The organism is Streptomyces sp. NPDC127108, assembly GCF_042677545.1.
In the GTDB taxonomy this organism is placed as follows: domain Bacteria; phylum Actinomycetota; class Actinomycetes; order Streptomycetales; family Streptomycetaceae; genus Streptomyces.
Map to the genome: position 1 here is coordinate 1 of NZ_JBHXTE010000068.1, position 40809 is coordinate 40809.

Sequence of the window (40809 nt, forward strand, 5' to 3'; positions counted from 1 at the left end):
GTCTCCCAGTCCTCGGTGGTCGCCGGTACGACGGTGGCCTTGGAGCCGGGGCCGTACGTCTGGACGCGCTCGTCGGCGTGCACGGTGACGCCGGCGTCGGCGAGGGCGTCGAGGGCGCGGGGCAGGAAGGCGTCGGCGATGTCGGCGTGGACGAGGAGGGTCTCGGCGGCGTTGCAGACGCTGACGCGCTGGGCCTTGGAGTTGACGAGGATGTCGATGGCCATGTCCAGGTCGGCGTGCGCGTCGACGTAGACGTGGCAGTTGCCGGTGCCGGTCTCGATGACGGGGACCGTGGACTCCTCGACGACGGTCCTGATCAGGGAGGCGCCGCCGCGCGGGATAAGGACGTCGACGAGGCCGCGGGCGCGCATCAGTTCGCGGACGGACTCGCGGCTCTCGCCGGGGACGAGCTGGACGGCGTCGGCGGGAAGACCCGCGCCGTGCACGGCGTCGCGCAGGACGCGCACCAGCGCGGTGTTGGACTCGTACGCGGAGGAGGAGCCGCGGAGCAGCACCGCGTTGCCGGACTTCAGGCAGAGCGCGGCGGCGTCGACGGTGACGTTCGGCCGGGCCTCGTAGATGATGCCGACGACGCCGAGGGGGACGCGGACCTGGCGCAGGTCGATGCCGTTGGGCAGCGTGGAGCCGCGGACGACCTCGCCGACGGGGTCGGGCAGGGCGACGACGTGGCGTACGTCGGCGGCGATGGCGCGGACGCGTTCGGGGGTGAGGGTGAGGCGGTCGACGATCGCCTCACTGGTGCCGGCCTCGCGGGCCTTCGCGATGTCCTTGGCGTTGGCCGCCACGATCTCCGCGGTGCGCACTTCGAGGGCGTCGGCGATGGCGAGCAGCGCGTCGTCCTTCTCGGCGCGCGGCAGCGGCGCGAGGGTGGCCGCGGCGGCGCGGGACCGGTAGGCGGCCTGGGCGACCGGGGACATGTTGTCGTAGGGCGAGAGCGCGGTCATGAGGGCAGCGTAACGGCGTGTCGGGGGGCGTCCAGACGCTGTTCCGCCCAGCGAGACGCCCGGCGGGCCGTGCCGAGGGTCGCACCGGGAGACAGTCGGGCGCCCGCCTACGGGACAGAGCGGCCGCGGCCCGGAGATGGCTGGAATTGACACGCGTTTCCCGGCACCCCGTGTCTTCCCCACACCGCGCTTCCCGGCCCCGTGTCTCCCCCACAACCCGCTTCCCAGCCCCCGTGTCTCCCCCACACGAACAGCAACCATCAATTGAGCAACCACAACGACGATCAACCACGTCCGCGAGAGCGGCGCCGGTTTAGGCGCACAAAGCAGCGCCGGTTTAGGCGCACTAAAAGGGATGGACGCCGACCGGTGTCGCGGGCAGCGGCCCGTACCCCTCCGCGATGCGCTGGTGATACGTGTCGCGATCGATGACTTCGAGGCCGACGATCTCCCACGGCGGCAGCTGCGCGCTCTGCCGGTGCTCGCCCCACAGGCGCAGCGCGACCGCGGCGGCGTCGTGCAGGTCGCGGGCCTCTTCCCAGTAGCGGATCTCCGCGTGGTCCTGGGCGTAGCGACTGGTGAGCAGGAAGGGGTGGTCGTGGGCGAGCTGTTCCAGGCCCCGTCGGACCTCCTGGAGGGGCGCCTTGGCGCCGGAGACACTCAGCGTGACGTGCCAGAGGCGGGGTGCGTCGGCCGGCTCGCCGCCGTCGCCGTCCCGCGCCTGGCGCTCGCGCGCCTCCCGGTCGTGGCCCTCGGCCGCGTCGCCGCCGTACGCCGCCCCCGCGGCGACGCTCGTCAGCGCACGCTCAGCCGACCCGCGGGACGCCGCCCCTGGGCGCACTCGTCTCACGACGGCCTCCTTCAACCAGTGGTGGTGCGGATATGCAACGGTCGTACGGAACTGCCTTGCAACAAAGTTGAGCAGGACAAGCGGTCCCGCGGGGCGGTTTTGCGGAGTTTCACCTCGGGCGAGCCAGCCGTGACACGGCGTTCGCGCCTGTTTTCGGCCTGATTTGAGCTGGTGTCTCCGAGGCGGGCGGGACTAGGGGTGCACCGTCGGACGGGGTGGATGGTGCACTGCCTCGTGGGGTGGTGGTGCACGGCCCGTGGATGGGTCAGGGGTGCAGGACCACCAGGTCGTCGCGGTGCACCACTTCGCGCTCGTAGGCGGGGCCGAGCTCGCGGGCGAGCTCGCGGGTGGAGCGACCGAAGAGGCGCGGTAGTTCCTTGGCGTCGAAGTTCACCAGGCCGCGGGCGACGGCGCGGCCCGCGGTGTCCCGCAGCTCGACCGGGTCGCCCGCGATGAACTCGCCCTCGACCGCGGCGATCCCCGCCGGAAGCAGCGACTTGCGGCCCTCGACGACCGCCCGCACCGCACCGTCGTCGAGGGTGAGGGAGCCGCGCGGCGCGGAGGCGTGCTGGAGCCACAGCAGGCGGTCCGCGGAGCGGCGTCCGGTGGGGTGGAAGTACGTGCCGGTGTCGCGGCCCGCGAGCGCGTCGGCGGCCTGGCTGGCGGAGGTCAGGACGACGGGGATGCCGGCGGCCGCGGCGATCCGGGCGGCCTCGACCTTGGTGACCATGCCGCCGGTGCCGACGCCCGCCCTGCCCGCGCTGCCGATCTTGACGTGGGCGATGTCGGCGGGGCCGCGGACCTCGCCGACGCGCGCCGTGCCCTCGGCCGCGGGGTCGCCGTCGTACAGGCCGTCCACGTCCGACAGGAGCACCAGGAGGTCGGCGCGGACGAGGTGGGCGACGAGGGCGGCGAGGCGGTCGTTGTCGCCGAAGCGGATCTCGTCGGTGGCGACCGTGTCGTTCTCGTTGACGACGGGCAGGGCGCCCATGGCGAGGAGCTTGTCGAGGGTGCGCGAGGCGTTGCGGTGGTGGGCGCGGCGGCTGGTGTCGTCGGTGGTGAGCAGGACCTGGCCGACGCGGACGCCGTAGCGCGCGAAGGACGCGGTGTAGCGGGCGACGAGGAGGCCCTGGCCGACGCTGGCGGCGGCCTGCTGGCGGGCCAGGTCCTTGGGGCGGCGGCGCAGCCCGAGGGGGGCGAGCCCGGCGGCGATGGCGCCGGAGGAGACGAGCACGATCTCGCGCTCCCCGCCGCCCGCCCCCACGATCCTGCTCTTGGCGAGGACGTCCACGAGCGCGTCGACGCGGTCCGCGTCGAGTCCGCCCGACGCGGTGGTCAGGGACGAAGAGCCCACCTTGACGACGACCCGGTGGGCCCCCGCGACGTCCGTCCGTCCCTTTGCCCCTGTCACGGCCCTTGTCACGTACTTCCCCAATGGTCCCCATGTGCTGTGGACCAGCAATGTACGTGAGGACGCGGCGCGGGCGCCCGCGGGTTTCGCGGTTCGGACGGGCGTCCGCGACTACAAGGGTCTCAAGTCGTCAAGAGGCCGAATTCAGGCCTCGAAGTCAGTTCCTTTTGCCCCTTTATGCAGTGATTAGCGTCACGGAAGATTGCTACGAAGGCACCGAGCGTCATACGGTCAGGGGTCTTCCACTAATCCGGATGAGTGTCGTCCACACGTCCGGACACCGCATGACCCGGCTTGCCCGGCATTGCCCCGCAGTGCCCCGCAACGCCCTCCCCCCGTCCGAAACGCCCCCCGCCAGGAGCCCAAGCCCGTGCCCTCCGCCGGACTCGCCCCCCGCCGCCGCGTCGTACAGCTCACCGCCCTGCTGTCGATGGTCGCGCTCTTCACGGCACAGCTCGTTTCCGCGCTCGCCCCGTACGTCCCGGTGTTCGTCGCCGCGGCGGCGGCGAACCTCGCGCTCGACATCTATCTGCAGTACAAGCAGCCGGGTCTGCTCTCCCTCCTGGGCAAGATCCGCTTCGATGTCACCGTCCGGCAGCTCCTGCGCGACATGCTGGTCCTCGTCGGCCTGCTGCGCATCGACGGCATCGAGCCGCTGGCCGAGCAATCGCCGCTGACCGTCGCGCTGCTCGCGCTCTACGCCCTGCACTTCTTCTGCCAGGCCGTCGCCGTCATGGTCCGCCGCGCCCGTACGCTGCCGATCGTCACGCGCAACATCGACACCTCCGCGCTGCACCTGAGCGCCGCGCCGCCGCGCATCCTGGCCCGCCAGCAGGCGCGCCGTCTGCTCACGTTCTCGGTGCCCGCCACGGTCGGCCTGCTGCTCACCGCGGCCACCACCGACGCGTACTGGGGCGGCATCGGGCTCGGTGTCTCCGTCGTCCTGATGGGCGGCGGTGCCGCGTACCTGGCGACCTGGCTGCTGCCGAAGAAGCGGGCCAAGAGCGACCAGGCCGTCATGGAGTGGCTCGACCAGTGGCTGGCGGAGTACCAGCCGACGGTCGCCATGTACTTCTCCGGCGGCACCACGTCCGCGTACCAGGCGAACATGTGGATCTCCACGCTCGCCCAGCTCGACGGCAAGCCGCTGATCGTGCTGCGCGAGCGCTTCATGGTCCAGAAGATCGACTCCGCGGACGTGCCGATCATCTGCTTCCCGAAGGTCGCCACGATGTTCTCGCTGGAGACGTCGACGCTGAAGATGATGCTGCACCCGGCGAACGCCGCGAAGACCTCCCAGGTCCTGCGCATCCCCTCGCTCAAGCACGCCTTCATCAACCACGGCGAGAGCGACAAGCTGTCGTCCTGCAACCCGTACGCGAAGGCGTACGACGAGGTGTGGGTCGCCGGGCCCGCCGCCCGCGACCGCTACCAGCTCGCCGACATCGGCGTCGACGACAAGGACGTGGTCGAGGTCGGCCGCCCCCAGCTCTCGCCGATCCGGCCGTACGCGGGCCCGCCCACCGGCGCGTTCACGAACGTCCTCTACGCCCCGACCTGGGAGGGCTGGGACGGCAACCCCGGCAACACCTCGGTCGTGCTCGCGGGCGAGAACATCGTCCGGCACCTGCTCGCCGACCCGGCCGTGCGCCTCATCTACAAGCCGCACCCGATGACCGGCTCGCAGAACCCGGCCGCCGGCGCCGCCAACGAGCGCATCAAGGCCATGATCCGCGAGGCCGCCGCGAAGCGCTCCGGCGCCCGCCCCGGCCCCGAGGCCGCGACCGAACTCGCCGCCCGCATGGACGCGTTGAGCCTGCTCACCGCCAAGAAGTTCCGCAAGAGCGTGGACGAGCAGGAGCGGATGATGCTCCAGGGCGCGCCCGACGGCGACAGCCGGGCCGCGATCGCCGAGGCGACCGCCGCGTGGGAGTCGGCGTACTGGGCCTCGCTGCCCGAGTGGGAGCACCAGATCGTCACCGAGTCCCGCCCGGCGATCTTCTCCTGCTTCAACCAGGCCGACCTGCTGATCAGCGATGTCTCCTCGGTCGTCTCGGACTGGCTGAGCAGCGAGAAGCCGTACGCCGTGGCCAACACCTCCGGGATGTCCGAGGCGGACTTCCGCTCCGGCTTCCCCACGGTGCGCGCCGCGACGGTCCTCGCGCCCGAGGCGGACGGCGTGCCCGCCCTCCTGGACGCCGTGCGCACCCCGGAGAAGGACGCGTACGCGGAGGCCCGTGCCGAGCTGAAGGAGCACCTCCTCGGCCCGTCCGACCCGCCCTCCATCGTCCGCTTCAACGCGGCGGCGCTGGCCCTCTGCGCCAAGTCCGACGCCCGCCGCGCCCGCGCCGCGGCCCGCCAGGAGGCGGAGATCCCCGGCCAGCGGGACGAGTCCACGGACACGGTGGACGCCGCGGAGGCCGCGATGGACGCGGACCCGGCGGAGGAGCTGGAGTCGGCGTAGCCTGCCGGGCGCGGCAACCGGTAAGCCCCTCCGGGGCTTCTCCCACCCGCCCGCCCGTTACGGCCGAACCCGCCTCACCGTAGAAACGACGAAGGGCCCCGGAGCTAACTGCTCCGGGGCCCTTCGCTGTCAGCCGAGAGCCATGCTTCGACGGCAAGCCGGGTTCGACCGTAACGGGCGGGTGGGTGGGAGAGGTCCCGGCGCGGAGCGACGGGACGACGGATGCCGCCCCGGCGGTGAGCCGGGTTCGACCGCAACGGGTGGGCGGGTGGGAGACCCCGCCGCGGAGCGGCGGGGAGGGCTGCCGCCCCGCCCAGGGCCTACGGCCTAGAAGGGCTCGAAGTCGTCGTAAGCCCGCTCCGCCTCGTCCCGCTCCGCGTCGCGGTCCCTGCGGCGCTGCGCGGCCGGACGCGGCGCCTCGAAGCGGTGGTCCTCGCCACGCCGTCCGAGCATCTCCGCGCCCGCGGACATCGAGGGCTCCCAGTCGAAGACGACCGCGTTGTCCTCGGGGCCGATGGCCACGCCGTCGCCCGCGCGGGCCCCGGCCTTCATCAGCTCGTCCTCGACGCCGAGGCGGTTGAGCCGGTCGGCGAGGTAGCCGACGGCCTCGTCGTTGTTGAAGTCGGTCTGACGCACCCAGCGCTCCGGCTTCTCGCCGCGCACGCGGAACACGGCCTCGCCCTCGTCCTCCTCGCGGGTGACGGTGAAGCCGGCGTCGTCGACGGCCTTGGGCCGGATGACGATGCGCGTGGCCTCTTCCTTGGGCTTCGCGGCCCGCGCCTCGGCGACGAACTCGGCGAGCGCGAAGGACAGCTCCTTGAGGCCCTTGTGGGCGACGGCGGACACCTCGAAGACGCGGTAGCCGCGCTCCTCCAGGTCGGGCCGCACCAGGTCGGCCAGGTCCTGGCCGTCGGGGATGTCGACCTTGTTGAGGACCACCAGACGCGGCCGGTTCTCCAGGCCCGCGCCGTACTCCCGCAGCTCCGCCTCGATCACGTCGAGGTCGGAGACGGGGTCGCGGTCGGACTCCAGGGTGGCGGTGTCAAGGACGTGCACGAGGACGCTGCACCGCTCGACGTGGCGCAGGAACTCCAGGCCCAGGCCGCGGCCCTGGCTGGCGCCGGGGATGAGGCCGGGCACGTCGGCGATGGTGTAGACGGTGGAGCCGGCGGTGACGACGCCGAGGTTGGGCACGAGCGTCGTGAAGGGGTAGTCCGCGATCTTGGGCTTGGCGGCGCTGAGCACCGAGATCAGCGAGGACTTGCCCGCGCTCGGGTAGCCGACGAGCGCGACGTCCGCGACCGTCTTGAGCTCCAGGACGACATCGCCGCCCGTACCGGGCTCGCCGAGCAGCGCGAAGCCGGGCGCCTTGCGGCGGGCGGAGGCGAGCGCCGCGTTGCCGAGGCCGCCGCGGCCGCCCTGTGCGGCCACGTACGTGGTGCCGTGGCCGACGAGGTCCGCGAGGACGTTGCCCTGCTTGTCGAGGACGACGGTGCCGTCCGGCACCGGCAGGACCAGGTCCTGGCCGTCCTTGCCGGAGCGGTTGCCGCCCTCGCCGGGCTTGCCGTTGGTGGCCTTGCGGTGCGGGCTGTGGTGGTAGTCGAGCAGCGTGGTCACGGACTGGTCGACGACCAGGATGACGTCGCCGCCCCGGCCGCCGTTGCCGCCGTCGGGGCCGCCGAGCGGCTTGAACTTCTCACGGTGGACGGAGGCACAGCCGTGGCCTCCGCTACCCGCGGCGACGTGCAGCTCGACGCGGTCCACGAAGGTGGTCATGGTTCAGTGCCTCCTGGGGGTCCCCGGCCGAAGGTCGGGGGAAAACGGGAATGTCTTACGTCTAACACGCAAAGGGCGGACCCGCTTCCCGCACTCCAGGAGCACGAGAAGTCGAGGTCCGCCCTAGCGAAGAACTTGTTCTACGGAACCTGAGTGATCAGGCGACCGGAACGATGTTCACGACCTTGCGGCCACGGTGGGTACCGAACTCCACCGCACCGGCGTCCAGCGCGAACAGGGTGTCGTCCTTGCCGCGGCCGACGCCCGTGCCCGGGTGGAAGTGGGTGCCGCGCTGGCGGACCAGGATCTCACCGGCGTTGACGGTCTGACCGCCGAAGCGCTTCACACCGAGCCGCTGAGCATTGGAATCGCGCCCGTTCCGAGTGGACGATGCGCCCTTCTTGTGTGCCATCTTGTCTCAGTCCCTTACTTCGCAGCCGTGGGGATGCCGGTGATCTTGATCGCCGTGTACTGCTGACGGTGACCCTGACGACGGCGGTAGCCGGTCTTGTTCTTGTACCGAAGGATGTCGATCTTGGCACCCTTGTGGTGGTCCACGACCTCGGCGGTGACCTTGATGCCGGCCAGGACCCACGGGTCGCTGGTCACGGCTTCGCCGTCGACAACGAGCAGGGTCGAGAGCTCGACCGTGTCGCCAACCTTGGCGGTGGAAATCTTGTCAACCTCAACGATGTCGTCGACAGCAACCTTGTGCTGGCGACCACCGCTGCGCACGATGGCGTACACGCGGATCTCTCTCTCGCTCGGAACGGGACCCCCGCAGTCCAGCTGCCCCGCGCCGATGGCACGAGCGGCCTCTCCCCGATGTCACGCGGAATTCCGTGCGATTTCCGGGAGGAATGAGGTTTACAGGGGTTGGGCGTGCATAGGAACACGCCGACGGTCAAGGTTACGGGGCTCGCCCGGACGGGTCAAACCGGGTCCGCGCCGCCCTACCGGGTGGGCTTCTCGCCGTCCGGCGGCAGCGGCTTCACGCCCCGGCACAGATCCGTCTTGTCGTTGGTCCCCGGCCAGGCCACCTTCTTCACCCGGTCGAAGTGCCTGCGGTAGGTGTCGTGCACCGAGTCGTCGTCGACCTTCACGATCACCTCGTCGTTCTCGCGCAGCGCGGGCGCCGTGTAGTTCTGCGAACCGGTGAAGGAGACCTTGTTCCGCTTGCCGTCGTACACGCCGTCGATGAGGACGTACTTGCTGTGGATGATGTACGGCGTGGTCAGCTTCTGGCCGGGCACGAGCGGGTCACGGTCGTCGTTGTAGCAGCGCAGCGAGGGGCCGCCGGGCTTGTGCAGGGCCTCCCAGGTGCCGGGGGTGCCGCCCTGGCTCTTGGCGCTGTCCGTCTCGGCGTACACCAGGTCCACCGCGCAGCCCGCCTTCTTCAGGGAGACCAGCTTCTCGGCGATCTGCTTGCGCGTGATCTTGAAGATGGAGGCGCGGACCTTGGTCTGCCGCTTCACGCCGTTCGCGTCCTTGTAGGTGCACGCGACGTTGTTGAGGACCGAGTACATGGTGTCGGTCTCGTTGACCGTGCCCTCGCGCGGGAAGAAGTAGGCCTTGTAGAGGCCGTTGCTGACCGTGCGGTAGTCCCAGTGCCGCCAGTCCGCGTCGACCATGTCCTCGAAGTAGCCGGCGAACGCGTCGTACATCGTCGGGTTGTCCGGGAGCAGCAGCGCGTCGTTGAAGAACTTGGTGTGCGCCGACGGCGTGGAGTTCGACGTGGTCTGTACGACGACGTCGCGGGCGCCCTTGACCTCGGAGAACAGCCAGAACTTGTTGTGCATGATCGACTTGCCGTGGCGCGGGTCGCCCAGACAGGACTTGTCCGTCGGGCACAGCGAGACGAAGGACTTCTGGGTGCGGTCGGTGCCGAGCGACGACGCGAGCTTGGGGTACGAGGGGTTGTCCGGGCGGTCCGTGCGGCTCGTCGAGTCGAGGAGGATCTGTACGTTGACGCCGCGCTCGCGGGCGTTCAGGAGCGCGTCGACGACCGGGGCCTCCCAGACGTGGTAGACGGCGACCTTGATGGTCGAGCCGGGCACGGCGGCGTCGGTGAGCTGGATCAGGCGGGTGCGGATCGCGTGCTGCGCCTCGTCCGTGCCGAGCGGGTCGTTGAAGACCGGGCCCTCGGTCCAGGTGGGTGTGGTCCCGGTGGGCCCTTCGGCGGGGGCGGCCCCGGCGATGCCCGTCGCCTGCAGGCTCGCCGCCGAGAGCACCGTGGCGAGCGCCGCCGCCTGCCGCCCGCCCTTGACCTGCTTCACGGCGCGGTGGCGGCCCGTGCCTCTGAGGCGCAGCTGCGCCATGGTGCATCCCTCCCCTGACCCCGGCGCGCGGTCTCCCCACGGCACGCCGGTGTCCTGTCCTCACGGTCGACTCTTCGTCAACTCTTCACGACAACAAACCGCATGAGTCTTACAGGCAATGCCTCGACGATCCAAGTGGCGGGCGAAAACGCCGCATTGAGGGCGCCGACCTGGCATCATGCGCGCCGACGCGCCGGTGCCCCCGGCACGGCGAACTCGCCGTGCCGGGGGCACCGTTGCTGCGGTGACGCCCGCGACGTCCAGCCGGTGCGCCCGGCCGGGTCACGGCCGGACGCGGCGGACCGACCTCAGCCCGCGTCGGCCGGGGCCGTGACCGAGGCGCCCGACTGCTCGGCGGCCGCGGCCTTCTTGGTGGTCTTCGCCGCCTTCTTGGCCGTCGTCTTCTTGGCGGCCGTCTTCTTCGCCGCCGTCTTCTTGGCCGCGGTCTTCTTCGTCGCGGCCTTCTTGGCGGTGGCCTTCTTGGCCGTCTTGCGCGCCGCCTTCTTGGCGGCCGGAGCGGCTTCCTCGGCGTCGGCGGCGGGCGCCTCGGGCGCCTGGTCCGCGGCCGCCTCGGACGGCTTGTCCGCCGCGGGGACGACCACGACGGCCGTCTCCTCGGACGCGGTCGGCGCGGTGGCCTTGCGCACGGCACGGCGGCGCGGGCGCGCCGGGGCCTCGGGGGCCGCCTCCGCGACCGGCTCGGCCTGCGCGGCGGGAGCCTCGACGGCCGGGGCCTCGACGACCTCGGCGACCGGCTCCGGCTTGGCCGCCTCCGCGATGATCACCTCACCGCTGTCGGCCGCCGCCTTCGGCGAACCGGCCGGGGCCGACGCCTTGCGGGTCGCCCGGCGCCGCGTACGCCCCTTGGGAGCCGCGTCGTCCTCGGCAGGAGCCTCGACGGCGGCGGCGGGAGCCTCCGCGGTCTCGGCGACCGGAGCGGCCGGGGCCTCCTCGACCGGGGCGACCGCCTCGGCGGCCTCCTCGACCGGCTCGGCCTTGGCCTTGGCCGCACGGGACTTGGCCTTCTTCTCGGCGCGCCCGGCCTTGGCCGCACGCCCGGTCTTCTCGGCCTTCTCGGGCTGCTCCGCACTCTCGGACGGCTCGACCTCAACCGTCTCCGACTTCGGCGCACCCGCGGGAGCGGACGCCCGGCGCGTGGCCCGGCGCCGCGAACGGCCGCGGGAAGCGGCGGCCTCGGCCTCGGCCGGGCTGCTGTACAGCTCCTCGTCGGGGACGAACGCGGGCTCGGGCAGCGCCACCGGCTCGGCGATCTCCGCGGCGACCTCGGCCGCCGTCTCGACGGCCTCGGCACCCGAGTCGACGCCCTCGTGCGCGTGGTCGTGGCCCGCGCCCTGGTCGGCGCCGCCGCGGCCGCGCTTCTTGCGCTTGCCGCCGCCACCGGCGGTCGTCGCCTGGTCCATGTGCACGATGAGGCCGCGGCCGTTGCAGTGCACACAGGTCTCGGAGAAGGACTCCAGGAGACCCTGGCCGACGCGCTTGCGGGTCATCTGGACCAGGCCGAGCGAGGTGACCTCGGCGACCTGGTGCTTGGTCCGGTCCCGGCCCAGGCACTCCAGCATCCGGCGCAGGACCAGGTCCCGGTTGGACTCGAGGACCATGTCGATGAAGTCGATGACGACGATGCCGCCGAGGTCACGCAGGCGCAGCTGGCGCACGATCTCCTCGGCCGCCTCCAGGTTGTTCCTGGTGACGGTCTCTTCGAGGTTGCCGCCCTGACCGGTGAACTTGCCGGTGTTGACGTCGATGACGACCATCGCCTCGGTCTTGTCGATCACGAGGGAGCCACCCGAGGGCAGCCACACCTTGCGGTCGAGGGCCTTGGCGAGCTGCTCGTCGATCCGGTACGTGGCGAAGACGTCCACCTCGGACGTCCACCGCGAGAGGCGGTCGGCGAGGTCGGGCGCGACGTGCGATACGTAGCCGTGGATGGTCTCCCAGGCCTCGTCGCCGCTGATGATGACCTTCGAGAAGTCCTCGTTGAAGATGTCGCGGACCACGCGGACGGTCATGTCCGGCTCGCCGTAGAGCAGGCTCGGCGAGCTGGTGGTGGTCATCTTCGACTTCTTGAGGATGTCCTCCCACTGCGCCTGCAGCCGCTCGACGTCACGGCGCAGCTCGTCCTCGCTGGCGCCCTCGGCGGCGGTGCGCACGATGACGCCCGCGTCCTCGGGGACGATCTTCTTGAGGATGGTCTTCAGACGCGCCCGCTCGGTGTCGGGCAGCTTGCGGCTGATGCCCGTCATGGAGCCCTCGGGCACATAGACCAGGTAGCGGCCGGGCAGCGAGACCTGGCTGGTCAGGCGGGCGCCCTTGTGGCCGATCGGGTCCTTGGTGACCTGCACGAGGACCGACTGGCCCGACTTCAGGGCGGACTCGATGCGGCGCGGCCCGTTGGCCATGCCGAGCGCCTCGAAGTTGACCTCACCGGCGTACAGGACGGCGTTGCGGCCCTTGCCGATGTCGATGAAGGCGGCCTCCATCGACGGGAGCACGTTCTGGACCTTGCCCAGGTAGACGTTGCCGACGTACGAGGTCGACTGCTCCTTGTTGACGTAGTGCTCGACGAGGATGTTGTCCTCGAGGACGCCGATCTGGGTGCGGTCGCCGTTCTGACGGACGATCATCTCCCGGTTGACCGCCTCGCGGCGGGCCAGGAACTCGGCCTCGGTGATGATCGGCACCCGGCGGCGGCCCTGCTCGCGGCCCTCGCGGCGGCGCTGCTTCTTGGCCTCGAGACGGGTCGAGCCCTTGATGGACTGCACCTCGTCCGAGGGCGAGTCGTCGCCCTTCTTGCGCGGCTCGCGGACCTTGACGACCGTGCGCTCCGGGTCGCCGTCGCCCGGCTCGCTCTCGGCGGAGTCACCGGCGCGACGGCGACGGCGACGGCGACGACGGCTGCTGCTGGAGCCGGAGCCACCGGCGGCCTCGGCGTCGTCGGAGTCGTCATCGGACCGCTCGGCCGCGGCCTCGTCGGAGTCGTCGGAGCCGTCGGTGTCACCGGCGGCCTCGTCGGAACGCTCGGCGGCGTCGTCCGACTGCTCGGCGCCGTCGGCGTCGGCGGGCTCGCCACGGCGGCGGCGACGGCCACCGCGGCGGCGGCGACGGCCGTGCCGCTCACCGGCGTCCTCGCCGTCGGCGGCCTCGTCGGCGCCTTCGTTGTCGACGTCGGCCTCCGCCTCGGCGGGCTCGGCCTCGACCGGCGCCCTGGGCTCCTCGGGCTCCGCCACGACGGTCTCGGCGGCGGGCTGCTCGTCCGCGGCACGACGGCGGCGACGGCGGCGCGGGCCCGCCTCCTCCTCGACGGCGGGCGCGGGCGCGGCCTCGACGGGCTGCTCGGCCGCCTCGGCGGCGGCAGCGGCTGCGGCGCGCTCCGGGGTCTGGAACATCGGCTCGGCGAAGACGGGCGCCTGGAACACGGCCACGGCGGGCCGCGCCGGGCGGCGCTCGTTGTCCTCGTCGGAGCGCGTGCCCGCGGCCGCGGGCGCGGTGAAGCCGGCGGCGGCCTTGCGGGTGGCACGGCGACGGGTACGGCCGCGCGGGGCGTCCGCCTCGGCCTGCTCGGCGGCCTCGGCCTCACGGGCGGCACGGCCGCGCGGGGCGGCATCGGCCTGCTCCGCCGCCGGGGTGTCGTTCGCGGCGGCCGGGGCCTCGGTGGGCTGCGCCTCGGCGGCGGGCGCGGCGGCGCGGGTGGCGCGGCGACGGGTACGGCGCGGGGCGGCGTCCTCGGCGGCCGGGGTCTCGGCGGTGGCCGGGGCCTCGTCGGCCTTCGGCGCCGCGGCTTCGGCGACCTCGGCGGTCTCCGCGGCCGGGGCGGCCTGCGCCTCGGCGGCGGGCGCGGAAGCGGTACGGGTGGCGCGGCGACGGGTACGGCGCGGGGCGGCGTCGGCCTCGGGGGTCTCGGCGGCCTCAGCGGTCTCGGTGGACGCGGTGGCCTCCGTGGTCGTGGCGGTCTCCGCGGCCGGGGCGGCCTGCGCCTCGGCAGCGGGCGCGGAAGCGGTGCGCGTGGCACGGCGACGGGTGCGGCGCGGCGCGGCGTCGGCCTCGGTGGTCTCGGCGGCGGGCGCGGCCGGGCTCTCGGCGACAGCGGCCGACGGCTGCTCCGCCTCGGCCGTCTGCGGGGCACCGGCGGGCGCGGAGGCGCGGCGGGTGGCACGGCGGCGCGTGCGAGCGGGGGCGGCCTCTTCCACGGCGGGCTCCTCGGCGGCGGCCACCGGCTCGGCGGCGGGCGCGGCATCGGCGGCGTCGGTCCGGGCGTCGGACGACGCGGCGGACTGCGGGGCACCGGCGGGCGCGGAGGCACGGCGGGTGGCACGGCGACGCGTACGAGCGGGAGCGGCCTCTTCCACGGCGGGCGCGGCAGCGGCGACCTCGGCGGCCTCCGTGTTCTCGGCGTTCCCGGCGTTCCCGGCGTTCCCGGCGTTCTCTGCGCTCTTGGCGTTCTCTGCGCTCTCGACGGCGCCGGCCTCGGCGTTCTCGGCCGCCTCCAGGGCCTCCGCCTCCTCGTCGGCATCGGTCGCGACGGCGGGAGCGGTGTCCACGGCGGTGGCGGGGGTGGCCGGTATGGCCGGCCCGGCGTCCGTGGTGGTGCCCGCGGGCGGTCCCGCGGGACGCGACGCGGCCCGGCGCCGACGGCGCGGGGGCAGGGTGTCGCTGGGTGTGCTGTTGTTGTTCGAACCCTCGTTCGGGTCGTTCGGCTCAAGCATGCGGGCGGTTCTCCCGTCACGCTCCCGGGCGCCGCGCCTGTACCGGACATGTCCGCGGCTCTCGCTTGCTGCGCGGGGCCGCCATCCGGGGGCGTGGGCGCCGCACGGGAGCTCTCTGTGTCTTGTCTCGCCGGTTCCGTACGCCCCTTTGTGCGGACGGCCTGGCGAAAGTCTTCTGGTCAGTGCGCCGCCCGACCCAGGTGGCTCCCGAGTACGAGGGCGGCGCTGCGGTGTTCTCGGCGAACGCCCCTGCGCGGGACCGTCCCTACTCCGGCGCCGTCGCGGCGGCAGGTGCGGCGTCCCCTGAACGATCGGGACGATCGGCCGGGGCGGCCATGACTGCCTCGCGGTCGGGCGCGAGCGGGTCGGTCACCGTGCCGGTCTCTTCATCGAAAAGCCCCTGCGCCAGCCTGGTCACCGCTGCGGGGACCGGCGGCGCCAGGTCGGCCACAGCTCGGAGACCGGACAGGACGTCGTCGGGTCGGACGGCAGGTGTCACGTGCCGTACAACCAGCCGCAGTATCGCACAGGGCTTGTCGGTCGGCCTATCGGCACGGGAGGCGAGCGCCTCCGGGCCGAGACCGTCGAGGCTGACGACGGCGGCGCGGGCGTCGAACGTCCGCATGCCGTTCTTCGTGCGGCGCTGGACCTCGACGGTCTCGGCGGCGCGGAAGGCGGCGGCGGCACGCTCGGCCGCCTCGGGCTCCACGCCGTCCAGACGCAGCTCCCACACGGAGGCGGTGAGCCGGTCGGCGAGGCCCGAGGTGCGGGCCTCGACGGCGTCGGTGATGTCGAGTCCGTCGGGCAGTGACTCGTCGAGCAGCGCCCACAGGGTGCGCGGGTCGCGGTGCTCGGTGAGGGCGATCTCCAGATACTCGGCCTCGCTGCCCGTGCCGGTGGGTGCGGCATTGGCGTACGACACCTTCGGGTGCGGGGTGAAGCCGGCCGAGTACGCCATGGGCACCTCGGCGCGGCGCAGCGCCCGCTCGAAGGCGCGCTGGAAGTCACGGTGGCTGGTGAACCGGAGGCGGCCGCGCTTGGTGTAGCGCAGTCGGATGCGCTGCACCGCGGGTGCGGGCGGCGGGCCTTCGGGCTGTCGCTTGCCCAGTGGAACTTCTCCTCGTGTACGCGGCCCGTGCCGCCGTCCCCGCTTCGGTGGGGAGCGCGGCCGGGCTGGCGCTGCCGTGTGTCGTGGTCCGGATCGTCCCTGCGGCTGCGGGGACGTCTCACGCCGGACCCTTCGCCTCAGAATACGCGCTTCACGGCCGCAGGTTTCCGTCGGCCTCGTGGCCCTGGGTGACGGGCACCTTCTCGCGCGGCGCCCCGAAGAGCAGCCGCCGGACGTCGGCGCGGGCCGCGCGCACGCTGTCGCGAACCGATCCGACGGCCTGCCTGGTGGCGCGTCCCGCGGCCCGTACCGCCCCGGCGGCGGGGCGCCACACCAGATCGCGGACGGCGTGCCCGGCCGGGGTGAGGACGCTCCGGTACACCCAGCGCGCGGGGCTCACGAAGATCCACCGAAGGAGCTGCCCGAAGAACCGCCACACGGCCCGCGACAGATGCCCGGCGACCCGCCACGCGTGCCCGAGCGCGTCCCCGATCTCGCGCGCCACCACGGCGATGCCCCGCCCGATCGGCGCGAGCACCCACCGCCACACCGCCACGGCGGGCACCACGAAGATCCACCGCAGCAGCGTCCACAGGACGAGCCCGATGCCCCGGAGCAGCCACAGGAACCCGGCGGCGACACCGAGCGCCGCCCAGGCGACGGCGTGCCCGATCGGCGTGAGCACACGGGTGTACGTCCACACCGCGGGCACCACGAACAGCATCCGAAGGAGCCACCGCACACCGCGCCCGACCGCCGAGGCCCCGGCGCCGACACCCCGCGCGGCCCAGGCGAGCGCGTGCCCCACCGGCGTCAGGACGTACCGGTACAGCCACACCGCGGGCACGACCAGCAGCACGTGGAGGAGCCAGCCGAGGCCGAGGCCGACCGGCACGACCACGTACCGCCAAAGGCCCACCCAGGGCCAGACGAACAGACACTTGCCGAGGAACAGACCGGCCGCCGCGAGCCCCCGGCCCACCGGAGCGAGGACGTACCTCCACAACGCGCCGAGGGGCCGCAGCACGAGGGTGCGCCCCAGCCAGGCGAACGCGCGGCCGAGCGGCCGCAGCGCGGTGTCGAGCAGGAACCGCCCGGCCACCACGAGCGCGTCCCACACCAGGCGCACCGGCAGCACGACCACCAGCGCCACGATCCGCACCGGGAGCCGGATCGCCACCACCAGACAGCCCTCCGCCTGCGCGGGGGGCTGTCTCGGTGCGGGCTGCGGCGCGGGGGCCGCCGGGTGCTGCGCGGCCTGCTCCACGGGAGGTGTCGCGGGCCGTTTCTCCAGGTCCATGTGGTGCTAGACGCACACGGGGCCGTCCCGGCTCCCGATTTCGGCGACCGCCTCGTACGCGGCCTACTCGACGGCGATGCCGTAGTCCGGCAGGAGCTGCTCCAGGCCGCCGGTGTAGCCCTTGCCGCCGAGCACGAAGTCCCAGTCGCCGCCCGCTCTGCGCCGGAACGAGCCGAGGACCAGGGCGGTCTCCCCCGCGCGGCCCTCGGAGACCTCGAGCGTGCCCAGCTCGGTCAGCGAGGGGTCGAGGAGCCGGATGCGGGCGTCGGTGAAGCCCGACAGGTCCGCGTGCGGGTTGACCTCGGGGTCGACAGCGGCGACGAGCGCGAGCCGGTCGGCGGCCGCGGGCAGCGATTCGAAGGCGACCCGCACCGCGGCCTTGTCCGGCGGGCTCGCGGGCTCGGCGCGCACCGAACCGTCCGGCGTCCGCAAGTTGTTGAAGAACACGAAGTGGTCGTCGCTCAGGACCCGGTTGCCCGCGCAGACGAGGGCGCAGACGTCCACGGCGACACTGCCGGACCAGGACATGCCGAGGACGTTGTAGTCCTCGGCGTCGTCCTGCCGGGGCGCGGGGGCCGGGGGCGGCGCGGGGGCCGTGCTCGCGCGCTCCCCGAGACGGCCGGAGAGCCCGTGCCGGTGCAGCAGGTCGACCAGTTCGGGGCCCGATATCAGCTCGAGGGGCTTGCCGTTGGCGAAGGTGTACGAGCCGGGGCCGAAGCCCGAGGTGGTGACCAGGACGCCCTTGTTGGCGCCGCAGTCCTGCACGGTGCCGTACAGATCGCGGACGGCCGTCGGCGGGACGGTGTTGCGGTAGCGCTTCACCTGGACGACGATCTTGCCGCCGCGGATCGGGGTGGGGTCGAGGGCGTCGACGTCCACGCCGCCGTCGTTCGAGCGCTGCGTCATCACCGCCTGCATGCCCATGGCCCGGAACAGCTCGGCGACCAGGGACTCGAACACGATCGGGTCCATCTCCCGCAGATCCGGCTCGTCGCCCGCCCCGGCGCCGCCGTGGCTCGCGATGTGCTGGCCCACGTCGTCCGGCCTGCGCACGGGCCGCACCGGGGAGAGCTGGTCGGGCCGCGCCGCCAACTGGCCCCTGAGGCCGTCCGCCAGGCAGCTGACGGGGTCCACCTGCTCCAGACGGAGGTCGGCGAAGGTGGCGCGCGCGGCCATCACCGAGGCGAGGAAGATGTGCGTCCGTACGCCCGTCGCCGGATCGTGGTCGTCGACGAACCCGTTCAGGGCCACGGATTCGAGGGCGCCGTGCTCGTCCGCCGCGAACAGGTCGTGCAGGACCAGGAGTACGCACTGGGCGATGACGTGGCGGTACAGCGACCGGCGCTGGCTCACCGGGCGCGCGGCTTCCTTGTCCTCGTCGGCGTTGATCATGTAGCGCACCGACTTCGCCTCGGGGACGACGTCGTGGCCCGGGAGTTCCCAGTCGAGCACCAACTGGCGCGACGCCGGGTCATAGGCAGCGGCGACCTGCCGCGGAAAGCCCTCGGGCCAGGCCGTCGAGGCGTACAGGGCGGCGGTGAAGTACTCGACGACGGACTCCGCGTCGCCGCTCCTGACGCCCGCGGCGACCTCGGCGATGCCCGCGTTGTGGCGGCGCACCTCCGCCAGGTGACCGGTGACCCACGCGTCGTACTGGCGCCGCAGATCCGCCAGTTGCTGCTGCCGCTGGGCCTCCGCGGCCTGCGCGGCCCGCCAGTCGTACTCGTAGCGGGCCCGCGCCTCCGCCTGCGCCTGGGCGCGGCGGCCCGGCATCCAACCGCCCTGCGCCTGATAGAGGTTCGGGTCCGGCATGGGCACCGGCACCGCGAGCTGTCCGGCCGAGAACGGCTGGACGTCCTCGGTCCGCGTCAGGGCCTCGGCCCGGAAGGCGGGGGCACGGCAGCCGGCCGCTAACAGCCCTTGCAGGGCTTCCACGCGCGCGTCGAGTTCCTGGGTCCGGCGCCGGGCCTCCGCCTGCCGGTACTCGCGGTAGTCCCGCTCCATCCGGCGCTGCTCGGCACGGGCCTGCCGCTCCTGCTCCCGGCGCCTGCGGGCGTCGGCCTCCAGCTGGCGTTGCTGCTGCCGCTGGACCTCGGCCCAGACACCGACAAGACCACTCGAGCGACGACTCATGCGTGCAGGCCCTCCCCAGGACGCCGACCTCTCCCACAACCGCCGACCGGCCCTCCAACCAGCGGTTATGAGATGACTTTAGCCAGCATCCGGCGCCGCGCCCACGGCGCCGGGGGGTCTCACTTCGTGGCGGGCGTCTTCACCGAGAGCGGCAGCAACTTCTTGCCCGTCGGCCCCACTTGGATCTCCGTCTGCATCGCGGGGCACACCCCGCAGTCGAAGCACGGCGTCCACCGGCAGTCGTCGACCTCGGTCTCGTCGAGCGCGTCCTGCCAGTCCTCCCAGAGCCAGTCCTTGTCGAGACCGGAGTCCAGGTGGTCCCAGGGCAGGACTTCCTCGTACGTGCGCTCGCGCGTCGTGTACCAGTCGACGTCGAGGCCGACCTCGGGCAGCGTCTTGTCGGCGCACCGCATCCAGCGTTCGTAGCTGAAGTGCTCGCGCCAGCCGTCGAAGCGGCCGCCGTCCTCGTAGACGGCGCGGATGACGGCGCCGAGGCGGCGGTCGCCGCGGGAGAGCAGGCCCTCGACGATGCCGGGCTTGCCGTCGTGGTAGCGGAAGCCGATGGAGCGGCCGTACTTCTTGTCGCCGCGGATCTTGTCGCGGAGCTTCTCCAGGCGGGCGTCGGTCTCCGCGGCGGAGAGCTGCGGGGCCCACTGGAAGGGCGTGTGCGGCTTCGGCACGAAGCCGCCGATGGAGACCGTGCAGCGGATGTCGTTGGAGCCGGAGACCTCGCGGCCCTTCTGGATGACGTTCATCGCCATGTCGGCGATCTGCAGGACGTCCTCGTCGGTCTCGGTGGGCAGGCCGCACATGAAGTACAGCTTCACCTGGCGCCAGCCGTTGCCGTAGGCGGTGGCGACGGTCCGGATCAGGTCCTCTTCGGAGACCATCTTGTTGATGACCTTGCGCATGCGCTCACTGCCGCCCTCGGGGGCGAAGGTGAGGCCGGAGCGGCGGCCGTTGCGGGTCAGCTCGTTGGCGAGGTCGACGTTGAAGGCGTCCACGCGGGTGGAGGGGAGGGACAGGCCGATCTTGTCCTCCTCGTACCGGTCGGCGAGGCCCTTGGCGACGTCGGCGATCTCCGTGTGGTCGGCGGAGGACAGCGACAGCAGGCCGACCTCCTCGAAGCCGGTCGCCTTCAGGCCCTTCTCGACCATCTCGCCGATGCCCGTGATGGAGCGCTCGCGCACCGGGCGGGTGATCATGCCCGCCTGGCAGAAGCGGCAGCCGCGCGTGCAGCCGCGGAAGATCTCCACCGACATGCGCTCGTGCACCGTCTCGGCGAGCGGCACGAGCGGCTGCTTCGGATACGGCCACTCGTCGAGGTCCATGACCGTGTGCTTGGACACGCGCCACGGCACGCCCGACTTGTTCGGTACGACACGGCCGATGCGGCCGTCCGGCAGGTACTCCACGTCGTAGAACCCCGGGATGTACACACTGCCGGTCTTCGCGAGGCGGAACAGGACCTCCTCGCGCCCGCCGGGGCGGCCCTCGGCCTTCCAGGCGCGGATGATCTCCGTCATGTCGAGCACGGCCTGCTCGCCGTCGCCGATGACCGCCGCGTCGATGAACTCGGCGATCGGCTCGGGGTTGAACGCGGCATGGCCGCCCGCGAGGACGATCGGGTCGTCGATGCCGCGGTCCTTGGACTCCAGCGGGATGCCCGCGAGGTCAAGGGCGGTCAGCATGTTCGTGTAGCCCAGCTCCGTGGAGAAGGACAGGCCGAACACGTCGAAGGCGCCCACGGGCCGGTGCGAGTCCACCGTGAACTGGGGGACCTTGTGCTCGCGCATCAGCTCTTCGAGGTCCGGCCAGACGCTGTACGTGCGCTCGGCAAGGACGCCGTCCCGCTCGTTCAGGACCTCGTAAAGGATCATGACGCCCTGGTTGGGCAGGCCGACCTCGTACGCGTCCGGGTACATGAGCGCCCAGCGGACGTCGCAGGCGTCCCACTCCTTGACGGTGGAGTTGAGCTCACCGCCCACGTACTGGATCGGCTTCTGCACATGCGGGAGCAGGGCTTCGAGCTGCGGGAAAACCGACTCGACAGACATCGCTGGACCTTCGTGAGCTGACAGGGGTGACCCTCAAGCCTAACGTGGCCAGGGCCCCACCCCGTACCTCGATCGGCCGACCCCCTAGCCGCCGAGCGCCGCCCGTGCCTTAGGCCGCGACGCGCGCTCCCACACGCCCACCAGCTCCCGCTCCCGGGTCGCCGCGACCGCCTCCTCACGGCCGTACAGCAGGCCCCACACGAACACGGTCTCCCCCGCCGCGTGCGCCTGGATCGCCAGGTCGCGCAGGGCCTCGCGGGCCACGACCGAGTCCTGGTGGTCGCCGAGCACCTTCTGCACGGCCTTCATCCGCTTGGTGAAGCCGGCCGCGGGCTTGCCGAGGGCCGGGGTCGCCGCCTCGCCCGCGTACCGGGCGCGCTTCGCGGCCTTGCGGGCCTCGTGCATCGCCAGGTCCCGGTCGGTGCCGGGGTCAAGGGCGAGCGCGTGGCCGACCCGGGTCGCGAGGCGGTCGTAGTCCTTCAGGACCGCCACCGGCAGGGCCTGTGCGGCGGGGGTGCTCGCGGCCTTGCGGAGCGGGGGGTCGGCCAGGAGGGCGTCCAGGCTGTCGAGCAGCGCGAGGTAGCGCTTGCTGTCGAGGACGGCGACCGTCTTGCGGCGCGAGCCCGCGCGGCCCGCGACCGCCCACAGGCGCAGCCTGCCGCGGACCGGGCCCAGCAGGAGCGTGCGCGGGATGTCCGCCAGGGCGGCCGTCAGGCGTTCGGTGAGGACCTCGCGGTCGCGGTCCACGCCCAGCTCCGCGGCCAGCCACTTCAGCTCCTCGCCGATCGGGTCCGTGACCGTGCGGTCGAGGAGCTTTCCGTATGTCTTGAAGGCGCTGCGGGTGCGGCGGGTCGCCACACGCATCTGGTGGACGGAGTCGGGGAGGTCCTGGCGGACCGCGGGGTCCAGGGCGAGCAGGGCGTCGCGCTGCACGCGGAGGTACGCGAGGACCTGGGCGCCCGCGGTGCCGGGCGTCAGCTCGGGGACGGCGGCCGGGTCCAGCGCGGCGCCCGTATCGGCCAGGGCCCGTGCCAGCTTCGACTTGGACGCCGACCTGCGCACCCCCGCCTTGCGGAGTTTCTTCTCCACCTTGTCCAGGAGGCCGGGGTCGCCGTTCGGGGCCAGTTCCACCTCGATCTCCGTCCAGGAGGCGGTGGTCGTGATGCCGTCGAGGCGGTCGGCGCGGACGCCGTCGACGCTGACCTCGGCGAGGAGGGCGCCGTCGGCGTCGACGAGGTGGCGCAGGTCGCGGGCCGAGCGGAGGCGGACGACGGGGGTGAGGTCGGCCTCGCGGACGCGGGAGCGGACCAGGCCGATCAGGGCGCGCGGCACACCGTCGGACAGGGGGGCGTGCACCTCGTCGCGGGCGCCCTCGAGCTCGGGCACGGGCAGTTTCAGGTGCCAGCCCGCGTCTTTGCCGCCGGTGCGGCGGCGCAGCGTGATGGAGGCCCTGGCCAGGCGTTGGTCGGCGGTGTCGTAGTACACCGCGTCCAGGTCGGCGACGCCCTTGTCGATGACGTCCGCCACTCCGGCGACTCCCCTGAGGTCGGGGAGCCCACCGGAGGCGTCGGCGTCGTACTTCCGCTCGATCTCGCGTTCGCGCTTCGTGTCCGCCATGAACCGAATCTAAACGCGATCGGCCGACTTGGGCAGACCCCGGCCGCTATGCCGACAGTGGTCGCTCCACCTTGATCGACTGTAGGAGGCCCACGGCGAGCCAGACCGCGAACATGGATGTCCCTCCGTACGACACGAACGGCAGGGGCAGTCCGGCCACCGGCATGATGCCGAGCGTCATGCCGATGTTCTCGAAGGCCTGGAAGGCGAACCAGGCGATGATCCCGGCGGCGACGACCGTGCCGTACAGCTCGGTCGTCTCGCGGGCGATGCGGCAGGCGCGCCAGAGGACGACACCGAGCAGGAGCAGGATGGCGCCCGCGCCGACGAAGCCCAGTTCCTCGCCCGCGACGGTGAAGACGAAGTCGGTCTGCTGTTCGGGGACGAACTGGCCGGTGGTCTGGGTGCCGTTGGTGAGGCCGGTGCCGGTGAGGCCGCCGGAGCCGATGGCGATGCGGGCCTGGTTGGTGTTGTAGCCGACGCCCGCCGGGTCGAGCGCGGGGTTGGCGAAGGCGGCGAAGCGGGCGATCTGGTAGTCGTCGAGGACGTGCAGCTGCCATATGGCGACGCCGCCGAGCGCGCCCGCGCCGATCAGGCCGAAGATCCAGCGGTTGGAGGCGCCGGAGGCGAGCAGGACGCCGAGCACGATCATCACTATGACCATGACCGAGCCGAGGTCGGGCATCAGCATGATGATCATGACCGGGACGGCGGCGAGGCCGAGGGCCTGCACGACGGTGCGGTGGTCGGGGTGCTCCTTGTCGCCCGCGTCGACGCGGGCGGCGAGCATCATCGCCATGCCCAGGATGATGGTGATCTTGCAGAACTCGGAGGGCTGGAGCGACTGGCCCGCGATGACGATCCACGCGTGGGCGCCGTTGATGGTGGCGCCGAGCGGGGTGAGGACCAGCAGGATCAGGAAGACCGAGACGCCGTAGAGGATCGGCACGGCCGTGCGCAGGTTGCGGTGGCCGAGCCAGACCGTGGCGATCATCAGGGCGAGGCCGATGCCGATGTTGATGACGTGCTTGATCAGGAAGGCGTACGGGTCGTCGCCGACGAGTTCCGTGCGGTTGCGGGTCGCCGAGTAGACGAGCGCGGAGCCGATCACGGAGAGCGCGAGGGCGGCGAGCAGCATCACCCAGTCGAGCCTGCGCAGTATCGAGTCGCGGGCGAACAGGCGGGAGAGCGTGGAGCGCTCGGGGCCGTAGCCCGAGACGGAGAAGCCACCGGTGCCGGTCACGGGTTAGTCACGCCTCCCGGTGGCCGGGGGTCCGGCCAGTTGGGTCTCCTCGTTCGGCGGCTTCGGCTTCCCGGGCTTGAACGGCTTGATCTTCGGGGCGTCGATGGAGCCGTCGGCCTCGATCTTGGGCAGGGACTTCTGCGGCTCGGGCAGCAGGGCCTTCTTCAGGTCCTGGTTGCCGCTGTCGTCGAGGCCGTAGATCGCGTTGTAGATCTGGCGCACGGCGGGCCCGGAGGCGCCGGAGCCCGTACCGCCCTGGGAGATCGTCATCACGATCGAGTAGTCCTTGGTGTACGTCGCGAACCACGAAGTCGTCTGCTTGCCGTAGACCTCGGCGGTACCCGTCTTGGCGTGCATCGGGATCTTGTCCTGGGGCCAGCCGCCGAAGCGCCAGGCGGCGGTGCCCTTGGTCGCGACGTCCGCGAGGGCACCGTCTATGTCCTTGCGCAGGGCCGCGTCCATGGGCAGCTTGCCGTGGGCCTTGGGCTTGATCTCCTCGACGCGCTTGCCGTCGCCGCTGATGATCGCCTTGCCGACGGTGGGGTTGTACATGGTGCCGCCGTTGGCGATGGCCGAGTAGATGGTGGCCATCTGGATCGGCGTGACGAGGGTGTCGCCCTGGCCGATGGAGTAGTTGACGGAGTCACCGGCGCGCATCTTCATGCCTTCGAGGCAGTTCTCGTAGGCGATGCGCTCGGCGTACTCGCCGTCCTTCTTGCCCTGCTTGCACCAGGCGTCCTTGTTGGCACCCCAGTAGTCCTTCTTCCACTGGCGGTCCGGGACGCGGCCGCTGACCTCGTTGGGCAGGTCGACGCCGGTCTCCTTGCCGAGGCCGAACTGGTGGGCGGTCTTGTAGAACCAGTCCTTGGGGTCCTTCTTCGGCTTGTTGCCGCCGTCCTTGCGCCACTCGTCGTGCGACAGCTTGTAGTAGACGGTGTCGCAGGACACCTCGAGGGCCTGGCCGAGTGAGATGGAGCCGTGGCCCTGGGACTCGAAGTTCTTGAAGACCTGGCCGCCGATCGAGTACGAGCTGGGGCACGGGTAGCGGCCGTTGAACTCGTAGCCCGCGTTGACGGCGGCGGTGGTCGGGATGACCTTGAAGATCGAGCCGGGGGCGGCCTGGCCCTGGATGGCCCGGTTGAGCAGCGGGTAGTTGGACTTCTTGCCGGTGAGGCGGGCGTAGTCCTTGCCGGAGATGCCGCCGACCCAGGCGTTCGGGTCGTAGTTGGGGTTGGAGGCCATGGAGACGATGCGGCCGGTCTTGTTCTCCATGACGACGACGGCACCCGCGTCGGCCTTGTAGTTCTCGCCGGTGTTGTCGTCGAACTCGTCGCGGGCCTTCTTCATCGCGTCGTTCAGCCAGTACTCGGACACGGCCTGGACGCGGGCGTCGATGCTGGTGACGACGTTCGAGCCGGGCTGGGCCCGGTCGGAGTCGGCCTTCCCTATCACCCGGCCGAGGTTGTCGACCTCGTAGCGGGTGACGCCGGCCTTGCCGCGCAGCTGCTTGTCGTAGGTACGTTCGAGGCCGGAGCGGCCGACCTGGTCGGAGCGCAGGTACGGCGACTCGGAGTCCTTGGCCTTGTTGATCTCGTCGTCGGTGACGGGCGAGAGATAGCCGAGGACCTGCGCGGTGTTGGACTTGCCGGGCGCGGGGTAGCGGCGCACGGCGGTGGGCTCGGCGGTGATGCCGGGGAAGTCCTCGGAGCGCTCACGGATCTGCAGGGCCTGCTTGGGCGTGGCCTCGTCGGTGATCGGGATGGGCTGGTACGGCGAGCCGTTCCAGCAGGGCTGGGGCGTCTTGGAGTCGCAGAGGCGGACCTTGTCGGAGACGTCCTTGGGGGTCATGTCGAGGACCCCGGCGAGCTTGTCGAGGACGCCCTTGCCGTCGTCCTTCATCTTCATCAGGTCCGTGCGGGACGCGGAGACGACGAGGCGGGTCTGGTTGTCGGCGATGGGCACGCCCCGGGCGTCGAGGATCGCGCCGCGCACGGCGGGCTGGACGACCTGCTGGACGTGGTTGCCGGAGGCCTCCTCGGCGTACTCGGCGCCGTTGCGGACCTGGAGGTACCACAGGCGGCCGCCGAGGGTGAGGAGCAGCGAGACGACGAGGATCTGGATGATGACGAGGCGGACCTGGACGCGCGGGGTACGCCCGGTCTCCGGAATGTTGGTCACTGCCGCACCCCTCCCCTGCCGTCCCTTCCGTACGTCGGTGTGCTTGCGCTCACAGGCGCTTGACCCCCTTGATGCGTCCGGCGCGGGCCACCCGGGCCTTGGCCGCCTTCATGCGCAGTCCGCTGCCGCGCTGGTTGCCGATGCTCAGGCCGGTGCCTGAGGAGAGCCAGCCGGAGGAGACGTCGGCGGCCTTGGCGTTGGCGCCGGTCTCCCCGAGCGGGTCGTTCTCGGCGCGTCGGGCGAGCGCGATGATCAGCGGGATGGTGAACGGCGCGAGCAGCAGGTCGTAGAGCGCGGCCGTGAAGAGCAGTCCGCCGAGGCCCACGTGACGGGCCGCGTCGTCGCCGACGAGGGCGCCGACGCCCGCGTACAGGAGCGTGGAGCCGACGGCGGCGCTGACCACGACGACGAGCGGGCCGCTGGCCGAGCGCAGTCGGCCGGTCTCGGGCTTGGCGAGGCCGGCCAGATAGCCGATGACGCACAGGACCAGGGCGTAGCGCCCGGCGGCGTGGTCGGCGGGCGGGGCGAGGTCGGTGAGCAGGCCCGCGCCGAAGCCGATGAGGGCACCGCCCGTGTGGCCGTAGACGAGGGCCAGGGCGAGGACGGTGAGCAGCACCAGGTCGGGGACGGCGCCGGGCAGCTGGAGCCGGGCGAGGACGCTGACCTGGATGACGAGGGCGACGACGACGAGGGTGCTGGAGAGCAGGATCCGGTTGAAGCGCATGGGGTGTCAGTGCTCCTACTGCTCGTTGCCGTTGTCTGCGCCGTCGGCCGGGGGCTGCCCGGACGGCGTGGCCGTGACCGTCACCGTGGGTGCGGGTTTCGGCTTGGCGGGCTTGGGCGGCAGGACCGTGTCGCGGGGGTCCTCGCGGGGGGCCTCGACGACGACGCCGACGACGTCGAGCTTGGTGAAGCCGACGTAGGGGCGGACGAAGACGTTGCGGGTGAGGTCGCCGCCGGAGGGGTCGACGCGGACGACCTCGCCGACCGGGACGCCCGGCACGAACGGCTTGTCGGCCTGGGAGCCGAAGGTCACCAGGCGGTCGCCCTTCTTGACCTTGGCCTTGCCGTTGAGCAGTTGGACCCGCAGCGGGCGGTCGCCCTGGCCGGAGGCGAAGCCGAGCTCGTCGGTCTTCTCCATGCGGGTGCCGACGGTGAAGTCGGGGTCGTTGGCGAGCAGCACGGTGGCGGTGGAGGGGCCGACGGTGGTGACGCGGCCGACGAGGCCGTCGCCGTTGAGCACCGTCATGTCGCGCTTCAGGCCGTCGTTGGCGCCGGCGTCGATGGTGACGGTCCAGGAGAAGCCCTGGGCCGCTCCTATGCCGATGACCTCCGCGCCCTTGATGCCGTACTGTCCGGCGCCGGCCTTCTTCAGCATCGAGTCGAGCTGGGCGACGCGGCTGCGGTTGCGGTCGTCGCTGCCGAGTTTGGCCTTCAACGCGGCGTTCTGGCGCTCCAGTTCGGCGATGCGGTCGTGCCGGTCGCCGGAGTCGCGGACCGCTCCGATGGCGTTGCCGATCGGGTCTACGGCGGAGGACATGCCGTCCTCGACCGGGCCGAAGACCGTGGCGGCGGCCTGGCGGGCACCGTCGACCGGCGAGTCCTCGCCGCCGCGGATGTCCACCGTGATCAGAGCGAACGCGATGGCGATCAGCAGCACCAGGAGCAGCCGGCTCTCTCGTGTGTCCCTCACGTGCGGCGGCCGTGCCTTCCTCAAGTAGGAATCGTCGGAGATCTACTGAACAGAACGGAAATCTACTGAACAGAAATCTATGAAACCGCGAGCAGGCGAGTGCTCGCGGAATTGTGGGTTCTCTCAGTGTTGCGTCTATATCAACGATCCGCCGCACGAGGTGGCAGGCACTCGTACGGCGGACATCGTCGTGTCACATCATCTGCGCGGCTGGGCGTCCAGTACCTGCTGGAGTGCCTCGAACTCCTCGACGCACTTGCCGGAGCCGAGCGCCACGCTGTCCAGCGGGTCCTCGGCGATGTGGATCGGCATGCCGGTCTCGCGGCGCAGGCGCTCGTCCAGGCCGCGGAGCAGGGCGCCGCCGCCGGTCAGGACGATGCCGCGGTCCATGACGTCGCCGGAGAGCTCGGGCGGGCACTTGTCGAGGGTCGTCTTGACCGCGTCGACGATCGCGTTGACCGGCTCCTCGATGGCCTTGCGGACCTCGGCGGCGGAGATCACGACGGTCTTGGGCAGACCGGAGACCAGGTCGCGGCCGCGGATCTCGGTGTGCTCGTCGGCGTCCATGTCGTACGCGGAGCCGATGGTGATCTTGATCTGCTCGGCGGTGCGCTCGCCGAGGAGGAGGGAGTACTCCTTCTTGATGTGCTGGATGATCGCGTTGTCCAGCTCGTCCCCGGCCACCCGGATGGACTGTGCCGTGACGATTCCGCCGAGGCTGATGACGGCCACCTCGGTGGTGCCGCCGCCGATGTCCACCACCATGTTGCCGGTGGCCTCGTGGACCGGCAGGCCCGAGCCGATCGCGGCGGCCATGGGCTCCTCGATGATGTGCACCTGACGGGCGCCGGCCTGCGAGGAGGCCTCGATGACCGCGCGGCGCTCGACGCCGGTGATGCCCGAGGGCACACAGACCACGACGCGCGGGCGGGCCAGATAGCGGCGCTTGTGGATCTTCAGGATGAAGTAGCGCAGCATCCGCTCGGTGATCTCGAAGTCGGCGATGACGCCGTCCTTCAGCGGGCGCACGGCGACGATGTTGCCGGGCGTGCGCCCGATCATCTTCTTCGCTTCGGCGCCGACCGCGAGGATGCCGCCGGTGTTGGTGTTGATCGCGACGACGGACGGTTCGTTGAGCACGATCCCCCGACCCCTGACGTACACCAGCGTGTTGGCGGTCCCGAGGTCGACAGCCATGTCACGGCCGATGAACGACATGTTGTTCCCCATGAGGATGCGTCTGGCCTTCCCTAGTGGAGCGTGTGATGGCTTGTTAGGTAGGCGAGGTGGGTGCTGAGTGGCGTGGAGGCTTCCATCGTAGTCTCGCCCGCACGGACACGGCGCGAGGGTCTGCGCCATTGTCAGCAGATGATGAGCCGCCCCGCTTCTGGAGACGTGCCATCAGGGGCACGGGTTCCCCCAATCGGGCCGCATATGCCAAGGGACGGCCGGATTTCTCCGGCCGTCCCGGCCTTGTGCGAGGCCCCTCACGGGCTTCTTTGCCGACCGCGTGTCCACGGACGCGCGTCAAGGAATCCTGATGGAGTACGGCGGGATTCCTGACGCCTCGGCGGCCGCTCGCGCGGCGCCTTCGGCCACCGCTCAGACGGCGGCCGGGAAGAAGATCTTCAGCTCGCGCTCGGCGGACTCCGCGGAGTCGGAGGCGTGGATCAGGTTCTCGCGCACGATCACGCCGAAGTCGCCGCGGATGGAGCCGGGGGCGGCGGCGATCGGGTCGGTCGGCCCGGCGAGGGCGCGCACGCCCTCGATGACCCGCTCGCCCTCGACGACGAGGGCGACGACGGGGCCGGAGGACATGAAGGCCACCAGCGGCTCGTAGAACGGCTTGCCCTGGTGCTCGCCGTAGTGCTGCTCCAGCGTCGCCTGGTCGAGCGAGCGCAGTTCGAGCGCGGAGATGGTCCAGCCCGCCTTGCGCTCGATGCGGCCGATGATCTCGCCGACCAGGCCTCGGCGGACGGCGTCGGGCTTGAGGAGGACGAGAGTGCGCTCGCTCATGGTGTGCGGCTCCAAGAGGTGTTCATGACGTCACGTGGGATGGCCCGCACGATACCGGGGCGGCTACAGAGGGTGGCCATCGGGTGCGCGAGGGGTGGGAAAAGCCCGTCGTGGGGGTCCGCCCTGCTCCTTAAGAGCTTGGGGGAGATTGAGGACGAGTGCGCAGCGCGATCAGGGGGGGGGCGCCGGGGCCCGGTCAGCCCCCGGCGACCTCACCCTGCTCCGCCAGCGCAGCGAACCGCGCCTTGGCCTCGTCGATCTTCCGGCCGAAGTGCACGGACGCCCACCACAGGGCGGCGAACATCGCGCCCATGAAGAACATGATCGGGACCACGACGCCGCTGGCGATCAGCGCGATCTGCAGCGCCCAGCCGAGCTGGACGCCACCGGGTCGGGTGACCATGCCGCACAGCAGGACGGACAGCGCCATGGCGATGCCGCAGACCGTCCAGACCGTGCTCATCTCCAGGTCCGGGTCCTTCATGGCGACGAGACCGGCGAAACCGATGACGAAGAACTCGCCGATCAGCGTCGACGAACAGAGCGTGCGCACAGCTGTCAGCCCCTCCCCAGGAGCAGTCGGGCCTCGCCGACGGTGATGACGGAGCCGGTGACGAGGACGCCGCCGCCGGCGAACTCCCCCTCCTCCTCGGCCAGGGTGATCGCGGCCTCCAGGGCGTCCGGCAGGCGCGGCTCGACCTGCACGCGGTCCTCGCCGAAGACCTCGACGGCGAGCCCCGCGAGCTCGTCGACGTCCTGGGCGCGGTGGCTGGAGTTCTGCGTGATGACGACCTCGGCGAAGATCGGCTCAAAGGCCTCCAGGATGCCGCGGGCGTTCTTGCCGTCGCTGACGCCGATCACGCCGATGAGACGGCTGAAGTCGAAGACCTCGCCGATGGCCCCGGCCGCGGCGCGGGCGCCCGCGGGGTTGTGCGCGGCGTCCAGGACGACGGTGGGCGAGCGCCGGACGACTTCGAGGCGGCCGGGCGAGGAGACCGTGGCGAAGGCCTTGCGGACGGTCTCGATGTCCAGCGGGCGGGCGTGCTGGGCGCCGATGCCGAAGAACGCCTCCACAGCGGCGAGGGCGACCGCGGCGTTGTGCGCCTGGTGCTCGCCGTGCAGGGGCAGGAACACCTCTTCGTACTCCCCGCCGAGGCCGCGCAGGGTGAGGAGCTGGCCGCCGACGGCGATCTGGCGGCTGGTGACACCGAACTCCAGGCCCGCGCGGGCGACCGTCGCATCCACCTCGACGGCCTTCTTCAGGAGCACCTGGGCGGCCTCCACGGGCTGCTGGGCCAGGATGACCGTGGCGTCCGGCTTGATGATGCCGGACTTCTCGGCGGCGATCTCGGCGGTCGTGTTGCCGAGGCGGTCGGTGTGGTCCAGGTCTATGGGCGTGACGACGGCGACGGAGCCGTCGATGACGTTCGTCGCGTCCCAGGTGCCGCCCATGCCGACCTCGACGACGGCGACGTCCACGGGGGCGTCCGCGAAGGCGGCGTACGCCATGCCGGTCATGACCTCGAAGAAGGAGAGCCGGAACTCCTCCTTGGCGTCGACCATCTCCACGTACGGCTTGATGTCCTCGTACGCCTCGATGAAGCGCTCGGCGCTGATGGGGGCGCCGTCCAGGCTGATGCGCTCGGTGATCGACTGGACGTGCGGGGACGTGTACCTCCCCGTGCGCAGTTCGAAGGCGCCGAGGAGGGCCTCGACCATGCGGGCCGTGGACGTCTTGCCGTTCGTCCCCGTGATGTGGATCGAGGGGTACGCCCGCTGGGGCTCGCCCAGGACGTCCATCAGGGCCGCGATGCGGGTGACCGAAGGCTCCAGCTTGGTCTCGCCCCAGCGGTCGGCGAGCTCCGCCTCGACCACGCGCAGCGCGCGGTCCACCTCCGGGTCGGCCGGGCGGGCCGGGACGTCGGCCTCGGGCGGGCCCGACTGGGCGCGCAGGGTGCGGCTGCCGGCCTCGATGACGGCGAGGTCGGGGTCGCGTTCGGTCTCGGCCTCGACGAGTCGGTCGAACTCGTCGGCGGGTCCGCGCTCGTCGTCGTCGTGCTGGCTGTCGTTCGGAGGGAGGTCGCTCACGTACGCCAGTCTACGGAGGAGTGCTGACAGTGGCCCTGGGGACCGGTCCGTCGCGGGCTCCGCGGGGCGCCGCGGGCCCCTCAGGACCTTGGACCCGTCCGATTCGGGACCTTGGTCCCTCCGCGCCCCGTTTCCGCCGGGCAAACTTGGCGATCATGGACATAGGCATCGACCTCGGCACGGCCAACACCCTTCTCTACGTACGCGGTCAGGGCATCGTGCTCAACGAGCCGTCCGTGGTCGCCGTCAAGGCGGGCGCGCGCCACGCGCTGGCCGTCGGGACGGAGGCCAAGGAGACCATCGGGCGCACCCCGGGCTCCATCACCGCGATCCGGCCCCTCAAGGACGGCGTGATCAGCGACTTCGAGGCCGCCGAGGAGATGATCCGGCACTTCGTGCGCAAGGCCGTGCCCGGACGCAGGCCGCGTACGCGCATGGTGATCTGCGTGCCCAGCGGCGTCACGCAGGTCGAGCGGCGCGCCATCGTGCACGCCTCGCAGCGGGCCGGGGCGCGCGCCGTCCACCTCGTCGAGGAGCCGATGGCGGCGGCGATCGGGGCGGGGCTCCCGGTGGCCGAGCCGCGCGGGTCCATGATCGTGGACATCGGCGGGGGCACGTCGGAGGTCGCCGTCATCTCCCTCGGCGGGATCGTGACTGCGCAGTCCCTGCGGGTCGGCGGGGACCGGCTCGACACGGCGATCACGGACTACATACGCCGGGAGCACTCGCTCCTCGTCGGCGAGCGGACCGCCGAGGACGTCAAGGTCGCCATCGGGTCGGCGTGGCCCGTGCCCGGCGCGGACGACTTCGAGGAGCGGACGTTCACCGTGCGGGGGCGGGAGAAGGTCGGGGGGCTGCCCAAGACGGTGGAGCTGACCGTGCGGGAGGTGCGGGCCGCGCTCGACGAGCCCGTCGAGGCCATCATCGCCGCGGTGCGCACCACCCTGGAGGAGTGCCCGCCGGAGCTGTCCGGCGACGTCATGGAACACGGCATCGTCCTCACCGGCGGCGGCGCCCTCCTCCCCGGCCTCGACCTCCGCCTCGCCTCCGCCACCGGCATCCCCGTCTTCGTCGCCGACGACCCGCTGGACAGCGTGGCCCTCGGCTGCGGGAAGTGTGTGGAGGACTTCGACGGGTTGGAGCGGATGCTCTCCGCGGCGTAGGCCGTCCGGCCGGGGTGGGGACGGGGGTGCGCTGCGGGGCGTGCCCCGTGGGCGGTGCCCCGTGGGCCGGGGTGGCCGCCGATCGCCCTTCGGGCTCGTCCTCAATCGCCGGACGGGCTGATTTGTCGCCCCCCGCGCGATTCGTCGCCCCCCCCCCGCAGCGCCGAGGCCGAAAGGCACCCCGGCAGCGAGTTTCCGTGCGCGCAGCGCTGTGAAAGGGCGGGCGGGTGGGAGAAAGCCTGTCCGGCGTTTGAGGACGAGCGCGGAGCGCGACACCGCGGCACCCCGGACAGAGGCAGAACCGCCGCCCCACGGCAGTGGAGGAAGGGCGGGCGGGTGGGGGAAAGCCCGTCCGGCGATTGAGGACGAGCGCGGAGCGCGATTCGGGGGCCGCCCCGGACGGGGTCAGGTGAGGTCGCCGGTGGGGAGGTCGGCCTCCACCACGTACGCGCCCGCATGAGGGCCTGCCGTGAAGGTACCGCCCACCGCGTGGACCCGCTCCGCCATCCCGGCCGTCCCGATCCCGGCCGACACGGGCACGACCCCCGCGGCCCCGGCGCCCGAAAGCCCAGCACCCGAAAAACCAGCACCCGAAAAACCAGCACCCGAAAACCCGGCACCCGAACGCCCAGCACCCGCGAACCCGGCCCCCGCCGGACCAACCCCCGCCGCCCCCGGCGTGGACCCCGCCGACCCGGCCGCCCCCACCGCCCCCGCCGGCAAGGCATTGCGCACCCCCACCCGAAGCCGCCCCCCGACCACCCGCACCCGGACCTCGACCACCTCCCCCGGAGCGTGCTTCGCCGCGTTCGTGAGGCACTCCTGCACCACCCGGTGCACCGCGGCCTGCCGCAGCGGCGAGAGCCGGTACGCGGCGCCGTCGACGAGCAGCTCCACGGGACTGCCCGCACGCCCGCTCGCGGCGGCCAGCTCGGGCAGCGCCTCCAGGCCGGGCGTCGGCGCCCCGTCCACGCCGCGCTGGACGATGATCTCGTTGAGCATCCGGTGCGCCGACCGCGCGGTCTCCGACAGCTCGTCGAACCCGGCCGCGTACGGCGTCGCCCCGGCCCGCCGGGCAAGGACCTGTGAGCGCACGCTCAGCAGCGTCAGCTCGCGCCCGACGAAGTCGTGGACGTCCCGCGCGATCCGCAGCCGCTCCTGCTGGACGGCTTCGAGGGCCTGCGTCGCGGCCCGCTGGGCCTGAAGCTCCCGCACCAGGTCCTGCCGGTTGGCGGCGACCCCGACGCCCGCCGCGAGCGCCCCGATCGGCACGACCAGGCTGAGGAATTCGCTGAGGGTGTCCCCGCGGTGCACCGGCCAGCCGGGCAGGGTGAACATCACGTACGCGAACGAGACGTACCCGACGACCCCCACCGCCCCGGCGAGCCGCCCCCGGTAGCGCCCCAGCGAGTACAGGGCGAACTGCGCGAGCGTCAGCTCGTGCAGCCAGCCGAGCAGCACCAGCGCGACGAGGAACGGCACCCACGGCGCGACCCGCCGTACCAGCAGCGACGACGCGCCCGCCGCGAGGACGACGGCGGCCATGACGCCGTTGAGGGAGTTGTCCTCGGCCGCGAGCCCCGGGACGTCGAGGGCCATCAGGGCGAGGCAGGCCAGGGCGGTGAGCACGTCCAGGGCCCGTGGTTCGCGTGCGCAACGCCGAGCGAGGCGACGGGCCGCGGCCGCCGCCTTGCGTAGCGCCTCGGCGGCGGGCAGGTCGTACATAGCCCTCCCATCATCCCTGGACTCCCGTCCGCGACACATCGGACTTTTGGCCTTGATGTCCCCCGGCCCTGTCCAGGCGCTGTCCCGGGCACTGTCCAGGCCCTGTCCCAGGCCATGTCAGGGCGCCGTCCCAGGCGATGCCCGGGCGGCACCCCGCACCACCGCCGCGGGCCGCCAAGCCACCGGGCCACCAGGACCGCGGGCCGCCAAGCCACCGGGCCACCAGGCCGCCAGGCCGCCGAACGGGGCCCGGGCCCACCCGGCGAATCGGGTGTACCCACGGCGCGGCTGACGCGCCCCCGCGCGGACCGGAGTTCCAATCGGACCATGTGGTATGCCCAGAATCCGGGTCGACGGACCCGTCAGCTCGCCGGTGACGCCGCGGTCCTGCTGTGGACCGCGGCCTGGACCGCCGCCGCGGTCGTCGCGTACCGCCTCGCCGTCCTGCTCACCCGCCCGGGGCCGGACTCGGGCGTCGCCTCGTCCGGCTCGCCCGCCGCGCGCCTGCCCCTCGTCGGCGACGACGTCGGCGCCGCGCTGCGCTCCGTGGTGGGCGTCGTGGACGACGTCGACCCGGTGACGATGCGCGCCGGGCTCGTGGTGAGCGCGGTCGCCCTGCTCCTGGTGCCGGTCGGCCTCGTCCTCGCCCGCTGGCTGCCGCGCCGCCTGCGCTGGGTCCGGCAGGCCGCCGCCGCGCGGGAGCTCGCCGAGTCCGACGACGGCCGCGAACTCCTCGCCCTGCGCTCGCTGCTCCGCCCCCTCGACGAGGTGGCCGCGACCGCCGCCGCCCTCACCGGCGCCCCCGGCCTGCAGGACGCCACCCCCGGCAGCCTCGCCGAGGGCTGGCGCAGCGCCGACCCGCGCGTCCTCGACGCGCTCGCGGACGCCGAGCTGGAGCGCTTGGGCCTCGCGCCGGGACCGGGCACGGCACCGGCGGGGCTGCCGGTGGCCGAGCCCGCCGCGTGACGGCTGAGCCCCGGGGCCTGCACGCCCCGTACAGCGACGCGGTGCTGCGCGCGATCCCGCTCGGCGCGCTGCTCGTCGGCGAGGACGGCCGGGTCGTCGCGGCCAATCCGCAGTTCGCGACGGTGTGCGGCATCGAGGGCGTCGACCTCTCGACGGGCGCGTCGGCCGAGCCCATCGCCGAGGCGATGGCGCGGCAGCTCCCGGACGTGGACGTCGCGAAGGCGGGCGCGCTGCGCGGCCAGTTCGTGCGCAAGGCGGAGCTGCGCCTGGTCGACGGCCGCACCCTGCGCCGCAGCCGCCAGCCGATCGACGCCGGCGACACCCGACTCGGCGTCCTGTGGCTGGTCGAGGACATCACCGACCAGCTCCGGTACGAGGACGACCTGCACCGGCACATCGACACCCTCGGCGAACTGGCCCGCGACCGCGCCGAGTTCGCCGCCCGCACCTCGCACGAGCTGCGCACCCCGCTGGCCACCGTGCTCACCTTCTGCGAGCTCCTCGCGGACCCGGCCGCGGGCACCCTCACCGTCGCCCAGCGCGAGTACGTCGACACCATCCGGCGCGGCGCCCAGCGCATGCACGACATGGCCGACGGCCTCCTGCACCGGTACGCCCAGGCCACAGGCGCCGCCCCGCCCGCCTACGCCCCGCTCGACCCCGGCCCCCTCCTGACCCGCCTCGTCGCCGACACCACTCCCCTGGCCACCCGGGGCGGCGTCTTCGTCAGCCTCGACCTGCCCGCCGCCCGCCCCCCGCTCGTCGCCGACGCCGACCAGCTGGAGCGGGCCCTTGCCGCGCTGCTCGACAACGCCGTGAAGTTCACCCCCGCGGGCGGCGGCGTCACCGTCACCGCCCGCCCGTACGACGACGCCGCCCCCGGCTGGGAGTTCGTCGTGCGCGACGACGGCATCGGCATCCCCAAGGAGTTCCACGAGGAGGTCTTCACCGAGTTCGTGCGCGCCCCCAACGCCCGTCGCGGCCCCTACCCCGGCACCGGGCTCGGCCTCAGCGTCGTGCGCGACGCGGTGCGGCAGCACGCGGGCACCGTCGCCCTGCACAGCGCCGAGGGCCACGGCACCGCCGTCGAGGTGCGGCTGCCCGCCGCCGGACCGCCCGGGAGCGGCCCGGCATGACCTGCCTGCTGCTCGTCGAGGACGACCCCGACCTCGGGCTCGCGCTGCGGGTCCTGTTCACCCGCGCCGGGTACGAGGTCGTGACCGCCGACGACGGCCAGGCGGCGCTGCGGCTCCTCTTCGCCCGGCGGCCCGCCCTGATGGTCCTCGACCTGGTCCTGCCGGGCCTCGACGGCTGGGAGGTCCTCGACCGCACCCGCGACCTCACCGACCTGCCCGTCCTCATCCTGTCCGGCCGCACGAGCCCCGCCGAACGGGTCCGCGGCCTGCGCTCCGGCGCCGACGACTACCTGTGCAAGCCCTTCGACCACGTGGAGCTCCTCGCCCGCGTCGAGGCGCTCCTTCGCCGCAGCAACCCCGAGCAGTGGCGCGGCGACTACGTCGAGGCGGGCCTCCGCCTGGTACCCGAACGCCGTTCGGCCGTCTGGCAGGGCCACGAGACCCGCCTCAGCGCCATCGAGTACCGCCTCCTGGAAGTCCTCGTCCGCAACCGCGGCCGCGTCGTCACCACCGAGCAGCTCCTCGACCTCGTCTGGGACGACCCCGACGCGACGGGCCGCGAACGCGTGAAGTTCGCGGTGCTGCGCCTCCGCAGAAAACTCGCCGTCGGCGACAGCGAGGATCCCTTGGAGTCGGTACGGGGCCTGGGCTACCGGTACCGCGGCGAGGAGTCCTGAGCCTGCACCCTCCAGCCCGTCCGGGCGCCTCATTTCAGCCCGTCATGGGGGTACCCCCTGCTCCTTAAGAGCTTGGGGGAGTTTGAGGACGAGGCGCGAAGCGCCCATCGGCGGAGACCCGTCCCACCCGCCCGATACCCCCACCCCCATCCAGCCCATCCGGCGCTTGAGGACGAGGCGCGAAGCGCCGATCAGCGGGGGTCCGGGGGCGGCAGCCCCCGGTTCGGGAAGGGGCGGGCTTGGGGAGCCCCCGGCAGGGCCCAAGGGCCATAAGTCCCACCCGCTCGGGACCCATGGGCCAGGGCCTAAGCCCTGAACCAGCCTCAGCCGAAGGCTCGCAACCGGAGAGCAACCGAAGACACCCCACCCCGGCAACCCACACCCCCCACGCTCCTGAAGTCCGCACCGCACCCCGCACCCGCCAGGAGCCCACCCCCGTGACGCCCGCCACCCAGGTGACCCAGCTGCCCACCCCGCCCCTGCCCCACCGCTCCGTGGCCATCGTCCTCGGCACCCGCCCCGAACTGGTCAAGCTGGCCCACCTGGTCCGTCTCCTCGGCCCCGCCGCGCACCTGGTCCACACGGGCCAGCACTACGACGCCGACCTCTCCGGCCGCTTCCTGACCGAGCTGGGCCTGCCCGAGCCGACCCTCCTGGAGGGCGTCGGCGGCAAGCCCCGCGCCGTCCAGATCTCCGCCGCCCTCACGCAGCTCGACGCGCTGTTCGCGGCCGAGCCCCCGCTGGCCGTGGTGGTGCAGGGCGACACGAACGCCTCCCTGGCCGGGGCGCTCGCGGCGAACTCCCGGGGCATCCCCTTGGTGCACGTGGAGGCGGGCCTGCGCAGCCACGACCGGGCGATGCCCGAGGAGCACAACCGCGTGGTGATCGACCAGCTCGCGGACGTGCTGTGCGCGGCGACGGAGGACAACCGGGACCTGCTGCGCGCCGAGGGCGTCCCGGCCGGTCGCGTCGCCGTCACGGGCAACACGGTGGTCGAGGCCGTACAGGAGCATCTGCCCGCCGAGGCCGAGCGCGCCGCGCTGCTCGCCGCGCACGGCGTCACCGCCGACCGCTACGTCCTCGCCACCGTGCACCGCCCGGAGAACACCGACGACCCGGTCGCGCTGCGCGCCATCCTCACCGAGCTGGCGGCGCTCGCCGCCGACCTGCCGGTGCTGTTCGCCGTCCACCCGCGCACGAAGGTGCGCCTGGAGGCCGCCGGGCTCGGGCACCTCCTTGCCGAGCTGACGGTGCTGCCGCCGCTCGGGTACGGGGAGTTCCTCGCGCTCGCCCGGCACGCGGCCGTGCTCGTGTCCGACTCCGGGGGCGTGCAGGAGGAGACCACCGTGCTCGGCCGCCCGCTCGTCGTCGTGCGCCGCTCCACGGAGCGGCCCGAGGCCATGGACTCCGGCTTCGCCGAGCTGGTCGCGCCCGGGCGGGCGATCGGGCGGGCCGTCCGGCGCCGTCTCGCCGAGGGCGAGGCGGGGCTGCGGCGCCTGACGGACGCGCCCTCGCCCTTCGGGGACGGGCTCGCGTCCCAGCGGATCGTGGCCCTCCTCGGTGCGGTTGCCTCGGGGCGGCGGCCCGAGCACTCCGCCGGGGGGCTCTCCGTCGCCGCCTGACCGGCCGCCCCCCATGGGGGCTGCGCCCCCTCTCCCCCTGCCTCTTCGGCCCTCCGGGCCTCGTCCTCAATCGCCGGACGGGCTCACATGCCCCCGCTCGCCGGACGGGCTCAGGAATCCCCCCTCGCCGAACAGGCTCAAGAACCCTCGCCCCACAACACCCCCGAGGACCCCGTGCTCACCCCCCACCACCTCCTCTACGCCCTGCCCTTCTTCCTCCTCGCCTGCTTCCTCCTGTACTGGGCCGGAGCCCGGCACGCCTACACGCGCCGCAAGCCCACCCCGGACGGCGACCCCGCGGCCTTCGACTGGCACTTCTTCGTGCCGTGCCGTGACGAGGAGACCGTGATCGGCGCGACCGTCACCCAGCTGCGCACCGACTTCCCGGCCGCGCACGTGTGGGTGGTCGACGACGACAGCGACGACACGACCGCGGCCGTCGTGACCGCGCTCGCCGACGGTGACGGCCACGTCCACCTGGTCTCGCGACGCCGCCCCGACGCCCGCATCGGCAAGGGCGCGGCCCTCAACTCGGCGTACGCGGCCCTGAACGACTTCCTGCCCGCGGCCGCCGACCGCTCCCGGGCCGTCGTGTGCGTCGTCGACGCCGACGGCCGCCTCGCCCCGGACGCGCTCGCGCGGGTCAGCGGCGACACCGGATTCGGTGACCCGGAGACCGGCGGCGTGCAGGTCAGCGTACGGATGCGCAATGTCACCGAGCGGCGTCCGCTGCCCGAGCGTGGGCGGGTGGCCAACGCCGTCGCGCGGCTGCTCGTGCGGATGCAGGACATGGAGTTCGCGGTGTCCAACGCGGGGATGCAGCTTCTGCGCGGCCGCACCGGTTCCGTGGGGCTCGGCGGCAACGGCCAGTTCACGCGGCTGACCGCGCTCGACCGCATCGCCGCCGCCGAGCGCCGCCCGTGGCAGCGCGACGCGCTCCTGGAGGACTACGAGCTGGGCCTGCACATGATCCTCGGCGGCTACCGGGTCGCCCACATCGCCGACACCCACGTCTCGCAGGAGGGCCTGCCGCGGGCCCGGCGCTTCCTCACCCAGCGCACCCGCTGGGCCCAGGGCAACCTGCAGTGCGTGCGCTACGCGCCCCGCATCGTCGGCTCCCGGCACTACTCGGGCCGCGGCGTCCTGGAGACCCTGTACACCTTCATGCAGCCCCTCGCGCACGTGGCGACGCTCGTCCTGAGCGTGATCCTGCTCGGTGCCGTCATCGCCGGCGGCTCGATGCGGGACGCGTTCCTCGGCAACTGGCCGCTGATCCTGGTCCTGTGCGCCCTGTCGGTGCTGCCGTTCGTGGCCTGGGGCCCGCTCTACCGCCGGGACTTCGCCCCGGACCGCTCCCGCCTCACCGGCCTGCTGTGGGGGCTCGCCCTGTGGCTGTACGCGTACCACGTGTTCATCGTGTCGGCGCGCGGGTTCCTGCGTCTCCTCCGGGGCCGCAACGGGTGGGCGAAGACGCGGCGCAACGCGGAGGCCGTGGGCACGGGGCAGCCGGTGGCGACGGAGGCCTGACCGGCCGGTGTCGTACGTGAACGAGGGCGCCCGGAACCGAACGGTTCCGGGC

The 40809-nt window shown here is 72.6% G+C and carries 29 protein-coding genes; 7 read left to right on the forward strand and 22 right to left on the reverse strand.

Annotation, left to right across the window (positions count from 1 at the left end; genetic code table 11):
- From ACFVHO_RS37575 to proB, 3 genes are all read right to left on the reverse strand, one after another.
- Positions 1-965 (reverse strand): glutamate-5-semialdehyde dehydrogenase (locus ACFVHO_RS37575; RefSeq protein ID WP_385724944.1); only part of this gene is annotated, 965 nt, incomplete at its 3' end.
- 346 nt (positions 966-1311) lie between these two features.
- On the reverse strand, positions 1312-1815 hold the full coding sequence (locus tag ACFVHO_RS37580) for a hypothetical protein (RefSeq protein ID WP_385724946.1): 504 nt from the start codon (positions 1813-1815) through the stop codon (positions 1312-1314).
- 265 nt (positions 1816-2080) lie between these two features.
- The gene (proB, locus tag ACFVHO_RS37585; RefSeq protein ID WP_385724947.1) at positions 2081-3226 is read right to left on the reverse strand and encodes a glutamate 5-kinase; all 1146 of its coding nucleotides are present in this window, start codon (positions 3224-3226) and stop codon (positions 2081-2083) included.
- 370 nt (positions 3227-3596) lie between these two features.
- On the opposite strand from proB, the gene ACFVHO_RS37590 reads away from it, so the two are divergent.
- Positions 3597-5690, forward strand: coding sequence for a hypothetical protein (locus ACFVHO_RS37590; protein WP_385724949.1), 2094 nt, complete (start codon positions 3597-3599; stop codon positions 5688-5690).
- Positions 5691-6017: 327 nt separating this feature from the next.
- Here ACFVHO_RS37590 and obgE read toward each other — a convergent pair whose 3' ends face one another.
- The 18 genes from obgE to ACFVHO_RS37680 all read right to left on the reverse strand — a co-directional run bounded on the left by obgE (position 6018) and on the right by ACFVHO_RS37680 (position 31941).
- Positions 6018-7466 (reverse strand): GTPase ObgE, encoded by a 1449-nt coding sequence (gene obgE, locus ACFVHO_RS37595; RefSeq protein ID WP_380856938.1) that lies wholly within the window; start codon positions 7464-7466, stop codon positions 6018-6020.
- Positions 7467-7623: 157 nt separating this feature from the next.
- A complete protein-coding gene (gene rpmA / locus ACFVHO_RS37600; RefSeq protein ID WP_030362615.1) occupies positions 7624-7878 on the reverse strand; it encodes a 50S ribosomal protein L27 in 255 nt (84 codons plus the stop codon).
- Positions 7879-7892: 14 nt separating this feature from the next.
- Complete coding sequence (gene rplU / locus ACFVHO_RS37605) at positions 7893-8213, reverse strand: 50S ribosomal protein L21 (protein ID WP_385724951.1); 321 nt, start codon at positions 8211-8213, stop codon at positions 7893-7895.
- Positions 8214-8419: 206 nt separating this feature from the next.
- Positions 8420-9784 carry a phospholipase D-like domain-containing protein gene (locus ACFVHO_RS37610; RefSeq protein ID WP_385724953.1) on the reverse strand — a complete coding sequence of 455 codons (1365 nt, stop codon included), beginning with the start codon at positions 9782-9784 and terminating at the stop codon, positions 8420-8422.
- Between the two features lie 308 nt (positions 9785-10092).
- Positions 10093-14508, reverse strand: coding sequence for a ribonuclease E/G (locus ACFVHO_RS37615; protein WP_385724954.1), 4416 nt, complete (start codon positions 14506-14508; stop codon positions 10093-10095).
- Between the two features lie 265 nt (positions 14509-14773).
- Positions 14774-15574, reverse strand: a complete 801-nt coding sequence (locus ACFVHO_RS37620; RefSeq protein ID WP_385724956.1) for a TIGR03936 family radical SAM-associated protein — start codon at positions 15572-15574, stop codon at positions 14774-14776.
- A gap of 193 nt (positions 15575-15767) precedes the next feature.
- On the reverse strand, positions 15768-16916 hold the full coding sequence (locus tag ACFVHO_RS37625) for a hypothetical protein (RefSeq protein ID WP_385724958.1): 1149 nt from the start codon (positions 16914-16916) through the stop codon (positions 15768-15770).
- A gap of 63 nt (positions 16917-16979) precedes the next feature.
- Positions 16980-19049 (reverse strand): restriction endonuclease, encoded by a 2070-nt coding sequence (locus ACFVHO_RS37630; RefSeq protein WP_385724959.1) that lies wholly within the window; start codon positions 19047-19049, stop codon positions 16980-16982.
- Between the two features lie 119 nt (positions 19050-19168).
- Positions 19169-21106, reverse strand: coding sequence for a TIGR03960 family B12-binding radical SAM protein (locus ACFVHO_RS37635; protein ID WP_385724961.1), 1938 nt, complete (start codon positions 21104-21106; stop codon positions 19169-19171).
- An 84-nt stretch (positions 21107-21190) separates the two neighbouring features.
- The gene (locus ACFVHO_RS37640; protein WP_385724963.1) at positions 21191-22723 is read right to left on the reverse strand and encodes a CHAD domain-containing protein; all 1533 of its coding nucleotides are present in this window, start codon (positions 22721-22723) and stop codon (positions 21191-21193) included.
- Positions 22724-22769: 46 nt separating this feature from the next.
- A complete protein-coding gene (gene rodA, locus ACFVHO_RS37645; protein ID WP_385724965.1) occupies positions 22770-23966 on the reverse strand; it encodes a rod shape-determining protein RodA in 1197 nt (398 codons plus the stop codon).
- A 3-nt stretch (positions 23967-23969) separates the two neighbouring features.
- Positions 23970-26144: a penicillin-binding protein 2 gene (mrdA, locus tag ACFVHO_RS37650; protein ID WP_385724966.1), complete on the reverse strand. Its 2175-nt coding sequence runs from the start codon at positions 26142-26144 to the stop codon at positions 23970-23972.
- A 49-nt stretch (positions 26145-26193) separates the two neighbouring features.
- Positions 26194-26868 carry a rod shape-determining protein MreD gene (mreD, locus tag ACFVHO_RS37655; protein WP_385724968.1) on the reverse strand — a complete coding sequence of 225 codons (675 nt, stop codon included), beginning with the start codon at positions 26866-26868 and terminating at the stop codon, positions 26194-26196.
- A 15-nt stretch (positions 26869-26883) separates the two neighbouring features.
- The gene (mreC, locus tag ACFVHO_RS37660; RefSeq protein WP_385724969.1) at positions 26884-27837 is read right to left on the reverse strand and encodes a rod shape-determining protein MreC; all 954 of its coding nucleotides are present in this window, start codon (positions 27835-27837) and stop codon (positions 26884-26886) included.
- Between the two features lie 198 nt (positions 27838-28035).
- On the reverse strand, positions 28036-29055 hold the full coding sequence (locus ACFVHO_RS37665; RefSeq protein WP_030362602.1) for a rod shape-determining protein: 1020 nt from the start codon (positions 29053-29055) through the stop codon (positions 28036-28038).
- 384 nt (positions 29056-29439) lie between these two features.
- Positions 29440-29853 (reverse strand): nucleoside-diphosphate kinase, encoded by a 414-nt coding sequence (gene ndk / locus ACFVHO_RS37670; protein ID WP_385724971.1) that lies wholly within the window; start codon positions 29851-29853, stop codon positions 29440-29442.
- A gap of 196 nt (positions 29854-30049) precedes the next feature.
- The gene (locus ACFVHO_RS37675; RefSeq protein WP_385724973.1) at positions 30050-30406 is read right to left on the reverse strand and encodes a DUF4233 domain-containing protein; all 357 of its coding nucleotides are present in this window, start codon (positions 30404-30406) and stop codon (positions 30050-30052) included.
- 5 nt (positions 30407-30411) lie between these two features.
- The gene (locus ACFVHO_RS37680; RefSeq protein ID WP_385724974.1) at positions 30412-31941 is read right to left on the reverse strand and encodes a bifunctional folylpolyglutamate synthase/dihydrofolate synthase; all 1530 of its coding nucleotides are present in this window, start codon (positions 31939-31941) and stop codon (positions 30412-30414) included.
- 155 nt (positions 31942-32096) lie between these two features.
- Between ACFVHO_RS37680 and ACFVHO_RS37685 the strand changes: the two genes are divergently transcribed.
- The gene (locus ACFVHO_RS37685; RefSeq protein WP_385724976.1) at positions 32097-33104 is read left to right on the forward strand and encodes a rod shape-determining protein; all 1008 of its coding nucleotides are present in this window, start codon (positions 32097-32099) and stop codon (positions 33102-33104) included.
- A gap of 405 nt (positions 33105-33509) precedes the next feature.
- Here ACFVHO_RS37685 and ACFVHO_RS37690 read toward each other — a convergent pair whose 3' ends face one another.
- Positions 33510-34829, reverse strand: coding sequence for a histidine kinase (locus ACFVHO_RS37690; RefSeq protein WP_385724978.1), 1320 nt, complete (start codon positions 34827-34829; stop codon positions 33510-33512).
- Between the two features lie 327 nt (positions 34830-35156).
- Here ACFVHO_RS37690 and ACFVHO_RS37695 point away from each other — a divergent pair, with 327 nt between their 5' ends.
- The 5 genes from ACFVHO_RS37695 to ACFVHO_RS37715 all read left to right on the forward strand — a co-directional run bounded on the left by ACFVHO_RS37695 (position 35157) and on the right by ACFVHO_RS37715 (position 40757).
- Complete coding sequence (locus ACFVHO_RS37695) at positions 35157-35795, forward strand: hypothetical protein (protein WP_385724980.1); 639 nt, start codon at positions 35157-35159, stop codon at positions 35793-35795.
- A complete protein-coding gene (locus ACFVHO_RS37700; RefSeq protein WP_385724981.1) occupies positions 35792-36931 on the forward strand; it encodes an ATP-binding protein in 1140 nt (379 codons plus the stop codon). Before ACFVHO_RS37695 ends, ACFVHO_RS37700 begins: the two co-directional genes overlap by 4 nt.
- Positions 36928-37608: a response regulator transcription factor gene (locus tag ACFVHO_RS37705; protein ID WP_385724983.1), complete on the forward strand. Its 681-nt coding sequence runs from the start codon at positions 36928-36930 to the stop codon at positions 37606-37608. Before ACFVHO_RS37700 ends, ACFVHO_RS37705 begins: the two co-directional genes overlap by 4 nt.
- Before the next feature lie 437 nt (positions 37609-38045).
- The gene (gene wecB / locus ACFVHO_RS37710; protein ID WP_385724985.1) at positions 38046-39230 is read left to right on the forward strand and encodes a non-hydrolyzing UDP-N-acetylglucosamine 2-epimerase; all 1185 of its coding nucleotides are present in this window, start codon (positions 38046-38048) and stop codon (positions 39228-39230) included.
- A gap of 87 nt (positions 39231-39317) precedes the next feature.
- Positions 39318-40757 (forward strand): glycosyltransferase family 2 protein, encoded by a 1440-nt coding sequence (locus ACFVHO_RS37715; RefSeq protein ID WP_385724987.1) that lies wholly within the window; start codon positions 39318-39320, stop codon positions 40755-40757.
- Positions 40758-40809: the final 52 nt, after the last annotated feature.

Coding starts and splice junctions, on each gene's coding strand:
- obgE (WP_380856938.1), bottom strand. CDS start 7,466: ATGACCACCTTCGTGGACCGCGTCGAGCTGCACGTCGCCGCGGGTAGC.
- rpmA (WP_030362615.1), bottom strand. CDS start 7,878: ATGGCACACAAGAAGGGCGCATCGTCCACTCGGAACGGGCGCGATTCC.
- ACFVHO_RS37610 (WP_385724953.1), bottom strand. CDS start 9,784: ATGGCGCAGCTGCGCCTCAGAGGCACGGGCCGCCACCGCGCCGTGAAG.
- ACFVHO_RS37615 (WP_385724954.1), bottom strand. CDS start 14,508: ATGCTTGAGCCGAACGACCCGAACGAGGGTTCGAACAACAACAGCACA.
- ACFVHO_RS37625 (WP_385724958.1), bottom strand. CDS start 16,916: ATGGACCTGGAGAAACGGCCCGCGACACCTCCCGTGGAGCAGGCCGCG.
- ACFVHO_RS37630 (WP_385724959.1), bottom strand. CDS start 19,049: ATGAGTCGTCGCTCGAGTGGTCTTGTCGGTGTCTGGGCCGAGGTCCAG.
- ACFVHO_RS37635 (WP_385724961.1), bottom strand. CDS start 21,106: ATGTCTGTCGAGTCGGTTTTCCCGCAGCTCGAAGCCCTGCTCCCGCAT.
- ACFVHO_RS37640 (WP_385724963.1), bottom strand. CDS start 22,723: ATGGCGGACACGAAGCGCGAACGCGAGATCGAGCGGAAGTACGACGCC.
- mreD (WP_385724968.1), bottom strand. CDS start 26,868: ATGCGCTTCAACCGGATCCTGCTCTCCAGCACCCTCGTCGTCGTCGCC.
- ACFVHO_RS37665 (WP_030362602.1), bottom strand. CDS start 29,055: ATGTCGTTCATCGGCCGTGACATGGCTGTCGACCTCGGGACCGCCAAC.
- ndk (WP_385724971.1), bottom strand. CDS start 29,853: ATGAGCGAGCGCACTCTCGTCCTCCTCAAGCCCGACGCCGTCCGCCGA.
- ACFVHO_RS37685 (WP_385724976.1), top strand. CDS start 32,097: ATGGACATAGGCATCGACCTCGGCACGGCCAACACCCTTCTCTACGTA.
- ACFVHO_RS37690 (WP_385724978.1), bottom strand. CDS start 34,829: ATGTACGACCTGCCCGCCGCCGAGGCGCTACGCAAGGCGGCGGCCGCG.
- ACFVHO_RS37695 (WP_385724980.1), top strand. CDS start 35,157: ATGTGGTATGCCCAGAATCCGGGTCGACGGACCCGTCAGCTCGCCGGT.
- ACFVHO_RS37705 (WP_385724983.1), top strand. CDS start 36,928: ATGACCTGCCTGCTGCTCGTCGAGGACGACCCCGACCTCGGGCTCGCG.
- ACFVHO_RS37715 (WP_385724987.1), top strand. CDS start 39,318: ATGCCCCCGCTCGCCGGACGGGCTCAGGAATCCCCCCTCGCCGAACAG.